58 protein-coding genes, 2 tRNA genes and 2 pseudogenes (2 of these 62 cut by a window edge) are annotated in these 57,671 nt (G+C 43.1%); 42 read left to right on the top strand and 20 right to left on the bottom strand.

Going from position 1 to position 57,671, the window contains the following annotated elements; translation table 11 throughout:
• The 11 genes from EFE42_RS09460 to EFE42_RS09410 form a co-directional block, all read left to right on the top strand.
• Positions 1-121, top strand: partial view of a DNA-deoxyinosine glycosylase gene (locus tag EFE42_RS09460; protein ID WP_123136996.1) — the end only. Its footprint begins 359 nt before the window's first position; the window shows 121 of its 480 coding nt (coding positions 360-480); its start codon lies off the left edge, out of view; it ends in the stop codon at positions 119-121.
• Positions 122-263: 142 nt separating this feature from the next.
• Positions 264-2,786 carry a PAS domain-containing protein gene (locus EFE42_RS09455; RefSeq protein ID WP_123136995.1) on the top strand — a complete coding sequence of 841 codons (2,523 nt, stop codon included), beginning with the start codon at positions 264-266 and terminating at the stop codon, positions 2,784-2,786.
• Between the two features lie 72 nt (positions 2,787-2,858).
• Positions 2,859-3,734, top strand: coding sequence for a hypothetical protein (locus tag EFE42_RS09450; RefSeq protein WP_123136994.1), 876 nt, complete (start codon positions 2,859-2,861; stop codon positions 3,732-3,734).
• Positions 3,735-3,949: 215 nt separating this feature from the next.
• Positions 3,950-4,312, top strand: a complete 363-nt coding sequence (gene rpl7ae, locus EFE42_RS09445) for a 50S ribosomal protein L7Ae (RefSeq protein ID WP_096711624.1) — start codon at positions 3,950-3,952, stop codon at positions 4,310-4,312.
• Between the two features lie 29 nt (positions 4,313-4,341).
• Positions 4,342-4,557 carry a 30S ribosomal protein S28e gene (locus EFE42_RS09440; RefSeq protein WP_013037328.1) on the top strand — a complete coding sequence of 72 codons (216 nt, stop codon included), beginning with the start codon at positions 4,342-4,344 and terminating at the stop codon, positions 4,555-4,557.
• 6 nt (positions 4,558-4,563) lie between these two features.
• Positions 4,564-4,752, top strand: coding sequence for a 50S ribosomal protein L24e (locus tag EFE42_RS09435; protein ID WP_123136993.1), 189 nt, complete (start codon positions 4,564-4,566; stop codon positions 4,750-4,752).
• 14 nt (positions 4,753-4,766) lie between these two features.
• Positions 4,767-5,216, top strand: a complete 450-nt coding sequence (ndk, locus tag EFE42_RS09430; RefSeq protein ID WP_123136992.1) for a nucleoside-diphosphate kinase — start codon at positions 4,767-4,769, stop codon at positions 5,214-5,216.
• 44 nt (positions 5,217-5,260) lie between these two features.
• The gene (gene infB / locus EFE42_RS09425) at positions 5,261-7,036 is read left to right on the top strand and encodes a translation initiation factor IF-2 (RefSeq protein ID WP_123137014.1); all 1,776 of its coding nucleotides are present in this window, start codon (positions 5,261-5,263) and stop codon (positions 7,034-7,036) included.
• A gap of 27 nt (positions 7,037-7,063) precedes the next feature.
• On the top strand, positions 7,064-7,468 hold the full coding sequence (locus EFE42_RS09420) for a 30S ribosomal protein S6e (protein WP_123136991.1): 405 nt from the start codon (positions 7,064-7,066) through the stop codon (positions 7,466-7,468).
• A 262-nt stretch (positions 7,469-7,730) separates the two neighbouring features.
• Entirely contained in the window at positions 7,731-7,955 is a 225-nt protein-coding gene (locus tag EFE42_RS10830) for a DUF4389 domain-containing protein (RefSeq protein WP_370448689.1), read from the top strand.
• A 145-nt stretch (positions 7,956-8,100) separates the two neighbouring features.
• Positions 8,101-8,889 (top strand): winged helix-turn-helix domain-containing protein, encoded by a 789-nt coding sequence (locus tag EFE42_RS09410; protein ID WP_123136990.1) that lies wholly within the window; start codon positions 8,101-8,103, stop codon positions 8,887-8,889.
• A gap of 7 nt (positions 8,890-8,896) precedes the next feature.
• On the opposite strand, the gene EFE42_RS09405 is transcribed toward EFE42_RS09410, so the two are convergent.
• From EFE42_RS09405 to pdxS, 3 genes are all read right to left on the bottom strand, one after another.
• On the bottom strand, positions 8,897-9,301 hold the full coding sequence (locus EFE42_RS09405; RefSeq protein WP_123136989.1) for a pyridoxamine 5'-phosphate oxidase family protein: 405 nt from the start codon (positions 9,299-9,301) through the stop codon (positions 8,897-8,899).
• 76 nt (positions 9,302-9,377) lie between these two features.
• Positions 9,378-9,977, bottom strand: coding sequence for a pyridoxal 5'-phosphate synthase glutaminase subunit PdxT (gene pdxT, locus EFE42_RS09400; protein ID WP_123136988.1), 600 nt, complete (start codon positions 9,975-9,977; stop codon positions 9,378-9,380).
• Positions 9,978-9,996: 19 nt separating this feature from the next.
• Positions 9,997-10,893, bottom strand: coding sequence for a pyridoxal 5'-phosphate synthase lyase subunit PdxS (gene pdxS, locus EFE42_RS09395; RefSeq protein ID WP_123136987.1), 897 nt, complete (start codon positions 10,891-10,893; stop codon positions 9,997-9,999).
• 337 nt (positions 10,894-11,230) lie between these two features.
• On the opposite strand from pdxS, the gene EFE42_RS11045 reads away from it, so the two are divergent.
• Both EFE42_RS11045 and EFE42_RS09390 read left to right on the top strand, forming a co-directional pair.
• Positions 11,231-11,332, top strand: coding sequence for a symporter small accessory protein (locus EFE42_RS11045; RefSeq protein WP_370448688.1), 102 nt, complete (start codon positions 11,231-11,233; stop codon positions 11,330-11,332).
• Positions 11,329-11,583: pseudogene (locus EFE42_RS09390) on the top strand (sodium:solute symporter family protein); the annotation flags it as partial. The gene EFE42_RS11045 and the pseudogene EFE42_RS09390, both read left to right, overlap by 4 nt.
• A 102-nt stretch (positions 11,584-11,685) precedes the next feature.
• Here EFE42_RS09390 and gyrA read toward each other — a convergent pair.
• Together gyrA and gyrB are read right to left on the bottom strand one after the other, a co-directional pair.
• On the bottom strand, positions 11,686-14,160 hold the full coding sequence (gene gyrA / locus EFE42_RS09385) for a DNA gyrase subunit A (RefSeq protein ID WP_123136986.1): 2,475 nt from the start codon (positions 14,158-14,160) through the stop codon (positions 11,686-11,688).
• Between the two features lie 11 nt (positions 14,161-14,171).
• Positions 14,172-16,076, bottom strand: a complete 1,905-nt coding sequence (gyrB, locus tag EFE42_RS09380; RefSeq protein ID WP_123136985.1) for a DNA topoisomerase (ATP-hydrolyzing) subunit B — start codon at positions 16,074-16,076, stop codon at positions 14,172-14,174.
• A 256-nt stretch (positions 16,077-16,332) separates the two neighbouring features.
• Between gyrB and aspS the strand changes: the two genes are divergently transcribed.
• Both aspS and rpiA read left to right on the top strand, forming a co-directional pair.
• The gene (aspS, locus tag EFE42_RS09375) at positions 16,333-17,664 is read left to right on the top strand and encodes an aspartate--tRNA(Asn) ligase (protein WP_123136984.1); all 1,332 of its coding nucleotides are present in this window, start codon (positions 16,333-16,335) and stop codon (positions 17,662-17,664) included.
• Between the two features lie 12 nt (positions 17,665-17,676).
• The gene (gene rpiA, locus EFE42_RS09370) at positions 17,677-18,369 is read left to right on the top strand and encodes a ribose-5-phosphate isomerase RpiA (RefSeq protein ID WP_123136983.1); all 693 of its coding nucleotides are present in this window, start codon (positions 17,677-17,679) and stop codon (positions 18,367-18,369) included.
• Here rpiA and EFE42_RS09365 read toward each other — a convergent pair whose 3' ends face one another.
• The 4 genes from EFE42_RS09365 to EFE42_RS09350 form a co-directional block, all read right to left on the bottom strand.
• Entirely contained in the window at positions 18,370-19,689 is a 1,320-nt protein-coding gene (locus EFE42_RS09365) for a signal recognition particle protein Srp54 (RefSeq protein WP_123136982.1), read from the bottom strand. It abuts the gene before it with no gap.
• Between the two features lie 85 nt (positions 19,690-19,774).
• The gene (locus EFE42_RS09360; RefSeq protein WP_123136981.1) at positions 19,775-20,626 is read right to left on the bottom strand and encodes an EamA family transporter; all 852 of its coding nucleotides are present in this window, start codon (positions 20,624-20,626) and stop codon (positions 19,775-19,777) included.
• A 104-nt stretch (positions 20,627-20,730) separates the two neighbouring features.
• Positions 20,731-20,805: transfer RNA gene (locus EFE42_RS09355), tRNA-Met, on the bottom strand.
• Between the two features lie 63 nt (positions 20,806-20,868).
• Positions 20,869-20,943, bottom strand: a tRNA-Met gene (locus EFE42_RS09350).
• A 135-nt stretch (positions 20,944-21,078) separates the two neighbouring features.
• Here EFE42_RS09350 and EFE42_RS09345 point away from each other — a divergent pair.
• From EFE42_RS09345 to EFE42_RS09330, 4 genes are all read left to right on the top strand, one after another.
• Entirely contained in the window at positions 21,079-21,777 is a 699-nt protein-coding gene (locus tag EFE42_RS09345; protein ID WP_123137013.1) for a phosphoribosyltransferase, read from the top strand.
• Positions 21,778-21,792: 15 nt separating this feature from the next.
• Positions 21,793-22,653: an S-methyl-5'-thioadenosine phosphorylase gene (gene mtnP, locus EFE42_RS09340; RefSeq protein WP_123136980.1), complete on the top strand. Its 861-nt coding sequence runs from the start codon at positions 21,793-21,795 to the stop codon at positions 22,651-22,653.
• A 61-nt stretch (positions 22,654-22,714) separates the two neighbouring features.
• Positions 22,715-23,143 (top strand): Zn-ribbon domain-containing protein, encoded by a 429-nt coding sequence (locus EFE42_RS09335; protein ID WP_123136979.1) that lies wholly within the window; start codon positions 22,715-22,717, stop codon positions 23,141-23,143.
• Positions 23,144-23,170: 27 nt separating this feature from the next.
• Positions 23,171-23,932, top strand: a complete 762-nt coding sequence (locus EFE42_RS09330; protein WP_233564801.1) for a heparan-alpha-glucosaminide N-acetyltransferase — start codon at positions 23,171-23,173, stop codon at positions 23,930-23,932.
• On the opposite strand, the gene dinB is transcribed toward EFE42_RS09330, so the two are convergent.
• On the bottom strand, positions 23,893-25,017 hold the full coding sequence (gene dinB / locus EFE42_RS09325) for a DNA polymerase IV (RefSeq protein ID WP_370448687.1): 1,125 nt from the start codon (positions 25,015-25,017) through the stop codon (positions 23,893-23,895). The two genes, EFE42_RS09330 and dinB, sit on opposite strands and share 40 nt — an antisense overlap.
• Before the next feature lie 136 nt (positions 25,018-25,153).
• On the opposite strand from dinB, the gene EFE42_RS09320 reads away from it, so the two are divergent.
• The 6 genes from EFE42_RS09320 to EFE42_RS09295 all read left to right on the top strand — a co-directional run bounded on the left by EFE42_RS09320 (position 25,154) and on the right by EFE42_RS09295 (position 31,697).
• Positions 25,154-26,206 carry a M42 family metallopeptidase gene (locus EFE42_RS09320; protein WP_123136976.1) on the top strand — a complete coding sequence of 351 codons (1,053 nt, stop codon included), beginning with the start codon at positions 25,154-25,156 and terminating at the stop codon, positions 26,204-26,206.
• A 195-nt stretch (positions 26,207-26,401) separates the two neighbouring features.
• A complete protein-coding gene (locus tag EFE42_RS09315; RefSeq protein WP_123136975.1) occupies positions 26,402-27,883 on the top strand; it encodes a (R)-citramalate synthase in 1,482 nt (493 codons plus the stop codon).
• Between the two features lie 34 nt (positions 27,884-27,917).
• Positions 27,918-29,618: an acetolactate synthase large subunit gene (locus EFE42_RS09310; RefSeq protein WP_199724123.1), complete on the top strand. Its 1,701-nt coding sequence runs from the start codon at positions 27,918-27,920 to the stop codon at positions 29,616-29,618.
• On the top strand, positions 29,615-30,100 hold the full coding sequence (gene ilvN, locus EFE42_RS09305) for an acetolactate synthase small subunit (RefSeq protein WP_123136973.1): 486 nt from the start codon (positions 29,615-29,617) through the stop codon (positions 30,098-30,100). The genes EFE42_RS09310 and ilvN overlap by 4 nt, the downstream gene beginning before the upstream one ends.
• Positions 30,101-30,129: 29 nt before the next feature.
• Entirely contained in the window at positions 30,130-31,137 is a 1,008-nt protein-coding gene (gene ilvC, locus EFE42_RS09300) for a ketol-acid reductoisomerase (RefSeq protein ID WP_123136972.1), read from the top strand.
• Between the two features lie 41 nt (positions 31,138-31,178).
• Positions 31,179-31,697, top strand: a complete 519-nt coding sequence (locus tag EFE42_RS09295; RefSeq protein ID WP_123136971.1) for a nitroreductase — start codon at positions 31,179-31,181, stop codon at positions 31,695-31,697.
• 3 nt (positions 31,698-31,700) lie between these two features.
• On the opposite strand, the gene EFE42_RS09290 is transcribed toward EFE42_RS09295, so the two are convergent.
• Entirely contained in the window at positions 31,701-32,144 is a 444-nt protein-coding gene (locus EFE42_RS09290; RefSeq protein ID WP_123136970.1) for a DUF123 domain-containing protein, read from the bottom strand.
• 9 nt (positions 32,145-32,153) lie between these two features.
• Positions 32,154-34,484 (bottom strand): DNA topoisomerase, encoded by a 2,331-nt coding sequence (locus EFE42_RS09285; RefSeq protein WP_123136969.1) that lies wholly within the window; start codon positions 34,482-34,484, stop codon positions 32,154-32,156.
• A 226-nt stretch (positions 34,485-34,710) separates the two neighbouring features.
• Here EFE42_RS09285 and EFE42_RS09280 point away from each other — a divergent pair, with 226 nt between their 5' ends.
• The 6 genes and pseudogenes from EFE42_RS09280 to EFE42_RS09260 all read left to right on the top strand — a co-directional run bounded on the left by EFE42_RS09280 (position 34,711) and on the right by EFE42_RS09260 (position 40,909).
• Entirely contained in the window at positions 34,711-37,443 is a 2,733-nt protein-coding gene (locus EFE42_RS09280; protein WP_148039275.1) for a PAS domain S-box protein, read from the top strand.
• Positions 37,444-37,556: 113 nt separating this feature from the next.
• Positions 37,557-38,837 carry a phosphomethylpyrimidine synthase ThiC gene (thiC, locus tag EFE42_RS09275; protein ID WP_123136967.1) on the top strand — a complete coding sequence of 427 codons (1,281 nt, stop codon included), beginning with the start codon at positions 37,557-37,559 and terminating at the stop codon, positions 38,835-38,837.
• Between the two features lie 21 nt (positions 38,838-38,858).
• The gene (locus EFE42_RS09270) at positions 38,859-39,698 is read left to right on the top strand and encodes an MBL fold metallo-hydrolase (RefSeq protein ID WP_123136966.1); all 840 of its coding nucleotides are present in this window, start codon (positions 38,859-38,861) and stop codon (positions 39,696-39,698) included.
• Positions 39,699-39,883: 185 nt separating this feature from the next.
• A pseudogene (locus EFE42_RS11040) lies at positions 39,884-39,991 on the top strand (ABC transporter permease); the annotation flags it as partial.
• Between the two features lie 9 nt (positions 39,992-40,000).
• Complete coding sequence (locus EFE42_RS10930) at positions 40,001-40,219, top strand: PLDc N-terminal domain-containing protein (RefSeq protein WP_123136965.1); 219 nt, start codon at positions 40,001-40,003, stop codon at positions 40,217-40,219.
• Between the two features lie 27 nt (positions 40,220-40,246).
• Positions 40,247-40,909, top strand: a complete 663-nt coding sequence (locus EFE42_RS09260) for a sensor domain-containing protein (RefSeq protein ID WP_123136964.1) — start codon at positions 40,247-40,249, stop codon at positions 40,907-40,909.
• A 3-nt stretch (positions 40,910-40,912) separates the two neighbouring features.
• Here EFE42_RS09260 and EFE42_RS09255 read toward each other — a convergent pair whose 3' ends face one another.
• Positions 40,913-41,194, bottom strand: a complete 282-nt coding sequence (locus EFE42_RS09255; RefSeq protein WP_123136963.1) for a helix-turn-helix domain-containing protein — start codon at positions 41,192-41,194, stop codon at positions 40,913-40,915.
• Positions 41,195-41,338: 144 nt separating this feature from the next.
• Between EFE42_RS09255 and EFE42_RS09250 the strand changes: the two genes are divergently transcribed.
• The 3 genes from EFE42_RS09250 to EFE42_RS09240 are packed head-to-tail and all read left to right on the top strand — an operon-like array spanning position 41,339 to position 44,018.
• Entirely contained in the window at positions 41,339-41,851 is a 513-nt protein-coding gene (locus EFE42_RS09250) for a response regulator (RefSeq protein ID WP_123136962.1), read from the top strand.
• An 8-nt stretch (positions 41,852-41,859) separates the two neighbouring features.
• Positions 41,860-43,587, top strand: coding sequence for a sensor histidine kinase (locus tag EFE42_RS09245; RefSeq protein ID WP_123136961.1), 1,728 nt, complete (start codon positions 41,860-41,862; stop codon positions 43,585-43,587).
• Entirely contained in the window at positions 43,584-44,018 is a 435-nt protein-coding gene (locus EFE42_RS09240) for a DUF3887 domain-containing protein (protein WP_123136960.1), read from the top strand. The genes EFE42_RS09245 and EFE42_RS09240 overlap by 4 nt, the downstream gene beginning before the upstream one ends.
• 4 nt (positions 44,019-44,022) lie before the next feature.
• Here the strand turns inward: EFE42_RS09240 and EFE42_RS09235 are convergent, their stop codons facing one another.
• From EFE42_RS09235 to EFE42_RS09215, 5 genes are all read right to left on the bottom strand, one after another.
• The gene (locus tag EFE42_RS09235) at positions 44,023-45,186 is read right to left on the bottom strand and encodes an ABC transporter permease (RefSeq protein WP_123136959.1); all 1,164 of its coding nucleotides are present in this window, start codon (positions 45,184-45,186) and stop codon (positions 44,023-44,025) included.
• A complete protein-coding gene (locus tag EFE42_RS09230; protein ID WP_123136958.1) occupies positions 45,173-45,859 on the bottom strand; it encodes an ABC transporter ATP-binding protein in 687 nt (228 codons plus the stop codon). The genes EFE42_RS09235 and EFE42_RS09230 overlap by 14 nt, the downstream gene beginning before the upstream one ends.
• Positions 45,840-47,096, bottom strand: a complete 1,257-nt coding sequence (locus tag EFE42_RS09225) for a COG1361 S-layer family protein (RefSeq protein WP_123136957.1) — start codon at positions 47,094-47,096, stop codon at positions 45,840-45,842. Before EFE42_RS09225 ends, EFE42_RS09230 begins: the two co-directional genes overlap by 20 nt.
• Positions 47,093-47,722 (bottom strand): YIP1 family protein, encoded by a 630-nt coding sequence (locus EFE42_RS09220; protein WP_123136956.1) that lies wholly within the window; start codon positions 47,720-47,722, stop codon positions 47,093-47,095. The genes EFE42_RS09225 and EFE42_RS09220 overlap by 4 nt, the downstream gene beginning before the upstream one ends.
• Positions 47,723-48,012: 290 nt before the next feature.
• Positions 48,013-48,780 (bottom strand): YbaY family lipoprotein, encoded by a 768-nt coding sequence (locus tag EFE42_RS09215; RefSeq protein WP_158599225.1) that lies wholly within the window; start codon positions 48,778-48,780, stop codon positions 48,013-48,015.
• 192 nt (positions 48,781-48,972) lie between these two features.
• Here EFE42_RS09215 and EFE42_RS09210 point away from each other — a divergent pair, with 192 nt between their 5' ends.
• The 5 genes from EFE42_RS09210 (at position 48,973) to EFE42_RS09190 (ending at position 51,270) form a co-directional block, all read left to right on the top strand.
• Entirely contained in the window at positions 48,973-49,656 is a 684-nt protein-coding gene (locus EFE42_RS09210) for a DUF169 domain-containing protein (RefSeq protein WP_123136954.1), read from the top strand.
• Between the two features lie 222 nt (positions 49,657-49,878).
• Positions 49,879-50,322, top strand: a complete 444-nt coding sequence (locus tag EFE42_RS09205; protein ID WP_148039274.1) for a hypothetical protein — start codon at positions 49,879-49,881, stop codon at positions 50,320-50,322.
• Between the two features lie 31 nt (positions 50,323-50,353).
• Positions 50,354-50,641 (top strand): hypothetical protein, encoded by a 288-nt coding sequence (locus tag EFE42_RS09200; RefSeq protein WP_123136952.1) that lies wholly within the window; start codon positions 50,354-50,356, stop codon positions 50,639-50,641.
• Between the two features lie 40 nt (positions 50,642-50,681).
• On the top strand, positions 50,682-50,918 hold the full coding sequence (locus EFE42_RS09195; protein WP_233564800.1) for a hypothetical protein: 237 nt from the start codon (positions 50,682-50,684) through the stop codon (positions 50,916-50,918).
• 34 nt (positions 50,919-50,952) lie between these two features.
• Complete coding sequence (locus EFE42_RS09190; protein ID WP_123136951.1) at positions 50,953-51,270, top strand: winged helix-turn-helix domain-containing protein; 318 nt, start codon at positions 50,953-50,955, stop codon at positions 51,268-51,270.
• 4 nt (positions 51,271-51,274) lie between these two features.
• Here EFE42_RS09190 and pncB read toward each other — a convergent pair whose 3' ends face one another.
• Positions 51,275-52,501 (bottom strand): nicotinate phosphoribosyltransferase, encoded by a 1,227-nt coding sequence (gene pncB, locus EFE42_RS09185; RefSeq protein ID WP_123136950.1) that lies wholly within the window; start codon positions 52,499-52,501, stop codon positions 51,275-51,277.
• Between the two features lie 144 nt (positions 52,502-52,645).
• The gene (gene tnpB / locus EFE42_RS09180) at positions 52,646-53,758 is read right to left on the bottom strand and encodes an IS200/IS605 family element RNA-guided endonuclease TnpB (RefSeq protein ID WP_123136949.1); all 1,113 of its coding nucleotides are present in this window, start codon (positions 53,756-53,758) and stop codon (positions 52,646-52,648) included.
• Positions 53,759-53,955: 197 nt separating this feature from the next.
• On the opposite strand from tnpB, the gene EFE42_RS09175 reads away from it, so the two are divergent.
• The 3 genes from EFE42_RS09175 to EFE42_RS09165 form a co-directional block, all read left to right on the top strand.
• Positions 53,956-54,189 (top strand): hypothetical protein, encoded by a 234-nt coding sequence (locus tag EFE42_RS09175; protein ID WP_199724122.1) that lies wholly within the window; start codon positions 53,956-53,958, stop codon positions 54,187-54,189.
• A gap of 75 nt (positions 54,190-54,264) precedes the next feature.
• Positions 54,265-56,709, top strand: coding sequence for a U32 family peptidase (locus tag EFE42_RS09170; RefSeq protein WP_123136948.1), 2,445 nt, complete (start codon positions 54,265-54,267; stop codon positions 56,707-56,709).
• 75 nt (positions 56,710-56,784) lie between these two features.
• Positions 56,785-57,671 carry the 5' portion of a permease gene (locus EFE42_RS09165; RefSeq protein WP_123136947.1) on the top strand. It continues 157 nt past the right edge of the window, so the window shows 887 of its 1,044 coding nt (coding positions 1-887); its start codon is at positions 56,785-56,787; the stop codon falls past the right edge of the window.

Below are 57,671 nucleotides of genomic sequence, written 5' to 3'. Positions count from 1 at the left end.
ATATGAGTATTTGTTACAGGAAAAGGGATACGATACTGCAGTATTGCCTTCATCCAGTGCCGCCAACAGACAAAACAGAATTGAAAGAGAAAAAATATGGAAACAGCAATTGCAATGCTGATTCGATACAGTATATTATATAAGTGTTCAGATACCAATTTTAATAAGTAAGATCAATCAGTAGAAGTGATACCATCGCAACTCCCAATCATCCATCCCCGAAAAATGACAGTTCTTTTTCTGCAGGTATTGACACCCCAACAATGAAAAGTGTACTTGAAGATATTGTCAATGCAAGCCCTGCTATTGTTTTTGTATGGAAGGAAGAGGACAGATGGCCTGTGGAGTTCGTCTCTAAAAATATCTCTCTTTTTGGCTATACTCCCGATGATTTTATTTCGGGCGCCTTAAGGTACAGTGACATAATCCATCCGGATGACCTTGAAATAGTAAGTGAAGAGGTGGAAAAACATCTGGAAAGTGGAGATGAACAGTTTAATCTTACCTATCGTATCCTCACAGGGAAAAAAGATGTACGCTGGGTCGAAGAACGTACTATAATCCATCATAATCCGGATAACACCTACTATGAAGGAATTATCATGGATATTACTTCCAGGAAGATGGAAGAAAAAAAGATCATTGATGGTGCCCTGGAGATGAAAAAGGCCCTCGAGACAGTAATCAATTCAAGCCCTGTAATTGTTTTCCTGTGGAGAGCAGAAGACGACTGGCCCGTGGAATTTGTCTCGGAAAACATTACACAATTCGGTTATGAAGTTGAAGAATTCACATCAGACAAACTGGTGTACGGTGATATCGTTCACCCTGATGATATAGAGAAAGTGCGCCAGGGGATGGCCCGGTGTGTTGCAGAGGGTAACAGGCAGTTCACCAAAGAATATCGTATCCTGACAAAAGATGGAAATGTACGCTGGGTGGATGAACGCACAAAAATCCAGCACAATGATACAGGTGATGTGACATATCTGCAGGGCATAATTGTTGACATAACAGAAAGAAAGAATGTGGAAAACGCCCTCTACCTTGAAGAAAAACGCCATGAAGCCCTTTTAAAACTATATGCCATGCCTGATTCCTCAATTCAGGAAATTATGGATTATGCGCGTGAACAGGCAGTTTCACTAACTGAAAGCAAGATCGGCTTTCTGGCATTTCTGGATGAAACGGAAACAAACTATGCGGTTATTTCCTGGTCAAACGGCAAACAGAGTTCCGATAAGGCTCCGGCAGAGAGTTACAGTATCTGGGATGAAGCACTTTACCATCGCACCCCCATAATGAACAATGAATATTTAGCTGAGAAAGATACTGATCAAAAATTAATTCAGAGAAATCTGAGTGTTCCTATTTTTGAAGGTGGTCGAATTGCGGGGATTGTGGGTGTTGCCAATAAGGGACAGGATTATACATCTACAGATGTGAGGCAGTTAAAATTACTCATGCAGGGAATGTGGAATATAATCCAGCAAAAACTGTCTGATGAAGAATTGTACCAGTATATGGAAGAATTGAAAAGGTCAAGTGAAATAAAATCAGTCCTTTCTGATGTTATTAAGAACAGCCCTGCAGTCGTATTCATATGGTGGGCTGAAGAAGACTGGCCTGTTGAATTCGTCTCAGAGAATATAACACAGTTTGGTTACACTGTCAATGATTTCCTGTCAGGTAAGCTGGTCTACGCCGACATAGTACACCCATATGACCTGAAAAGGGTCCAGAAAGAACTTGCAAAAAGAATCGATGCGGGACAGACTGATTTCAATCAGGAATACAGAATAATGACAAAATTTGGAGATGTCAGGTGGATAGATGAAAGGACTTTTATCAAATATGATGAGGATGGAAAAGTAACGTATTTGCAAGGTATCATTGTAGACATCACAGAAAGAAAGCACGCCAATGATTTCATGCACCTGCAGTATGATCTTGACAGTGTTCTCAGTTCTGCCACATCAAATAGCGAGGTCTTCAACAGGCTACTGGACCTTGCACTGAGAATTACACCCATTGATTCGGGAGCCCTGTACCTTGTTGACGATAAAACAGGAAATCTGGACCTTGTAACTCACCACGGGCTGTCTGAGCAGTTTGTGAATAGCACCTCCCACTATGAAAGGAATTCAGTCCAGACACGCCTTGTTATGAGTGGACAGGCGGTGTATAAACATCACTCCGAACTCAGCGCAATCACCACCGGCAAGAACCTCCGGTATGAAGGCTTGCATGGAACTGCAATAATTCCAATTCGATACCAGAACGAGATAATAGCTGCTCTCTATCTGTCTTCGCATTCTGAATATGAGATCCCCGACAAATCCAGACATGATCTCGAAACGATAGCAAAACAAATCGGGGAAGTCCTATCAAATATGCACAAAAAGTCATCCGCCCAAAAGGAAATCAGGGATTTGCAGATATTGATTGACAATGTAAAAGAAGGGATCACTGTAACCGATAAAAAGGGAGCGTTGCTTTATACAAATAAGATACTTGAGAAATGGATACGGTACTCTGCAGATGAACTTAAAAAGATGAACATCACAGATCTATATCCGCTGAGATACAGACATGTCCTGGATTCCGTAAACAAGCCTATAAACCAAAACCAGGCTTATAGCGAAGATATAAGGCTACATTCCGCCACTGGGAAGGATATTGCCTGTAGAGTAACTTTTAAGAATATAAAATGGAACGAAAAAGATTGCATACTTGGAATCTACGAACATATCAATATTTCAGCAACCTCCATTCATAATACATAAAGTCCGAAGATATTTATAGATTAGAAAGAGTATCGTTGTTAAATTCAATAGGGATGACTGCGGAGTGAATTCATGAGTCCTAGAAAAAAAGATGAAAAAAAATATACAAAATATGTAGGTATATTCCTTGCAGTAATAATGGTCGGCTCAATCGGAATGTTCTTTTTCAGCGGCGGGTCAACCAACAACGATAATGAACAATCTGAAAATGTTCAGGTATCTGGTTTTGAGAGTGTGCCGGGAGAGCATATAGGGATAACATTAAACTCTATCCAGGATGGTCTGCAGGTAACTCCGGATAATGTTACTACAGCCAGATACATGGACATTGCCTACCTGAAAGGTACCCCACTGCAATATCTTACGGGTAATACATCAGTTTACAATAATTTCTACGGGTCAAATGTGACCAAACTGTATTCAGCAGGATATGATAATTCTTCATGGATAGAAATGCATGAGATTGACCCGCAGGTTGTGGCATTCCAGTACTATACTGCTCCTGAAACATATAAGGGATACCAGCCCCTTTCCAGAGGACAGGGTATCTACAACGTCATAGGAACCCCCATGATCCTGGGAGAACAACAAAGTGTTGAAGACACAATAGACGTAATTGAAGGAGATGCAGAATCCGCCCAGAAATTCAATGAGATTCTCCAATTCGCAAGTGCAGATGCCCCTATACAGCAAGTTGTCGATCTGGAAAATGAGTTCGCAGACCAGTATTATGTTGAATGGGCTATTGAAGATGGCAGCAGTTTCAGAAGAACGGCCCTGTATGCTAACCCCACAGAAAATACAATGACCAACCTGACAATAAGGGCATCCAACACAAGTCAGAAAGGCCTAAACTACAACATTACAGAGTATGGAAATATTATCAAGGTGGACATCACTGCCAATGCATCTAACTTCTATGCAATGGCTATGGAACCCATCCAGTAATTTTTCCTTTTACTTTTTTAAATCGATACCAGAAGTTTTATAATCGATAGGCATATTCAAGAAGTGCTATCGAGTTGTCGCAAGTTATATATGTACCAGTGGCGATTCATACCAAATACTCCAACGAATGTAAACAGTATGGTAGAATTGACCTTTGTTTGCATCTATACAATGAATAATGACAAACCGCGGTGTAAACCGTGATTTCGAAGGAGATAGAAATTATGGCAAAATTTGATGTTCCAGATGAACTAATAGATAAAGCTCTTGAAGCAGTAGAAGTTGCCAGAGATACTGGCAAGGTAAAAAAAGGAGCTAACGAAGCTACAAAGGCTGTAGAAAGAGGTATTGCAAAACTGGCGGTCATTGCAGACGATGTTGAACCTGCAGAAGTAGTAGCTCACATTGGTCCCCTTTGTGAAGAAAAGAATGCACCTTACATCTACGTAAAACAGCAGAAAGAACTCGGAGCTGCCTGCGGAATAGGCGTTGGCTGTGCTGCAGTAGTAATTACAGATGCAGGTAAGGGCGCAGAGACCATCGAGGACCTGGCCGAAAAAGTCAGTGCCCTCAAATAAACTTATCCATATAAAAGGAGTAATTCTCCATGGCAGATGAAAACTTAGGATATGCCGCGGAGGTCATAGATGTCATCGGCAATACCGGTATGCATGGCGAAGCAAGCCAGATCCAGTGCAGGGTACTGGATGGCCGGGACAAGGGCAGGATCATCACCCGTAACTGTATGGGCCCTGTTCGTATCGGCGATGTGCTGATGCTGATGGAGACTTCCAGAGAGGCAAAGAAACTTACAACAAGGTGATGCGCAATGGAAACCAAGAAATGCTCTTTCTGCGGAACTAAACTGGAACCGGGAACTGGTGTCCTTTTTGCAAAGAAGGACGGTTCTACCTACAATTTCTGCTCTTCTAAATGCAGGAACAACTACAAGATGGGTAGGCTTCCAAGGCGTACTATCTGGACCGAAACGGGCAGGACCTACATGAAAAAAGCCTGATGAGGAATTAATCAATGGAACGCACATATGTTATGATCAAACCCGACGGAGTCCAGAGGGGACTTATTGGAGAGATCATAGGAAGAATCGAAAGGAGAGGTCTCAAGATAAGTGCCATGCGCATGAATGTTATCGATGAGAATGATGCAAAGGAACATTACAGTGAACACTGCGAAAAGCCATTTTTCGGTTCACTTATATCCTATGTAACTGCCGCTCCTTCAGTTTCAATGATTGTTGAAGGCAAGGATGCAATAAAATCCATGAGGACAATAAATGGTGCCACCAATCCAGCCGAAGCAATGCCTGGTACAATCAGGGGCGATTTTGCTCTTGAAACAGGTAGAAATGTGGTACATGCATCCGATTCAGTAGAATCAGCTGAAAGAGAAATCAGCATCCATTTCAAGGATAATGAGACAAACGAATATTCCCGTATAGACGAAGAATGGCTCTATGAGTGAGTACCCTTTTGCTCACTCCCCTGTTTCTTAAGGAAGGGATGCATATTACCGATAACGAAAATCTCAGGACACCCATTGTATGCGTTATGGGACATGTGGATCACGGTAAGACCACACTGTTAGACAGGATACGCGGTAGTTCTGTGGCTGCAGGAGAAGCCGGTGCGATCACCCAGCATATCGGTGCAACGGAAGTAACGATCGATTCCATTATAGAACGTAGTGGTGCTTCCGGGATGAAGAACAATTTCATCGTACCTGGCCTTTTATTTATAGATACACCGGGACACCATGCATTCACATCCCTGCGTAGCAGAGGAGGAGCACTTGCTGATCTGGCAGTAGTAATTGTAGACATTAATGAGGGCTTCATGCCCCAGACAAAAGAAAGTCTGCAAATACTCAAACGATTCAAAACTCCTTTTGTGGTTGTTGCAAATAAGATTGACAGGATACATGGCTGGCAATCATATGAAAGTGCGAGTTTTCTGGAAACTTACAACAAACAAAGTGAACGTGTAAGAACTGATCTTGATAACAAGTTCTATGAAATTGTCGGGGAACTATATAACAGTGGTTTCAATTCCGAACGCTATGACCGTGTTTCTGACTTCCAGAGAAATATAGGAATAATACCAATAAGCGCGGTTACCGGCGAAGGTATACCTGATCTGCTTATGGTATTACTCGGGCTGGCCCAGAAATTCCTTGAATCTAATCTTCATTATAACGCAAGTGGGCCTGGTGAAGGAACAATACTTGAAGTAAAGGAAGAAAAGGGCTTGGGAACCACCATCGATATTATTCTCTATGATGGAACCCTCAAAAAAGGGGACACTATTGTAGTCGGAAGTCTTGGGGAGCCTATTCAGACCAAAGTGAGGGCTTTGCTAAAACCCAATCCAATGGGAGAAATATCCTCCGAGGAAAAGTTCCAGAATGTGGAATCAGTTACGGCTGCTATTGGTGTAAAGATATCTGCGCCCAATCTAGATGATGCCCTGTCAGGTGCCACTGTAAGGGTGGCTGACCCGGAACACCTTGAAACGATTGTCAAAGAAGTTCAAGAGGAACTTGACGAGGTACAGATTAGTACGGGTACTACAGGTGTGACTCTCAAAGCAGATACCATCGGATCACTGGAAGCACTGGTTAATGAGCTCCAGAAAGAGGACATACCCATCAGAAAAGCTGAAGTAGGAGATGTATCCCAGAGGAATATTATCGAGGTTTCGGCTATCGAAGATCCTTTTAATGCGGTTCTTATTGGCTTTAATGTAAAGATGTTACCTGATGCAAAAGAAAAAGCAAAGGGTGCCGATCTTAAAATATTCCAGAACGATGTTATTTACAGGCTTATTGATGATTACAAAGACTGGGTCAAAGAAAAGAAGGAGAAATCCGAAAAAACAATATCCCAGCTCATAGTCAAGCCTGCAAGATTCCTGCTTCTCCCAGAATGTACGTTCAGACAAAGCAAGCCTGCTGTTGTTGGTGTAAGAATCACAGGTGGAAAGGTCAAAACTAACATCGGTGTTACAGATAACAGTGGCAGAGTTGTAGGCACAATCAAAGGGCTCCAATTAGAAGGAGAAAACATCAAGGAAGCCAGTGCAGGGATGGAAGTTGCAATGGCGATTGATGGACCTACAATAGGTCGCCAGATCAAAGAAGGTGATGTACTTTATTCAAATATTCCTGAAAAGCATGCAAAGGTGCTTGAAACGGAGATACTTGACTCACTTTCGGCAGATGAAATGGAGACCCTCGATGCTTTCCTTGAAATCAAACGCAAGGATAATCCGTTCTGGGCCAAGTAATATATTAATTGATGTTGGAGGTAAATAATGGTAGATTTCAAAGTTGTCGTATCAGATCCAAAAGCCAAAGCATACCAGTTCGATGTGAGTGGTGGCGAGGCAAATAAGTTCATAGGAAAAGCAATAGGCGAAACTGTAGAAGGAACAGTAGTCGGTCTCCCCGGTTACACTATCCAGATAACTGGAGGAAGTGACAGAAGTGGTTTTGTCATGCGCAAGAACGTACCCGGCCCAAAAAGGCAGAGATTACTCGTAGCTGAGGGTGTCGGATATAAGCCAAAAGACAAAGGAATGCGTCGCCGTAAATTCCTCAGAGGAAGGGAGATCGCTCCGGATATTGTCCAGATCAACACAAAAGTTATTGGATATGGAGACAAAACCATCGAAGAAATTCTCGGTGGCGGCGAAGAGGGAGAAACTTCCGAAGAGTAAATCTCCCGTCCTTTTTATTTCAATTTATATTTCATCCCTGAATATCCGTTATCGACTACACACAATTATATCTTCAATTGCATTTTATACAATAGTTATTTATAAAAATTAATTATATTGTATGTATAGAATATTGGGGATAGATGTGGCATGGATATCCGGAATTCAAATATTAAACAGCTCTTCTCTTATGAGAAGAAAGCCAGCAGACTGGAATTATTTTTCAGGATCATTTATTGCATTCTTATAAGAATTGTAATATATATATAGGATATTTACAGGAATCTGTCTTGTCCTCCAATGGTTCATAATCCTTATTTCAGGAAGAAGAATCGAGGGACTAAACCGTATCATAAAGGGTTATCTTGAATACTACACTCATGTAATAGGTTATCTTTTCCTCACAACTGATATAAGGCCATCTATAAAACCACCTTCAATAGCCATATTTGAAAAGAAGCTGTACTATGATAGGGATACAGTATAGATAATAAAAAAGATAACTGATACTAAAATGATGCTCACTCAAAAGTATAAATAGACATAATCTAATTGACATATATAAAATATATAAAAGAAGTCAATTTGCAGACAGAATTTGTACCAATTGAAGCAAAGCAGGAAGAAGAGATATGAGGCGCTCACTTATTGACATTACATGTTTTTCCGAAAAACGTAAGGGTCTTCTTCTCCTGCTTATGGAAGGCAAGAAGGATATTGATGAAATAAAAGAGATTCTTGATGAAACTTCGCCTTCAATTCTTCCCCAGATAAAAATACTGAAAGAAAACGGCCTCATAGTTCAGGAAAACGGTACGTATTCATTAACCAGGATTGGCATGCTGCTGACACAAATGCTCCAGGAGGTCTTTCAAACATTTGATGTACTTGAAGATCATTTCGATTATTTAAATGAACATGATTTAACCCCTATTCCAAAAGAATTATTGCACCACATCGGAGAATTAAATAATAGTGAATATATCGTACCATCCCTTACTGATGCATTCGATCCTTTCGCAAAAATAAAACCACTTACAAAGGTTTCTACCTGGATTAAAGCTTTTATTGCAGTCTATCATCCGGAATATCCTCCGCTTGCCTCTGAAATGGTTTCAAAAGGAGCAAACTTATCGCTGATAATGACAGAACCGATATTTGAAAAAATGAAAAATGATCATCCTGAAGCAACCCAAATACTCAAAAATTCAGAGAATTCCCGGATATTGATCTACAAAGGAGAAGTCATGCCCTCCTTAATCATTGCTTCTGATCAATATTTCCTGTTATCCCTTATGTTGAAAACCTGCCGTTATGACAACAGCTACCTTATGGGTACAGAAAAAGCAGCCATTAAGTGGGCAACCAAGCTCTATGAATGGTATGAAAAAAATTCAGAGTTAGTCCCAAAAAAGGACTAACATAATTTCAGAGCAACTTCTTTCCAGCTTCAGGGCCACCTTTACACTCAAAGACATCGTTAATTTTCATGACAATCAGGGCTTTGGCAGGATATTTATCTCCTTTTTCCTTTGCCATGGCATATGCAGCATCGTAATCATCACCTTCAGTCTTAATTTCCACATCACCTTTTATCTGGAAACAGCCCTTTGAGCCTTCACCCCATACATAAAGTGATGCTTTAGGATTTTCTTTAAGGTTATTGCGGGTTTTCAAAAAATAATTGTCCACAATCCAGATAGTTGCATCATCCACCAGTTTGCACATACCAATTGGAATTACATTTGGTATACCGTCTTTAGATGCGGTTGCAAAGGGAAGTGGCCTTACATTGGCAATTGATTCTTTCATATCTTCTGTGAGTTTTACCATATTTAGATCTCCTTGATAGATAATAAAAATAGTAAGGTAGAGGTATATTACATTTATGATTTTTTAATTTCTGACTTCAGGTAACTGAAATCATATCCAGGAAATAATGATGCAACCGTAGATCGGGTGTCAGTTCGGGGTGGAAAGCCAGAGCAAGTACATTGTTTTGTCTTGCTGCTACAATTCTCCCATTAATTGTTGACAATACATCAACCTCCGGGCCTGCATCCATGATTGCAGGAGCCCGGATAAAAATTGCTGTATAGGGAGAATCCAGGAATGGAAGATCCAGATCAACCTCAAAGGACTCCCGCTGCCTTCCGAAAGCATTCCGGTTCACTTTCACATCCATCAGACCGAGAAGATGCTGATGAGTCTTATATACCTGTTCGTCCCCGCGGGTTGCAACAAGGATCAGGCCGGCGCAGGTGCCAAGTACAGGAATACCGTTCTTTGCAGCATTCTGAATTTCACCTGCAATTCCTTCTCTTTCAATCAGACAGCCCAATGTTGTACTTTCCCCTCCGGGTAGTATGACGGCATCACACCGGGGCACAATGCCTTCATGACGGATTTCCAGCACTTCACCTCCAATGCCCCTTTCGCAAAGGGCACGTTCTACGGCATCAATATGTTCGGAAACATCACCTTGTATGGCGATTATACCGATACGCATCAATTTCACCGTTGATAATTTACCAGCCACGTGTCTGCAGAGCTTCTTCGGGGGGTATAGTGTCAGCACTCATGCCCTTCATTCCTGAACCGATTCCCCTGGAAATTTCTGCCAGTTTTTCGGGGTTATCATAATTATTAACAGCTTCTACAACTGCTTTAGCCATCATTTCAGGATTTTCGGCCTTGAAAATTCCAGAACCTACGAATACACCATCTGCACCCAACCTCATCATGAGAGCAGCATCTGCGGGGGTGGCAATACCACCTGCTGCAAAGTTTACCACAGGCAAACGTTGTAAATCCGCAGACTCCAGAACAAGTTCTATGGGTGCTTCGATGTCACGGGCAACCTTGATGAGTTCTTCCTTATCCTTGCCGGCAAGTTCGCGTACCTCTCCCATGATCTTTTTCATGTGGCGCACTGCCTCACGGACATCCCCGGTACCTGCTTCACCTTTGGTACGTATCATTGCCGCCCCTTCATTGATACGTCTCAGAGCTTCCCCAAGATCTCTTGCACCACATACAAAAGGAACAGTAAATCCGGTTTTATCAATATGATACATTTCGTCTGCAGGAGTCAGGACCTCCGACTCATCGACCATATCAGCTCCCAGCGATTCAAGGATTTCAGCTTCCACAAAATGCCCGATCCTGGCCTTTGCCATTACAGGAATTGTTACAGTATCAATGATCTGCGCAACGATTTCCGGGTCTGCCATCCTGGCTACTCCACCGGCCTTACGGATATCAGCCGGAACTGCCTGCAGGGCCATTACAGATACAGCCCCTGCTTCTTCGGCGATTCTCGCCTGCTCAGGGTTGGTTACATCCATAATAACCCCGCCTTTCTGCATTCTGGCAAAACCTCTTTTAATGAGTTCAGTACCGTGCCTTAAGTTTTCAAGTTCCATCTCATAAGCCTTCTTTTTTTTAATCGGATATAGGGTCAATAGTAAGTATATTTACATAAAAAGATTTGGTCGCAGCATCCTTCTGCGAAATTATATTGAAATGTCTCACGTGCCCTATATTCTTTTTGGGTGATTCAATGGCCTGCATGAAACTCGTTGATTGCCAGAAAAGGAAACATCCGGCGCTTTCTTTATTGAATGAATAAGGAACAAACGAGTATAATCCAGATATTAACACTGTTAAATGTTTCAATAAAAACATATTTATGAAATATGTTAGCATGTGTCATTATAGCATATATAGAGGTGCCCTCATGCTTGGAATAGAAGACCCCAAATATGGATAGCATACATCCTGTGTATAGCAGGTGCGATAAGCTGCATGATATATGGTATAATGAAATGGAATGACGGCGAGGAAACGGAGGCATGCTCATGATAAGCACGCCCGTCCTTGGTGTAATTGTCCTGATCTACCTTATGATAATTTTCTATCTGGGAATGCTTGGATACAAAAAGACAAAAGAAATTGACGATTATATGGTCGCCGGCAGGCACATCAATCCCTATATACTTGCCCTTTCCGATGGTGCCACATTTATCAGTACCTCGGCAATCATAGGGTTTGGAGGAGCTGCCGGTGCACTGGGAATGGGATTGCTCTGGCTTGCGGTGATGAATATCATTGTCTTGCAGCAATCGTAGCAGTTGCTGTCAGTTACATGACAAAACCGACACCCAGGGAACATCTTGAAAAATGCTACGGAAAGTAAGTATAACTTTAGGTTACACTTACTCCTCCTTTTTAATCCTGGCCAAACTGACCAACTTGTCTTTTTCCCTTACATTCATTATTTTCACACCCTTGGTATTGCGTCCCTGTTTCCTTATGTCCGTCACGGGGATACGTATCACAATACCGGCAGAGCTGGTCAGGATGATCTCATCGTCGTCTTCCACCGTTTTTACATTAACCACCGGGCCATTGCGCATATCAGTGGCTATGGTAATCACACCCTGGCCTCCACGGCGAAGAGTGCGGTACTCATCAAATGGCGTGCGTTTGCCAAAACCGTTCTCTGTAACCGTCAACAGGGTGGCATTCGAATCAACAACATCCAGGCTTACAATAACATCCGCACCTGTCAGTTTCATACCCCTCACACCACGTGCAGTCCTGCCCATCACACGCACATCTTCCTCGGAGATACGCAGGGCTTTCCCATGCCTTGAAGCCAGCATTATATCCTGATTTCCATCGGTCTGGAGGACATTTACAAGTTCATCCCCCTCTTTCAGGGAAATCGCAATAATACCGGCACGGCGTGGATTACTGAAATCCGAAAGACTGCAACGTTTTACGGTCCCAACACGGGTACCCATGAAAAGGTAGCGATCCTTCTCAAAATCATGTACCGGAATCATAGCATTTACTGATTCACCTTCAGCAAGTTCAAGCAGGTTCACAATGGCCTTTCCTCTGGACTGGCGACTTCCCCGGGGAATATCATAGACCTTTTGCCAGTAAACCTTACCGCGATTTGTGAAAAAGAGGATGTAATCATGGGTAGAAGCCACAAAGATGCTTCCCACAGTGTCATCTTCCTTTGTTTCCATACCTCTCACACCACGACCGCCACGATGCTGCATATTATATGTCTGGAGAGGAATATTCTTGATATAACCACTCTGGGTAGAGGTTACAACCACTTCTTCCTCGGGTATCAGGTCTTCATCCGCAAGTTCTTCACGACTACCCTGGATAAGGGTTCTGCGCTCATCACCATATTTACCTTTCAACTCCAGAACTTCATCCTTAATAATCGCATATTTACGCTCATCATTTGCAAGAATATCCTTAAGATCAGCAATAGTTTTGACCAGTTCATCGTACTCATCATCGATCTTTTGCCTCTCCAATCCAGTCAGACGCTGCAACCTCATATCCAGAATGGCTTTGGCCTGGATTTCATCCAGATCGAAATTATTTATAAGCCCTTCTTTTGCCTCCTCTGTGGTAGAAGAGCCGCGTATCAATTTGATAATTTCATCGATATTATCCAGGGCTATTTTAAGCCCCTGGAGAATATGTGCTCTTTCCTCAGCCTTTTTTAGATCAAAAGCCGTGCGGCGGCTTATAACATCTATACGATGCTTGAGATATATCTGGATCAGTTCCCTGAGATTAAGCACGCGGGGCACACCGTCAACCAGAGCCAGGTTAATGATACCAAATGTGGTTTCAAGCTGGGTCTGTTTGTAGAGCTGATTGAGCAGGACTTTGGGATTGGTGCCTTTCTTAAGTTCAATAACCACCCGCATACCTTCCCTGCCGGATTCATCCCTTAAATCCGAAATACCCTCAATTTTTTTATCCCTTACGAGGTTGGCGATGGATTCTACAAGACGTGCCTTGTTCACCTGATAAGGAAGTTCGTATACCACAATGCGGTATTTATCATTCTTCATCTCCTCTATCTCGGTCACGGCACGTAGATGGATAGGGGAGCGTCCTGTCTCATAAGCAGTCTTGATCCCACTGGTACCCATTATGATACCACCTGTAGGGAAATCCGGTCCTTTCACGATCTTTCGAAGTTCTGAAAGTTCAGTATCAGGGCCATCAATCAATTTGACAGTAGCGTCCACAATCTCCCCGAGGTTATGGGGGGCCATGTTGGTTGCCATCCCCACAGCAATACCTGTGGAGCCGTTCAAAAGCAGGTTGGGCAACTTTGAAGGCAGGACTTCTGGTTCCTCCAGGGAACCATCATAGTTAGGCTTGAAATCAACAGTTCCCTTCTTGATATCCTCAAGCATTTCAGTGGTTATCTTATCCATGCGGACTTCTGTATAACGCATTGCTGCAGCAGAATCACCATCAACAGATCCAAAGTTACCCTGCCCGTCTATTAACGGATAACGCAGGGAAAAGTCCTGGACCATACGCACCAGACTGTCATATACAGCAGTATCACCGTGCGGATGGAACTTACCCAATACGTCACCCACTACACGGGCGGATTTCTTGTACGCCTTATCATGAGTAATACCGGCTTCATTCATCGAATGAAGAATACGACGATGAACCGGCTTCAAACCATCACGGGCGTCAGGCAGGGCCCTTCCCACAATAACACTCATCGAGTAGTCAATATAAGAGCGCTTCATCTCATCCTGGATTAGTACGGGAACGACACGTCCGCCTTCCCCGCCATGCTGTTCGATACTTTTATCGAGAGGATTTATATCATTATCGTCTGCCATCTTATACCACCTCATACATCCAGGTTGATAACATCCTTTGCATGCTCCTGTATGAATTTACGCCGGGGAGCAACTTCATCTCCCATCAGAACGGAGAACATCTTATCGGCCGCGACCGCATCCTCCATTGTTACCTGCAAAATAGTGCGTGTCTGAGGATTCATGGTTGTCTCCCACAGTTGATCGGGATTCATTTCACCAAGACCCTTGTAGCGCTGTATACTTACACCCTTTTCGCCAATCTCTTCGATTATTTTGTCCTTTTCTCTCTCGGTATAGGCAAATCGTTGATTTTTACCTTTCTTGATACTGTAGAGAGGTGGTTGTGCGATGTATACATAGCCAGCATCTATCAAAGGGGTCATGTAGCGGAAAAAGAAAGTCAGCATAAGGGTGCGTATATGTGCGCCATCCACATCGGCATCAGTCATGATAACTACCTTGTGATAGCGAGCCTTTGAGAGGTCATACTCATCCCCTATACCGGTTCCCATTGCAGTGATCAGGGAAAGGATCTCATTATTCTTCAATATCCGGGACAAACGGGATTTTTCTACATTCAATATTTTACCCCTAAACGGAAGAATTGCCTGGAAACGTCTCTCACGACCCATCTTTGCCGAACCACCTGCAGAATCACCTTCCACAAGATAAATTTCAGATACCAAAGGGTCTTTTTCAGAACAGTCCGCAAGTTTGCCGGGAAGAGTGCTGACTTCCAGGGCACTTTTACGCCGCGTTAATTCCCTTGCCTTTTTGGCCGCTTCCCTGGCCCTGCGTGCATCCATTGCTTTTTGCAGGATAGCAGAAGCAATCTTGGGGTTTTCTTCCATGAATTCCGAGAGACCCTCAGAAACCATGGATTCCACAATACCCTTAAGTTCACTGTTTCCAAGTTTTGTCTTTGTCTGCCCTTCAAATTGAGGGTCCATTAATTTAACACTGATAATTCCTGCCAGCCCTTCTCGGATATCATCACCGCTGAGTTTGATGTCCCCTTTGGCAATGTTGTTGCGTTTGGCATAATCATTGGCAACCCTGGTCAGGGCTGACTTGAAACCCGCCAGATGAGTACCACCTTCATGGGTATTGATATTATTTGCAAAGGAATAAACATATTCACCATAACTGTCTGTATACTGCATGGCGATTTCAACCCGGGTATCTTCCTTTTCCCTCTCAAAATATATAGGTTGTTCATGCAGCACATTGCGGCTCTTGTTCAAATATTCAACAAAAGAGACAATACCGCCCTCATACTCAAAAACTTCCTGCAGGGGCTCATCTGATCTCTTATCGGTTATGACAATCTTAATTCCACGATTTAAGAATGCAAGTTCTCTTAATCTTGTGGCTAGGGTTTCGAAATTGAAATCTACTGTTTCAAAAATGTCGGTATCCGGTTTGAAAGTTATCGATGTACCGGTACTTTCAGTATCCCCTTTCTCGATAACATCATCAAGAGGTTTTCCTCTTACGTAACGCTGATAAAAAATTTTACCATTCCTGTGAACTTCCACATCGTTCCATTCAGAAAGAGCGTTCACAACAGAGACACCTACTCCATGAAGACCACCTGATACCTTGTAGGAACTCTTATCGAATTTACCCCCTGCATGCAGAATGGTCATTACAACTTCAAGTGCTGATTTTTTGTATTTGGAATGTATATCTGTAGGGATTCCCCTGCCGTCATCCCTGACCGTGACCGATCCATCCCTGTTTATAGAAACGTCAATTGAGGTACAATAGCCTGCAAGGGCCTCATCTATACTGTTATCCACTACTTCATAAACAAGATGGTGTAAACCCCGGCCATCAATGCTTCCGATATACATGCTCGGTCGCTTGCGCACGGCTTCCAGTCCTTCCAACACCTGAATATGGGTCGCATCATAGACATCTCTGTCACTCATCGCGTTCTGTCTCCATGAATCCATTTAAATAATAAATGCAAAAAATAAACAAAAAGAGAACACAAAAACTGTAGCTAGCGTCTCCTATTGAGTTTTGCTCCTCCTATGTGTTCATTTATTAAATAGTTAAGTATAATAATCTGTTACGGGACCCTTTAACTAATGGTTAGATATATTTACAGGAATGTTTTTTAAGAGGAAAACCGATAATGACCAGAAATCATATTCACACTACCATTCCAATCAAGGTGGACAAATGTCATTGAAAAATTTAAGGACACATTATACGACACAGATCAACCCCGAACAGATCGGAGACGACAAGGTCGCTCTTGCAGGCTGGGTACACGAGGTACGTGACCTTGGAGGTATCTGCTTTGTGGTATTGAGGGACAGACAGGGAAGAGCCCAGGTAACCCTTGTGAAGAAAAAGATTGACAGGGAGTTATTCAATTTCGCCAGGAAACTTATCCGTGAATCCGTTATCTCTGTCAGGGGTAGCATCAAGCCGGAAGGGAAAGCCCCTAATGGTTATGAATTGATACCCGATGAGATCGAACTGCTCAATGAAGCAGAATCTCCCCTGCCTCTGGACACCACAGGAAAAGTGGATGCTGAACTCGACACAAGACTGGATTCACGTTTCATAGACCTGAGAAGAAGCAGAACAAATGCCATATTCAGGATAAGACATGAGGTTCTGCATGCTGTCAGGAATTATCTTGCAAATGGTGGATTCCTGGAAACTTCAAGTCCCAAGGTAGTGGCCACAGCAACCGAAGGAGGTACTGCCCTTTTCCCGATTACTTATTTTGACAGGGAAGCCTTCCTCAACCAGAGCCCTCAGCTTTTCAAGCAGATCCTGATGTCCGGTGGAATGGACAGGGTATTTGAGATCGGGCCGATCTTCCGTGCAGAGGAACACGATACCCGACGCCACCTGAACGAAGCTACATCTATTGATATAGAGGCGAGTTTTGTCGACCACTTCGATGTAATGGAAATCCTCGAAAACATGGTGGAATACGTTTACAATCAGGTCATAGAGAACGTACCCGATGCTCTTGAAGTAATGGGAATCGAACTCAAGGTTCCAAAAACCCCATTCCTCAAACTGACATATCAGGAAGCGATGGATATTGTCAACTCCCATGGTGAAGAGGAATTGAAGTGGGGAGATGACCTTTCCACCCTTTCCGAGCATACAATCGGGGAACATGTATTCCAAGAAACCGGGGAGGAACACTATTTCATCATTGACTGGCCAACTGAAATAAAACCATTCTATGCCATGCCCTACGAGGAAAAACCTGAATTCTCCAAGTCCTTTGACATGATGCACAGGACCATGGAACTCTCCTCCGGTGCCCAGCGCATACACGTTCCGGAAATGCTCAAAAACAGGATAGCAGATCAGGGACTGGACCCTGAAGGCTTTGATTTTTACCTGCGCGCTTTCAGTTACGGAATGCCCCCCCACTCCGGCTGGGGCCTGGGTTGTGAAAGATTTGTGATGACCATGCTTGGCGTGGAGAACATACGCGATGTCGTGTTGTTCCCAAGGGACCGCAGGCGTCTTTCCCCATAAGAAGGCAATACAATGACGGACAGAAATGCAAAAAGTCACCATCCGGGCAAGGAGGCTGCCGGCAAGGCCGCAGCAGAACTTGTGAAAGATGGAACGATCGTGGGGCTGGGTACCGGCTCCACAACTGCCTACGCAATCAAAAGCCTGGGAGAAAGAGTTAAAAAAGGCTTGGATATAAGGGCAGTTGTAACTTCCTACCAATCTGAAATGCTGGCGATACAGGCAGGCATCCCCCTGACAAGCCTGGCCGAGAATCCCGTGCTTGACATTGCAATTGACGGTGCCGATGAAGTGGATGCAAAGCTCAATGTAGTAAAGGGAGGCGGAGGTGCACACTTTCGGGAGAAGGTAGTCTCCCTTTCAGCAAAGAAATTCATTGTAGTGGTGGATGACTCCAAGATAAGTGAAACAATATCAATGGCAATTCCTATTGAAGTCCTGCCGTGTGCCCGCGAACTTGTACAGCAACAGGTTGCTCAAATGGGTGGAGAAGCCGTTATACGCCCTGCATCCAGAAAAGACGGACCGGTAATCTCCGACAATGGTAATTTCATTATGGATGCTGCTTTCGGAGAGATCCCAAATCCACAGGAATTTGCAGATAAACTGTCAAATGTTGTCGGAATCGTAGAACACGGAATATTTACCAATACCGATAAAGTGTATATCGGTTACAAAGACGGAAAAATAGAACTGAGGGAATGATTACATTCCCATTTTTTTCATCATTTTCTTCATGTTGAATTTGCCACCACGCATACCTTTCATGGCGTTTTGCATCTGTTTATGATATTTCAGCAGCTCACGAACGGTTTCCGGATTGGAACCAGCACCTATGGATATCCTTTTTATGCGGGAACTGCCGATTATACGCGGATTTGTCATTTCCTCTTCTGTCATCGAATCAATGAGGGTTTTGTACTGTGCCATTTTCTGGCCTGTAACTTCATATGCCTCATCGGAAACTTTCATACCCATACCACCCAGTGGCAGCATCTGCATGATCTGTTTCATAGGCCCCATCTTGTTCATGGCTTCAAGCTGTTTATACATGTCCTTGAGGGTGAATTTCCCCTTCATCATGGACTCAACATCGAGTTCATCTTCTGAGAGGGATTCTTCTGCCTTTTCCATCAGGGATTTAAGGTCTCCCATCCCAAGCAGGCGGGAGATGAACCTGTCTGCCTCGAATTTTTCCAGGTCTTCCGGGGTTTCCCCCACACCAATGAAAGCTATCGAGGAATCGGTTGCGGCAACAGCAGACATAGCACCACCACCTTTTGCGGTACCATCAAGTTTTGAGATTACAACACCGGAAATCCTAACTGAGTCGTTGAATGCTTTTGCCTGTTCGCTTGCCTGTTGGCCGATACCGGCATCAAGTACAAGCAATTTATAATCAGGGTTGGAAATTGCGTGGATTCGCTCCATCTCATCGATAAGATCGTTTTCGAGAGAGTGGCGACCTGCTGTATCAATGATTTTCACATCATACTTGTCTATTTCAGCAAGGCCCCGTTCAACTATACCCACAGCATCAGGATTGCCTTCTTCACCATAGAACGGCACATTCAGGGATTCACAAAGGGTTTTCAGCTGCTGGTAAGCCCCGGGCCTGAAAGTATCAGCACAGACCACAGCAGGTTTGAGCCCTTTACGCTGGAAATAGCGGGCAAGTTTGGACGTGGTTGTAGTCTTACCACTACCCTGCAACCCAATCATCATTATTTTTTGAGGTTTTAGCGGGATATCGGTACCTTCACCCACAATTTTCATTAGTTCCTCATAAACGATGCGTATCACATGTTCCCGGGGATTCATACCCTGGGGAACATCCTCATCAAGAGCTCGCTCCTTTATGCTCTGGGAAAGTTGCATAACCATCTTGACATTAACATCGGATTGAAGAAGTGCCCTCTGGATATCCTTTACAACATCGTTTACCGTCCGCTCATCAATGCGTCCGGCACCTACGAGTTTTTTGAGGGCATCCTGCAGGGAATTACTGAGTTTGTCCATTACCATATTCGGGATCGTCCTTTTTAAGTTCTGCTTCAATAGTACTCGATTGTTTTATATAATTATTTTGTGACAAATGGTCAGTACCCTATCAAGCAGACAGCAAAATAACTGAAAACAAAGCCATCAATACTCCCATCCATTGTCTGGACGATAGATATTCACCAAGCACTATCCAGGAAAGCAGGACTGTGCCTGCCGGGTAAAGAGCAGATGTGACCGTGGCAATATCCAGCCTTCCTACCTGACTTGCTGCTGTGAAAAAGATACTGCCTGCAGTGTCACCAATACCTGCGAGAAGAATGGGCAGAGCCACTTTTCTAGCCGGTATGCATAGATTACCTTTTGAGAGTAGAAATATTAGTAATATTGTTGCACCTTCAATTTTAGCAACTGCCAGTGTCCAGAAGATTGAAACTCCACTGAAATTACCGATCGAGATGTAAGCCAATCCAAATCCCAGTCCTGCAAGAAAAGGGAGTTTGAGATCACCTGTATTAATTTTTGACATACTGCTGCTGCTTGAGACTAACCAAACACCTACAAGAGCAATACTAAATCCCAAAATTTTATGGAATGCAGGTAACCCTTCTGTAAAAAGGCTGTAAACAACAGGAACAAGAACGGCAACTACCGCTGAAACAGGTGCTACAAGTCCCATTTTTCCCGATGAAAGGCCCTTGTAAAGGGAAAGAATTCCGACATTCCCAAATATCCCTACCAGAAGAGCCCATAAATAATCAATTTTTAGAGGGAGGGGTTCCGAGGTTATGTGGCCTGTAGTAACAAGTAAGAAGAAACCTATGAACTGGGTTATCATAACAACCACATAAACACTGGTCTTTTTGGTTGCAATACCGCCACTGAAGTCTCCTGTACCCCAGGACATAGCAGCTGCAAGACCAAAAACTACGACTAGCAATTCAGCAGGAAATGGAAACATATTCTCTAGAATGAGTCTGGACCCTTAAATTTGACGATATTGAACAAACCTGCAATGCTCTTTAAAGTTGAAATGGAAGTTGATATGTCCAAAAGAAGAGTGTATAGCGGGGGATGGATTCGAACCATCGGTCTACGGGTTATGAGCCCGTCGGGATCTCCTGGCTACCCCACCCCGCTACGGGTGGATACTCCAACAATCACAATACAGCAAAAATTAGCCATCTTCAATTAAGAGATGTATAGCGGGGGATGGATTCGAACCATCGGTCTACGGGTTATGAGCCCGTCGGGATCTCCTGGCTACCCCACCCCGCTACGGGTGGCTTATATTGTGTTTGTCGAGGAATCTGATAAAGGTATAATGGTACATAAAGGTTGTGCATGAAAGAACTACATGAAAAAAGATATAATACAGCACGGTTAAACCATTCCATAGCAGGAGGAAATTCAATGGCATTACCTGATAAATTCAAATGTGTTATTACAAACTGGGATTACATCTATAATCTTTGCAGGGACGTTTCTGAAGATGTTAAGAATTCTGGTTATGAACCCGATATAATCATTGCACTGGCCAGAGGCGGATGGTTTGCCGGTCGCGTTATGTGTGACTTTCTGGGACTGGATGATCTTACAAGCCTTAAGATCGAACACTATACAGGAACTGCCGTTGCAGGCGACGAACCACTGATACGCTATCCACTGGCAGAAAGTGCTGCTACTGGCAAGAAGGTACTCATCGTGGACGATATAACAGACAGTGGCCAAAGTATGCTTCATGCAAAGGATTATATTCAGAAGCAAGAACCAAAAGAGATCAGGACCGCTACTCTCCAGTACCTCTACAACTCTGCCCTTGAACCCGATTATTGTGGTGAAAGATTGGAGGAATGGGCATGGATCGTCTATCCCTGGAATTTCATCGAGGATATGACCGACATCATTACCGCCACCATGGAGCGTGAAGAAGCCGAATACTGGGACATTCCCGCTCTGAAACATGCCCTTTATGAACATCATTCATTGGAATCCACGTCTTTTGAAATAGCCCAGCCCGGCCGTCTTGTTGAGGTTCTCAGGGAGATGGAAAGAAGAGGTATTATAACTTCCGAAATCACAAAGGGCAAGACATTCTGGAAAAAACTTTGAAAATAAGGTGATACATTGAAGGGACATGCAGACATCGCAATTATTGGCGGAAGCGGCGTATATGACGTGAGCCTATTTGACAACGTCCGCCAGATAGAGGTGGATACACCTTTTGGCAAACCGTCGGATTCGGTTACTCTGGGGGATTTTGGAGAAAAGAAGATCTGTTTTCTACCACGACATGGGACAGGACACAGGGTCTCTCCAACCAACCTGAATTCCAGAGCCAACATTTTTGCCCTGAAAAAATTTGGTGTCAAACAGATAATAGCCGCCTCAGCTGTTGGAAGCCTGAAAGAAAACATAAAGCCTCTGGATATTGTAATTCCTGACCAGATATATGACAGGACAAAACTTCGTCCTTCAACTTTCTTTGATCAAGATATAGTTGCTCACACGGGTTTTGCAGATCCTTTTTGTTCCGGGATGTCAAATTTGCTCCATAAAATTGCAATCGAAAACGGCTACAACAGTCATCCCGCAGGGACCTATGTATGTATAGAAGGGCCCCAGTTTTCAACCCGGGCCGAATCAAATGTTTACAGGTCACTGGGTTTTGATATAATCGGAATGACTGCCATACCTGAGGCAAAACTGGCACGAGAAGCCGAAATCTGCTATAGCACCATTGCAACTGTAACCGATTATGATGTATGGCACGAAGAAGATGTGACTATGGAAACAATCATTGGAAATGTAATAAAAAACGAAAAAGCAGTTAGAACTATTATTCGTCAGGCACTTGAATCCCTTGATATTGAGCAGGATTGTGAATGCAGGCATGCTATTGATGGAGCAATAATGACTGATCCTGGGATGATACCTTACGAAACAAAGTACAGATTAAAAACTCTTATTGGTAAATATATCGACTAAAATAAGCCATTTACTCGTAAGGGTTAAAAGACAGATAGCCAAATAGTAAACCGGTGAACTAATGCCTCACAAATGTACTAAATGTGAGACTGTATTTGAAGACGGGGCCGAAGTTATCCTCAATGGTTGCCCGAACTGTGGATGGAACAAATTTCTCTACGTAAGCAATGAGTCCAAAAAGGAAACTGATGAAGTAGAGAAAGGTAGTGAAACCACAAAAGAGGTTACTGAGGAAAAAGAAAAGACATCTCCTTCCGAGGAATTCATTCATGAAGTTGATGAATTCATAGGGATTGAGCATAAAGAAAGCACCATTATCGAAGATGATGGGGAGAAGGTTGAATCTGTACGTATTATTGGGCCGGGGTCCTACGAGTTGAACCTTGATTCCCTGCTTGAACGCGAGGAGATCATCATGGCAATCAAGGAAAACGGGACCTATGCAGTAGATCTGGCCTCCACATTCCATGGCAAGCGCAAGAAAAAATGATATTATCCTTTTTTCATGGTAAAATCAATGGTACTGCCTGAGCAACGTTTCTGGGAGGTTGACCTTTTACGGGGCTGTGCCATTGTCCTCATGATTATATATCATACGTTCTATGATCTGGACCTGCTGGGCAATTTTTCTTTCGCGGTAAACCAGGGCAAATTATGGATAATTGGCAGAAGTTCGGCTGTTCTTTTTATATATACTGCAGGAATCGCCCTGAGCCTTAGTTATTCCCGATACCGTTTGAAGCATCCCGAAAACAGAAAACCCTGGCACAAATACGTAAAAAGGGGAATTCGGATATTTCTCTGGGGAAGTCTGATTACTTTAGTCAGCTGGTTTGCGTATCCCTCTATGCCAATAATTTTCGGGATTCTGCATTTTCTGGGGATCTCAATAATAATTGCCTATCCATTCATTGAAAAGAAACATGCCAACCTAATTGTCGCGGGAGTTGTAATCGCAATTGGATTTTACCTGAAGACGATACGTGTGCCAAATGACTGGTTTTTGTGGCTGGGACTGCATTCCACATCATTCCAGACACTTGATTACTTTCCCCTGCTTCCCTGGTTTGGCCTTGTACTGATAGGAATTGCCACCAGCAATCACCTGTATCCGGCCTATGAAAGAAGATTTAACATTCCTGATATGACAGGCTTTGCCCCGGTACGACTGCTCACTGCAATGGGAAAAAGGTCCCTTGCAATGTACCTGTTGCACCAGCCGGCCGTAATCCTCATCCTTTACCTGCTGGGTCTGATCAGGTTTCCATTTTCATTCTGATCCCCACTTATGAAATCTTCCAGGGTAGTCTGTTGGGAATCAATCTTCATCAGGCTCGAAACCCCTAGCCCGATAAGCCTTACCTTCTTCTTGCAGCTAAATTCCTGTAACATACGGGTACCTATCTTGCATATCACAGAAAGGTCATTGCTGGTTGCCCTGAGAGAAAAAGCCCTTGTGTATGTAGTAAAATCCTCGAACCGTATCTTTAGATTAACAGTACGGAACACATAACCGTGCCTGACCAGCCTGCTGTGTACCTGTTGCGCAAGCCTGTCCATAGTTTCCCTTAATAGTTCCATATCCCCGACATCCTCTTCAAAGGTATCCTCCTTGCTAATGGATTTTACCTCACTTTTACCGGCCACCTTACTGTGATAATTACCCAGCGCCATCTGGCGCAATTTAAGGGCGGATTTGCCCAGGCGTGATACGAGCAGTTGCACATCGGTGCGTGCCAGGTCCCCAATGGTCCGGATACCCATTTTACCCAGGATCTCACGGGTACGCTTGCCTACACCGGGGATGGCAGATACTTCCATCGGAAACAGGAATTGCTGTACATTTTCAGGCTTCACAACCGTCAGGCCGTCGGGCTTCTGGTAATCAGAAGCAATCTTGGCCACAGTCTTGTTGGGTGCTATCCCGATAGAACAGGTGAGATCCTCATCATCATACATTTCTTTCTTTATCCTGAAAGCAAGGTCCTGTGCCTCAGTGTAGGTTTTCACAATATCAGTAACATCCAGATATGCTTCATCCACACTTACCTGCTGGAAAACAGACGTGTAGCGCTGCAGCAGAAGCATTATATTTTCCGATGCCTGCTTATAGAGGGGCATATTTACCCGCAAAAAGACCGCATCCGGACAAAGCATATAGGCTTTCGAAATAGGCATTGCCGAATGGATGCCATAATTGCGCGCCTCGTAGGAACACGTACTTACCACCCCCCTTCCTTCCCCTTTTTTTGGGTCAGACCCAACCACGACCGGGAGGCCCTTAAGGGATGGTCTCTCACGCACTTCTACCGAGGAAAAAAAACTGTCCATATCAATATGGAAAATTATTCGGGACGGAGGCATCTGCATACCTTCTGTTGTCCAGAATTAAAATGTTTTCACCGGATATTATGATTATAAATAATCCTTTCACCACTTACTCAAAACTATTTATCTCTGGAGGACTATTAAACCTAAAAGAAAGAAGGAAGGTATACAAATGGAAATAGAAAAACTTCTTGAAGAACTGGCAAACGCCCACGGAATTTCCGGCAATGAAGAAAGTATCCGCAAAATAATGGAGAGAGAGATCAAACCCTATGTAGATACCATAGAAGTGGATAAAATGGGAAATCTCATAGGTACCAAAAAGGGTACAGGTCCTTCCATTATGCTTGCTGCACACATGGATGAGATAGGGCTTATGGTAAAATACGTCGATGAGAATGGATTTCTCAGGTTTGTGACTATAGGTGGCTGGTTTGACCAGACCCTGCACAGCCAGCGTGTCATGGTGCATACCAACAAGGGATCTATCCCGGGTGTCATTGGTTCCAAACCCCCTCATGTCATGAAAGATGAGGATAAAAAGAAACCGATAAAGGCAGAAGAAATGTTTGTGGATGTAGGGGCAAAGGACAAGGAAGATGCCGAAAACTTAGGAATCGAAGTTGGTACACCCATTTCTATAGACAGGAACTTCGTGGCATTGCAAAATGGTCTCTACACCTCCAAAGCCTTTGATAACCGCGTTGGAGTGGCCATGGTGATCGATGCCCTGAAACAAATTTCCGAGATGGATATTGATGCCACAATTTATGCTGTGGGAACGGTCCAGGAAGAGGTGGGACTTAAAGGTGCACGCACGTCTGCTTTCGGTCTGAATCCGGATATTGCAATTGCAACAGATGTCACCATCCCCGGTGATCATCCCGGCATAGAAAAGAAAGATTCAGCCCTGGAAGTTGGCAAGGGTCCGGTAATTACTGTAGTTGATGGTGCTGGCAGGGGCCTGATGGCAGACAAGCAGGTTGTCAAATGGCTAAAAGAAACAGCACAGGAAAATGACCTGCCCCACCAGCTCGATGTGGGAGACGGAGGAACCACCGACGCAACCGCAATACACCTGACAAGGGATGGTGTGCCCTCAAGTACTATCAGTGTGGCTGCAAGGTATATTCACTCACCGGTAGAAGTGATTTCCATTGATGACCTTAAAGCAAGCGCCTCCCTTGTTGCAAAAGCAGCTAAAAATGCAGGGAAGTATTTCTAATACTTCTCCTTTTACTGTTTTTTTATATACTGCTCATACCATCAATTATTTTAATAATAGAATTCTACTTTTCACAGCATTTCATGATTATACCTTTTGTATGCATGGAAGGCTGACAGTCATGTGGCCAACGCGAACTTATATTTAATATGAACGTGTCACATGGTTGGACAATATTCATAAAAATCGTGAGGGATCGTATTATTCGAAAATGTACGCTTTCTGGACACTACCCTGAGAGACGGTGAACAAACACCCGGTGTAGCACTAACAACAGAAGAAAAACTCTGGATCGCCCGTAAACTGGACGAGATGGGAGTACACATCATCGAGGCAGGCTCTGCCATCACCTCCGAAGGTGAGAGAAACGCTATAAGAGGCATCACTGCTGAAGGCCTTGATTCTGAAATATGCAGTTATTGCCGTATAATGCAGCAGGATGTGGACTACGCCCTGGAATGCGACGTGGATTCCATCCATCTGGTCGCACCTGTATCAGACCTGCATATCAATGTGAAATTGAAAAAGGACAGGCAAGCAGTCAGGGAAATGTCAACCAGTGTAATTGAGTACGCAAAAGATCATGGCCTGATTGTTGAATTCAGCGGAGAAGATGCATCAAGAGCAGATTTTGATTTCCTGAAGACCCTATACCAGGACGGAATCGATGCCGGAGCCGATAGATTATGCTACTGTGATACTGTGGGAATGCTGGTTCCCGAAAAAACGGAAAATATATTCAGTGAACTTTCCAGTGCATGCAGTGTACCGGTAAGCATTCACTGTCATGATGATTTTGGATTGTCAGTATCCAATACTATAGCTGCCCTGAAAGCAGGGGCCGGGGAAGCCCATATGACTATAAATGGGATCGGTGAAAGGGCCGGGAATACCTCACTGGAAGAAGTTGTGATGATCCTGGAATGGCTTTATGATCACAGAACTGGTATAAAATCTGAAGAAATTTATAAAACATCCAGACTGGTCAGCCGCTTGACCGGCATACCTGTGGCCATCAACAAATCGCTCGTGGGAGGCAATGCATTCACCCATGAAGCAGGCATTCATGTACACGGGCTGTTGGCAGATACTTCTACATATGAGCCCCTGAAACCCGAAATTTTGGGCAGGGAAAGAAAAATAGTGCTGGGCAAACACGCCGGCAAAAGCTCAGTAACCCTGGCATTGAAAGAACTAGGCCTGGAAGTAGACGATTCCCAGCTCAATGAGATTCTCACCAGGGTCAAGGAGATAGGTGACCATGGAAAACATGTCACAGATTCCGATTTACAAACAATTGCTGACACCGTACTGAACATTTACAGGGAATCCCGGGTCAAACTCAAAGATTTCACCATAGTATCCGGTAACCAGGTTATGCCCACGGCCTCTGTAAGAATAACCGTGGATGGTGAGGAAATCGTTGAGGCAGATATCGGTGATGGTCCCGTTGATGCTGTTGTAAAAGGAATCCGTAAGGCTGTATCAGGTATAGGGGATGTACAGCTGGAAGAATACCACGTTGATGCGATAACCGGCGGTACTGATGCCCTGGTGGAAGTGCGTGTTAAACTGTCCAAGGATGGAAAAATGGTCACCTCCAGGGGTGCCCGTACAGATATAATCACAGCATCCGTTGAAGCTGTGATAAATGCAATAAACCAGCTAATGAATTGAAGTTAGAAGCAAGAGAAGAAAACGAAGGGATATAATGAGTGAAAATACCAGGAAGATGACAGGTGCACGCGCGATCATCGAGTGCCTCTATGAGGAAAATGTGGAGGTTATCTTCGGCTATCCCGGTGGTGTCCTTCTTCACATATATGATGAGATATATAAATCCGATCTCAAGCACATTCTTGTCAGGCATGAACAGGCAGCCGCCCATGCCGCTGAAGGGTATGCGAGGGCCACCGGCAAAGTCGGTGTCTGTCTTGCAACCTCCGGACCAGGTGCCACCAACCTTGTAACAGGGATCGCCAATGCATACATGGACTCAATCCCCATGGTCGCACTCACAGGACAGGTGCCCCGTTCAATGATAGGCAACGATGCGTTCCAGGAAGCCAATATAACCGGCATCACAATGCCAATCACCAAGCACAATTACCTTGTGCAGGATGCAAAGGATCTGCCCCGTATAATCAAGGAGGCTTTCCACATTGCATCCACAGGAAGGCCCGGACCCGTCTTGATAGATCTACCCAAGGACATCACAACCGAGGAAATCGAATTTTCCTATCCGGATGAAGTGGATCTTAAAGGTTATAAACCAACCTACAAGGGAAACCTCCAGCAGGTAAAGCGGGCTGCATCTGCAATTGAAAAAGCCCATCAGCCTTTGATATATGCAGGCGGTGGAATACTGGGATCCAATGCCAGTGAAGAACTACTGCAATTCGCCGAACATATACAGACTCCCGTTACCACTACCCTTACTGGAATAGGAGGGTTCCCGACCCAACATCCCCTCTACGTAGGAATGCCCGGCATGCACGGAACTAAATATGCCAACTACGCCATACAGGAATGTGACCTTCTCATAGCAGTCGGTGCCAGATTTGACGACCGTGTTACGGGGAAACTTGCATCCTTTGCACCCAATGCAAAGATCCTGCATATTGACATCGATCCTGCTGAGATTTCCAAGAACATAACGGTGGATATACCGATTGTAGGGGATGCAAAGAACATCCTTGCCTCCCTTTACAAATATGTAAAGCCTGTGGAGAAAGAAAACCGGAAGGAGTGGCTTGACAGGATAGAGGGCTGGAAAAAATCCTATCCCCTGCACTATGTTGGTGAACAGGACGGACTCAAACCCCAGTACATTATTGAACAGATCTATGAAGCATGCAAAGATGCTATCATAGTTACTGAAGTCGGCCAACACCAGATGTGGGCAGCCCAGTATTACAAATTTAGCCAACCTCGCAGTTTCATCACATCCGGGGGACTTGGGACAATGGGATACGGCTATCCTGCGTCAATCGGTGCCAAGGTAGGAAAGCCGGATAGGGTTGTCTTCAATATTGCAGGCGATGGTTCTTTCCAGATGAATTCCCAGGAAATAGCAACTGCTGTCCAGAATGACATTCCGGTGATCGTAGCCATAATGAACAACGGTTACCTGGGAATGGTCAGGCAGTGGCAGGAATTGTTCTTTGAAAAGCGATATTCACATACCTGCATCCGGGACAGTGTTGATTTCGTGAAACTGGCCGAAGCTTATGGTGCGGTTGGTATCAGGGTTGAGAAAACTTCCGAGGTCAAACCGGCCCTTGAAAAAGCGATGAATTCCGGTAAACCGGTAATCATAGACTTTGTTGTAGAATGTGAAGAGAACGTATCGCCAATGGTGCCTGCAGGTGCACCTATCAATGAAATACTTGACCTGGAGAGGAAAGAATGAGACACACACTTGCAGTTCTGGTAGAGAACAAGTTTGGAGTGCTGTCAAGGGTGGCAGGGCTCTTTGCAAGACGCGGATATAATATCGATAGTCTTGCAGTAGGAGTTACCGAGGATCCTAACATCTCCAGAATGACCCTGGTGGTCCGCGGAGATGATCATGTAGTAGAACAGGTTGGCAAACAACTGAATAAGCTGATCGATGTGATTCGTGTCACCGATCTTGGTGCTGATGAATCCGTGGAAAGGGAACTGGCTCTTATCAAGGTTAAGTCTGATAAGGATACAAGGGCCGAAATTATCCAGATAGTGGATATATTCCGTGCACGCATTATTGACGTGGCTTCAAAATCCATTATCATTGAAGTTACCGGTGATGAAGAAAAAATTGCAGCTATTGAGAAACTTCTCAAACCCTTCGGAATCAAGGAACTTGTCCGTACAGGAAGAATTGCCCTAACAAGGGGCTCAAAAAGTTCATAACTATAATATTTAACAGGAGATTGAAATAAATGGTAGACCTATATTACGATGAAGATGCTGATTTTTCAGTGATGGATAGCAAGAAGATTGCAGTTATCGGTTATGGCAGCCAGGGACACGCCCAGGCACAGAACCTTCATGACTCCGGTCTTGATGTAGTGGTCGGCCTGAGGGCTGGCAGCAGACGGTGGAAACAGGCAGAAGAAGATGGCTTGAAGGTCATGTCTGTTGAAGACGCTGCAAGGGAAGCCGACATTATCCAGATTCTCATGCCCGACGAAGTACAGGCTGATGTATACAGGGATAAAATCGAACCGGGACTTGAAGCAGGTAATGCACTTGTCTTCTCCCATGGATTCAACATCCACTACAACCAGATCGTTCCCCCAGCAGATGTTGATGTCTACATGGTTGCTCCAAAGAGTCCGGGACATCTGGTCAGGAGGACCTACATGGACAATGCCGGTGTGCCCGGTCTGATCGCTATCTACCAGGATGCTACAGGCAATGCAAAGAAACTGGCCCTTGCCCATGCCCGGGGTGTGGGATGTACCCGTGCGGGTGTCATCGAAACAACCTTCCGCGAGGAAACCGAGACCGATCTTTTCGGTGAACAGGTAGACCTTTGTGGAGGTGTGGCTTCCCTGATCAAGAATTCCTTTGAGGTTCTTGTCGAAGCAGGTTACAAACCGGAAATGGCCTATTTTGAGACACTGCACGAAGTCAAACTTATCGTAGACCTCATACACGAAGGCGGACTGGAAAAAATGTGGTACTCTGTTTCCAACACAGCAGAATATGGTGGAATGACAGTTGGACCCAAGGTCATCAACGATGAATCCAGACTGGCAATGTATGAAGCCCTGGATCGCATACAGAGTGGTGAATTTGCAAAAGATTTCGTACTGGAAAATAAGGCCAACAATCCTGTCCTCAAAGCAATGGAGCGCCAGGACAGGGAACACCCGGTTGAAGAGGTAGGCAGGAAACTGCGTGCCATGATGCCCTGGCTTAACAGTGAACTCAACGAAAAGTAATCTTTTTCTCTCTTTTTCCCTTTCCTTTTTTGGAGGAAAACATGAACACGTTAGATAATATCTACAACCGCAGAAGTGTACGCCGTTTTACGGAAAAGGATGTGGATGATGAGGCCATCATAACTCTGTTAGAATGTGCCCGCTGGGCTCCTTCCGGTCTCAATAACCAGCCCTGGAAGTTTGTGGTGATTCGCAGGGAAGATACTATTGAAGCGTTATCAAATTGCACCCATTACACTGATACCGTGAAAGGGGCTAAAGTGCTTGTTGCTTTCTATTTCGATAAGGAAAGCGGATACAACCGTACCAAGGACATCCAGTCCATAGGTGCTTCTATAGAAAACATGCTTCTTGCCTGCAATGAAATTGGCCTGGGTGCTGTCTGGCTGGGAGAAATACTCAATCAGGAAGATAAAGTAAACTCAATTCTCAAAGCACCGGCAGATATGGAACTTATGGCTGTCATTGCAATCGGCCATCCGACAGATGAAGAAAGGTCATCTACCAGGAAATCCCTGGCAGAAATTACATACAGGGATAGTTTTGAGAATAAATGGTGATTTTCAGGAATCACCATCCTTTCCCAGCATTTTTGGTTTTAGCCCGATTGTTTCGATTACTGATTTTATTTCATTTGCAGGCCAATCCAGCCTGTGGAATAGATGGGATTGACAGGAGCAATCCGAGCAACCGAATTTTGGCACATAGTCACCCTGCAGGTTGCCAGCAATGTCACATTCGATATGTTTTTCAGAGTAGGTGTAAACAACATCCACAAACTCAAAATCCGGATGGATAAGTAAATAATCAATATGCCACCTGGGTTTTTTGTCCTTTTGACAGGCAAGCTTTTGGTGGCGATGCATACGTTTGAGTCCGCCGGGACCCAGTGCAGACCCCACATAAATATAATAGCCTGCATTAAATACTAGGGATTTGAGACTGCCCACACTAACCGTACAGCCATCCGTATTCAGTATAAGGCAGTAGGTCCCTTTGGGACACATGATATAACCTCAGAGCAGATTTTTGAATTTTTTATTGCATTTGCGGTTAATGCAATAATGCCTGGCATCCTTTTTGGGTTCCTTTACCCTGACAATTTTCCACCCACATTCTTCACAGGTCTCCTCCCGTAGTGTAACCCGCCCTTTTTGGGGATAGGAACATGTAAAACCACAGCGTCTTGCACATCCCAGGAATTTCGAATCTTTGGTCTCAATCAATATCATATCAGAGCCACAGGAAGGACATTTACCGATTACAGTAGGCGGGAAGCATAGTTTTTGTTTTTCGCAATTAAAACATGGACCAATTCCCACGCTCCAGTAATATTTTCCACCGCCTACCTTGATTACGGCAAACCCACCCTTTTTGCACTCCCGGGAGCGCATTACATCCAGAGAGCCTTTCCGGGGGAGAGGATATGTATTGCGACATTGCGGATAGCCGCTGCAACCTACAAAACGACCCTTATCAGTACGTATAATACTCAGCGTCCTGCCACATTTATCGCATTTGCCAATGTGATTATTCTTATCTTCAGCCAGTTTCTCATCCTTTATAGAACCTGCAATACGCAGCACAATATCGCCTTTACCGGACTTGAGCCGGGTATACATTTTCTGTATAAGAGCGGTACCTTCACTGATGGCCTCGTCAAAGGATTTCTTTCCCTCCTCAACATCTTCTATCAACCCTTCAATTTTTGCCCTGATTTCAGGTTGTATCAATATAGGTACTGAAACCCCCAGTGCATCCATGAGATTAAAACCGGTATCCAGCATAGAAATGGTCTTGCCTTTAATCTCAAAATAGCCTCTTTTCTTGTTTGTTTCGATGTGTGATGGGGCTGTTGCCTTGGTTCCGATACCATGTTTATCCATGAGGGTCAGAAGTTCGGCCTCAGTTAGGCGTTTGGGAGGTGTGGTCTGGGATTTGGTGTTTGTGAGTTTGTTTACAACTACCTTGTCCCCTTCTTGTACATGAGGAAGGAGGTTTTCTTTTGATATTTCAAACGGATAGACCTGTTTCCATCCTTCGGATTTCATAACCGAACCCTTACAATCAAAAGGTTCATCCTTCACATGCACTTCCATGTGAGTTTTTTCAAAGAGGGCAGGATCCATAAGATTGGCAAGAAAATGACGCACAATCAGATCATATACCTTCCAGGAATTATCCAGTTTAACTGCATTTTTGACCTGTTTTTCGGAAACTGCCTTTATAGGATGGATAGGCGGGTGATCATGGCCGTCCTTTTTCCCGTTGCGGGGAGATACTGTCGTTTTGAGTAAATTTTCTGCAAAGGAAGCATATTCACCTATCCTGAGCAGGTTTTTAAGCATGGATTTAAAGTCATGGTTCTCAGGATAGCGGTTTGTTTCTGTCCTGGGATAACTGATAAATCCAGCCAGGTAAAGCTGCTCTGCTGTTTCCAGGGCTTTTTCCGGACTGGTATCCAGGAATTTGGAAGCCCGTTTGAGGAATTCATTCGTATTTAGAGGATAGGGAGGATTGATCTGTTTTTCTTTGATATTGAGGCGAAACATAGTGGCTTCTCTGGTGCCCTGCAGTTTTTCATATATCTGTTTTGCAAGTTCAACATCCCGCATGTTGCCTTTACGGTGCACACCTTCAAATTCAGTGCCCCCTTTCTGGAAAACCGCTTCTATCTTCCAGAAATCCTCGGGTTGAAAATCACGGATGGTTTTTTCCCTTTCATAGACAAAACCGCAGGTTGGAGTCTGGCAGGGACCAATTGACAGGATGTTTTTGGTGTATGCCTTCTCCCGCACAGCAAGGGTCATAAAACGGGTGAAAGCCGCACCCATTCTCAGGTCAAGTATCTGCCGGGTATCCGCGGACAGGGCAAGGTTGGTATCCGGTTCTACAAGATTATTAAAAGCCCTTTGAACCTCATTTGCAGACAGGGAAGAAAACCTGGCCCTTTTTACCGGCACTTTCCTGACCTGCAGAGCAATATCACGTGCCTCAAAACCGATATTCTCCCCTTCCCGGTCATAGTCACAGGCAAGTACAATGGAATCTGCCTGTTTTGCAAGTTGCCTGACAGCCCGTTCATAATTTTTCTTGGTGATATTTTTGATCGGGTCAGCTGTCAACAAAACCGCAGGGTCAATTGCCTTCCAATCCCGGTAAGCCGGATCGAAATCATAGGATGTAATGTGCCCGGCAAGACCAATTATTTTGTATTCATCTCCTTTAGCCACAAAGGAATACACCGGCAGATCAGCCACATGCTCCCTCGCACTATTTCCTCCGCTCAAAATAGTCGCAAGTTTGGCTGCAGCCTTGTTTTTTTCAGCAAATACAACAATAGTCATATACAGGGCAACTAGATGTTGCCATGATTACATAAAGGTAGCTGGAAACGTTTCATTAAGTGTTCATTAAGACAAGATTTGTACTATTGATTTATATATAAACAAATACAATCAACAAATTAAAATAAATGCAGCCTTTTTGTGTATACATAACATAACCAAAAATATAGTCATGTAAATCATTATATGCCTATAAATCACTAACTCTACACTGGGGAATACTTTGTTGAACAGGGAAAAGATGTTAGCCTTGCAGAGAGATATTGCTATTGAGCTTGGCGCATCAAACAATTTAGAAACTGCTTTTCATTCTTTGTTAAAACATATTCTTTCACTGAAAGATATTGACGTCACAGCGATATACCTCAGATCAAAAAATGGTGGATTTGGACTTATAGCCTATGAAGGCGACGTTCCTGAAGACATCTTGAAAAATATCCAGCATTACCCTGCGGATTCATTGCAGGCAAAGATCGTTGAAGAAGGTAAAATTCGTTACATGCCACCCGAGGAAATTGCTGGCACACTCAAGGACAAAGAATATATTAAGGAAATGGAAACCGTCGGCATCATTCCAATAAAGAAAGGAGATGGGGAGGTAATTGCCTCATTTGTTATCGCGTCTTTTAATCCTGAAGGGATTGCTGAAGATACAAAAATAGTTCTGGAATCCATTGCCGTCCAGATAGGTAATTTGATTTTAAAGATAAAAAGTGAAGACGAACTTAAGGCAAGAGAGAAAGAATTAAAGGAAGAAAAGGAAAGGACCGGTGAGTGCCTGGATGCTGCAGAGTTTATTTTCCTCTTATTGGACCCTGAAGGAAACGTGACTTTTTCCAATCGTAAGACTTCAGAAATACTTGGATACTCTCAGGAAGAAATTGTCGGGAAAAACTGGATTGATAATTTCATTCCCTCTAGATACAGAAAACCTGTCAAACAGGTACTACATGACATCGTATCTGGAAAAGGAGAATTTGTACAGGGTTATGAAAATCCAATCCTTAACGCCAGTAACAAAGAAGTTGTAATCGAATGGCACAACTCTGTGATGAAAAATGATAAGGGAGAAGTCACAAACATAATCGCTTCAGGAATTGATGTCACCGGACGTAATCTGGCCCAAAAAGAAATAAGGAAATTCAAAAATATTGCTGACAGGGCCAATTATGGCAGCATCATTGTTGATATTGATGGTAATATCAAATATATAAACGATTATTTTGCAAATATTCATGGTTACGCTCCTGAAGAAGTAATTGGAAAAAATATTTCTCTTTTCCACAGTGAGGACAATCTGGAAACTGCCTGCAAATTCAGAGATCAACTTATTGAAGATTCGGATTACAAGCATCGTGAGATCTGGCACATCCATAGGGATGGAACCGAATTCCCTATGTTGATGGGTGCTGTAGTTCATAAGGGTGAGAAAGAGAACGACCATTATATAGCTGCTACCGGGATTGATATTACTGAACTGAAGAACACGGAAAATGCCCTTAAGAAAAGTGAGGCGAAGTTCAGGAGTTATATTGATAATGCTCCGGATGGTATTTTTGTTGCCGATGAAAACGGAGATTATATTGAAGTCAATAAAGCAGCCTGTGAAATTACGGGATTTTCAAAAGATGAACTCCTCGCAATGAACTTCATCGACATCACGCTTCCCGAAGATCATGAAAGGGCCATTGAAGCTTTTGAATCTCTTGTCAAAACCGGACATACGGATATTGATCTGGGTTTTGTGAAAAATGATGGAAGCAAATGTATCTGGAATGTGGCTGCGGTAAAACTTTCCAATGACAGATATTTGGGTTTTGCAAAAGACATCACAGAATCCAAACTTATGGAAGAGGAATTGATCGAGAGCAAGTTGTTCCTGAACAGCATTATTGAGAGCATAAAGGACGGAGTCAGCATCCTTGATGCAGATCTCAATATCGTGCGAGTAAATGATGCCATGAATAAGTGGTATGCAAAGAATATACCTCTTGAAGGCAAAAAGTGTTATGAAGCTTATCATGACAGAGACCGCCCCTGTACACCTTGCCCGATAATCAGGTGCATGGAAACGGGCGAGACAGAAAGAAATATTGTACCGGGTTTACCGGACTCAGAAGCACAATGGTTCGAACTCCTGGGTTATCCATTAAAAGATTCCACCACCGGTGAAATTACCGGTACAGTCGAATTCGTAAAGGACATTACAGATCACAAGCGTGCTGAGGAAGAACTTGCAGAAGCCAGGCTTCATGCCAGGGAAGTAAGCAAAACCAACTTAGAGTTAAAGGCCAATTTGAGTCATGAACTTAGAACTCCGTTGGGTAACATAATTGGTTTTAGTCAGTTGCTTCACAATGATATGTATGGAAAACTCAATCCAAAACAGCAAAAGCATATTCAAGGTATACAAAAAAGTGCGGAACAGTTGATGGGTTTAATTGATGACATTCTGGAAATATCAGATGTTGAAGCAGGAAAAATGGAACTCAATATTGAAATGGTTTCCATTGGTGAGTTACTCAGTGATATTTTAAAACTCCTCAAACCTTTTGCAGAGGACGGGAATGTTGAAATAATTACTGATATACCTGAATACATCCCGGCAATAAATGTGGACAAAGTAAAAATCAAGCAGGCAATGTATAACCTCATCATCAATGCAATACACTTTACCCCTGAAGGAAGAAATGTACATATCAGTATGGAATACAGCAGTTATGACCTGAGGTTTGAAGTAAATGATTCCGGAATCGGCATTTCTCCGGCCCATTTGGAAGAATTGTTCAGACCTTTCAAAGAAATATATTCTGAAGCCGGAATGAAACCCCATGATAGTGTCCTGGGCCTTTCCCTTGCTAAAGAGTATATAGAATTGCATGGCGGAGAGATAGAAGTGGAAAGTGAACCTGGGGCCGGAAATACCTACATATTCACAATTCCAATCCAATCTATTTAATGGATATGAACATTTAACGATAGACTTTCATTCTAATTCCTTTTTTACCTGTGAAACCTATATATGCGAATACCTATTATTCTGGACTAAATTAAACACGGCAGGCGTTAAAAATGACATTGATGGATGAAGCAAAGAAGGGAAACATCACCCCGCAGATACATAAGGTTGCAGAGGAAGAGGGTATTGAGCCCGAAATCGTAAGAAAGTATGTTGCAGAGGGCCTTATTACTATTCCAAAAAATGTGTTGAGGGAAACATCCCCAAAAGGCGTCGGAAAATGTATGAGTGTCAAGGTCAACGCCAATGTCGGAACCTCGAGAGATTTTGTTGATGTGGATGATGAAGTTGAAAAGGCAGAAACTGCTGTCAGGTACGGGGCAGACAGCATAATGGATCTCTCCACAGGAGGAGATCTTGATTCCACTCGCAAACGTCTCATGCAGGCCGTAGATATACCGTTTGGTACAGTGCCAATCTATCAGGCGGCTTCCTCCCAAAAAACTGTAGTTGACATGACATCCGATGACATCATCAATGCTGTGCGCAAACATGCAGAAGATGGCGTGGATTTTGTGACAATCCATGCAGGAGTGAACCAGAACGCTCTGCAACGCCTGCGTAAAGGGGAAAGGGTGATGGATGTTGTCAGCAGGGGAGGCTCCTTTACAATTGCCTGGATGATACATAATGAGCAGGAAAATCCCCTCTACAGTGAATTTGACTACCTGATAGAAATAGCAAGAGAATATGATATGACCCTGAGCCTGGGTGACGGAATGCGTCCGGGTTGTATCCATGATGCCTCGGATAATGCAAAATTCATGGAATTCATAACCCTGGGTGAACTTGTAAAAGAGGCACGTAAATCCAATGTCCAGACCTTTGTGGAAGGACCCGGCCACGTGGCGGCTGACGAGGTACAGCTGAGTGTGCAAAGCATGAAACAACTCTGCCACGAAGCCCCCCTCTACCTGCTCGGACCGCTTGTCACGGATATCGCACCCGGCTATGACCATATTACAGGCGCAATTGGTGGAACCATTGCCGGCATGTCTGGAGCGGACTTCCTGTGCATGACCACTCCTGCAGAACACCTTGCCCTTCCCACCGCAGACGATATCCGGGAGGGTGCAATTATCACAAAGATAGCAGCACATGCTGCCGATCTTACACGGCAGGGACAGCGCGAAAAGGCAAGACAAACAGACCTCCGGATGGCACAAGCCAGACGTGACCTAGACTGGGAGAAACAATTTGACATTGCAATTGACAGTGAAAAACCTGCTGCCATCCGCCAGAGCCGCAAGACAGGAAGTGATGCATGTTCCATGTGCGGTGAACTCTGCGCCCTGAAAATCGTACAGGATGCCCTGAAAGGTAATAATAAATAACAGGGCTACAATTTTTTATTTATGAAGATCACAGTGCTTGTGGATAATAATACCCTTATAGACAATTATTTTGAAGGCGAACCTGCTCTTTCCTTTTTTATTGAAGAAGGAGATAAAACGGTTCTTTTTGATACCGGTTATTCAGGTTTGTTCCTGAAAAATGCCGCCCTGATGGAAATAGATCCTGCAAGCCCGGATTATGTAGTATTATCCCACGGGCATCTGGACCATACGTGGGGATTGGCCGAACTGGTAAAGTACTACACAAACCGGGAATTTCAGGGAAAAACGGTACATAATCCCGCTCTTTTGTGTCACCCCCTTGCTCTGACACCTACTATTTTTGAAAATACAACACATATCGGCAATATCATAAAGGATGAAGTTCTCAAAAAATACTTTGACCTGAATTTAAAAACAGAACCCTTCTGGATTACTGAAAACCTTGTTTTCCTGGGCGAAATTCCCCGACAATTTGAGTTTGAGACCACGGAGGCTATTGGGGAAAAGCAAAATCCCAACGGGGATGTCATACCTGACAAAATGTATGATGATTCGGCACTTGCGTGGTGCTCGGATGAAGGAATTGTCATCATTACCGGCTGTTCCCATTCGGGAATTTGCAACATAATTGAATATGCAAAAAAGGTCTGTAAAAATGATACAATCATTGATATTATCGGCGGTTTTCACCTTTTATCTGCTTCTGAAAAGCGACTCCGAAAAACAGCAGAATATCTAGACCAGAGAAATGTAAACGATATCCATCCCTGCCATTGTACTGATCTTGAAGCAAAGATATTCCTTTCCAGATACTGCAATGTTAGAGAGGTTGGTGTCGGTTCAACTTTTAAGTTTTAACTTTTTCTTCTCGCATCAGAATATATTAGGGATAATCCGTCTATATATCGTAACCTATATATGCAACATCGTTATAGTCTAACCTGTCTAAAAATAGACAAATCTTGCTATGATATAGAGGTGTGAATATATGCATCAACCTGAAAGAGAATACACAACAGTATGTAACCCTGCTATAGAAACAAATCGCAGCAGATTTTATAATTTCAGTCTTTGTAGGGCTTGTAGCAGGGGTATATCCTGCCAATAAGGCTGCAAAGATGAATCCGACAGATGCTTTAAGAAACGAATGAGGTGATGGAATGTTTGATTGGATAGCACTACCTTTCTTTAATGTTATCCTCTTTTTGGGGATAGGATTGCTTGGCACGGCATTCTGGATATGGATGCTTATAGATTGCATCACAAAGGAAACAGACAGAAGTAATGAGAGACTGATCTGGGTAATAGTTATTGTGTTTACCCATTTACTGGGAGCCATATTATATTTTATCCTCAGGAAGAATAGACGTAACCGATAAGAGAAATATAATACAGCAGGATTTGGGATGAGAAATATAAACAAATTGTTCAGTTCATTTTTTGGTGTGATTTTTCGACGCCAGACGTACCTGAACCTGCTTTATGTCATATTCACATTTCCGCTGGGTACTGCATATTTCCTTTTCCTGACATCTGGCCTGCTTGTAGGCTTAAGTTTTTCCATAATTATCATAGGACTACCCGTCCTTTTGCTGGTACTGGTGGCATGGTGGGAACTGGTAAATTTTGAAAGGGAACTGGCAACCAGATTGCTTGGTGTAGATATACCTCCGCTGTCCTATGAGGAAAAGCCCCTTGTAAACTTCTGGAGCGACATTAAAAACAGGTTTGCAGATCCAACTGCCTGGAAGGGAATGATGTTTTTATTCATCAAATTTCCCTTCGGGATATTTACACTTATAGTACTGGCTATCTGTTTTACCCTGACCCTTGGACTTATATTCGCACCATTTACCACTATTTACTGGTCCTTAGGAAACTCAAGAATCCTGATAGACAGCTTACCGGAGGCACTTCTAACAGCCGTTCTGGGAATAATAGTCGCAGTCTGTACACTTCACATAACCAATATACTTGCGGCCATATCAGTCAGTCTTGCGAAAATTATGCTCGGAAAGAATAGCAGTAGCGTTCATCCGGACACATTGGATGAACAAAAATCTTATTAAGAATTAATCGGCAAATTCGTGGATGCGATCATAGAATTCAAGGACAAGCTGTGTCAATTCACTATCCATATTGATACTGAAAGTACGTATCTGTTTTCCCAGGGGTTTCTCCTTGACAATACCTGTTTCTACAAGAGGTGCTATTACACGGGCAACACTCGAATGAGACAAGCCCGTCTCTTCTGCAATTCCTGAGAGATAGGTAGATTCTTCCCTGTGAGATATCAGGTTATTGAGAACAGTCATTTGTGCAGTCTTGCCGAATATATTTTCAAGAACATCCATCCTGTTTACTTACAATATTATATTTTATAAGGTTTTCTAATTATGGTCAACTTATATCTCTGAATAACAGGCCTTCCATATATTTGGAAAGGCTTTAATAGCATAGACTATTTGGTAGGAATACGATATTATTTAGTGGTCATTATGCCCGAAAAAGAACTTGACGACAAGATACTCAGCCTTCTTGAAAAGAATCCGGCCCTTTCTGCAGTCGAACTGGCAGATGTACTGAAAATACCTGAAAAAACAGTACAAGCAAGACTTGAAGAGATGGGAGATTCTAGGCAAACCATCCTTATAGTAGATGATGAGCCCGATGCCATAATTGCTGCAAAAAGAGCATTACAATCAGAAGGATATAATGTTATTGAGGCCTATAACGGGAAAAACGGCCTCGAAGCAATTGAGGAAAAAACACCCGACCTTATTCTTCTGGATGTAATGATGCCGGATATGGATGGTTTTGAAGTGTGCAAACATCTGAAAGAAGATGAACTGCATAACCACATCCCAATAATAATGCTTACCGCAAAAGGTGAAGTTGATGACCGGGTAGAAGGAATAGAGACAGGTGCAGACGATTATATTACAAAACCTTTCAACCTGAGAGAACTGAAGGCCCGCATTCGAATGGTGTTGCGGCGGGCACAAGACTGATCATTCCCATGTTTTTCAGTAATCGACGATATAACATAATTATCATAACTTTCATTGCCCTTCTTTTTATAGGTTCTGTTGTTTTTTTGGGGGCACGTTCAAACCTCGAGGTCCAGGAAATCTTTGAGGAACAATATACAGAACAACAGACCCTCAATGCAAGACAAATTTCATCGGGCGTCACAGCGTTTCTGAATGAGAAGATTGTAGCCCTGGAAGTAATAGCAGGTGCTGAAAAAGGGGTTCCTGATGACTTCTATATGGGATCTTTCAAATCCCTGTACGAAAGATCACAGGGATTTTATGCCCTTGAGTATATCGATGAAAGTGGCACCATTGTCTCAGGTTATCCTGAAGATAGAACTCCTCTGGGATATAACCTGTATGAAAACAACATGGATCAAGCTTTCCAAAAAACAAAATCAATGAGAAGGACCTATATTACCAATCCTACATACACGTTTGAAGACGAACTTGCAATGTATGTTTGGGTTCCCGTCTATTCTGCAAATGATTTCAAAGGAACGGTCCTGGCAATAATACGTATAGAGGAAATCACAGAAAGGGTCATACAAAGTTATGATTCATCTGCCGGTTATGTCTATATTATCGACGACAGGGGGAAACTGCTGTATCACAGTGACAACCCAAATGAGACAGGAAAAAATTATTTTGATATTCTTAATGAGCCTGACCAGGACCGTCTTTACATACTTGGAGAACAGACGGAAGGAAAAGAAGGAGCAGGGCGTTTTGAAGAACTCAATGAAAACAATGGACTGGAAGAAAAACTCGTATCATATGTACCAATAAAATGGTACAATCAAGTGTGGTCTGTAGGTGTTGTGACACCATTACCTTTCATAACCTCAATTGTACGCTCCATATACCTGAAACAGGCAACCTTTATGATAATAACGACCTTTTTTATTTTGTTCTTCACCTCATTGATATCATTGATCTTTTTATCCTGGAATCGTAAACTAGAGGAAGAAGTACATAAAAAAACCGAACAACTTGAAAATTCCAACCAGCGCCTGCAAAAGCTCAATCGCGTGAAGAATGAATTCCTATCCATGGTATCCCATGAATTGAAAACTCCTCTCACAGCCATGCGCACATCAAGTGAATTCCTCCGGGAAGAAGACTGTGACAAAGAAACACAGGAAGAAATGCTTGACCTTATAATTCGCAATATAGACAGGCAATCCAGGATGGTTGATGACCTGCTTGATATTTCCCGTATTGAATCAGGCCGGATGGTTTTCAAAGAGGAAAATATCAATCTCAACGAAATTATTGATAATGCAATCCAGATGATGGAACCAATGGCAACAAAGCATGGAATTACCATTGAAAGAGAAGTGGATAATGATCCACAGGTTAAAGCAGATAAGGATAAGCTGCTGAGGGTTTTCGTCAATTTACTCAACAACGCTGTCAAATTCACAGCCAATAAAGGCGAAAACATAAAAATTAAAACTGAAGATACCAGAGATTTCGTGGAAATAAGTGTCATAGACAGAGGTATCGGTATACCCGAAAAAGAACAGGAAAAAATATTTGAAAAATTCTATCAGGTAGACAGTACCTCCCGCCGCAAAGTGGGCGGTAGTGGCCTTGGGCTTGCGATTATCAAGGGAATTATAGAAGGCCAGGGTGGTTCTATAAGGGTAAAAAGTGAGCCCGGCGTTGGCAGCACATTTACATTTACATTGAGGAAGTGGGAAGAATGAAAAAAATAGTAATGATATGTGTAGTCCTGTTCCTGTTGACAGCAGGATGCATAAATGATTCAGAAGAACAACGCGCAAAGGAATATGCAGATCCCATTTCAAATCAGCTTATTAGGGGAATGCAACAGGACAATTACACGCTTTTTTCGGAAAAATTCACACCTACTATGAAAAAGGCCCTGCCTGAGGAAACTTTCTATGAAGTAAACGGGATGTTGATGTCCACCGTAGGCAAACCTGTATCATTGGAATTCCTCAAGGCTGTTGAAGGTGAAAGGTTTGTAACTATTGTTTATACCGTTACATTTGAAGACGGTTCTGAAGGATTGTTCAGTATCGCCTTAAAAGAAGAAAATGGGGAAACAAAGGTTGCCGGTGCCTGGATCGATTCCCCGAAATTGCGTCAGGAACAGGAAAATGTGACCGGTTAACGGGTCACTCATAACGCAGTGCATCCAGAGGGTTCATCATTGAAGCTTTCCAGGCGGGATATAATCCACCTATTAAACTGGTAATAATGCCAAAGAAAATACCTGCAATTACGTACAGGAAAGTAGTGGGGTCAAAAAAGTAGGTGATATCCCCCATTATAAAGTAAATCAGGGTAAAACTACCCACTACAGTAACAATCCCACCTAGTAGGCTGGCAATAATTCCCAGAATCAAGGCTTCCAGCAGGAACATGCGCAATACGTCTGACCTGGAGGCACCCACAGCTTTCATGATACCAATCTCACGTGTCCTCTCCATTGTTGACATGAGCATTACATTCAGTATACTTACCCCTGCAACAAGCAGAGAGATGGAACCAATACCCATCAGGAACATGGAAATTGACTGGAAAGCAGACTCTATCTGCTCATTAATAGAATTGGCAGCAAATATCTCTATTTTCTTTTCCCTTTTATTCAATGTATCTTCAAGTTCTGTTTTCACAGTATCCACAAGAGCAATATCTTCCACAACCACGATCACCTGCCGATAATCCTCCTCAGCATCCGGATAAAGTTTACTGTACATATCATGGGATACAAACACACCACTGTCTGTACTGATGTCCACAGCCATACCTCGTTCCTTAAGTATCCCCACCACACGTAATCGAGTGTCTTCGATCTCTATCTTGCTTCCAACATCCAGCTCCAGGTTGGAGGCTACAGAACTGCCCAGGACACAATCTGTGGAGCCCTCCTTGAAAAATCTCCCTGATTCAATTTCGACAAGCTGACGCAGGTCCGACTCCTTCATACGATACACGGTCCCATAACTGGTTTCATCCCTGTATTCTACTGCCTCACCTGAACTGCGATAGGGGATAATATGTTCTATACCGGCAATTCTTTCCATCCTGTTTACCTGGTCCTGCGTTACTGAGTCCTCTCCCATAGCCGGGTAGATCACAAGTTTATCGCCTACATCACTGAACGATTCGGATACCGACAGTTTGAGAGTATTACCCAAAATCCCCATGGAAGTAATCGCCATGACACCAATAATAATACCAATAGCAGCCAATATAGTGCGTACTTTCTGGCGCCTGAGGTTACGCTCAGCAAGCTGGGCATACATATTACGACGGATACGTTTAATCAATTTCATCAACTACCTCCCCATCCTGCAGGTAGATTGTCGTGTTTGAATATTCGATTATCTTAGGATCATGGGTGACGACAATCAATGTTTTTCCTTTCCTGTTCAGATCACTCAGGAGTTCCATAACACCTTTACCGGTTTTTGAGTCCAGATTACCGGTGGGTTCATCAGCAAGGATAATAGGAGGATCATTTGCAAGAGCTCTTGCAATTGCCACTCTTTGTTGCTGGCCTCCGGATAACTCGCCCGGCTTGTGAGTTGCATATTCACGCCCAAGCTGTGCCAGTTCAAGCATCTTCAGGGCTTTTTTCCTGCGTTTTTGGGGGCCTAGGCGTTTGAAAATCATCGGTATTTCCACATTTTCCAGCGCTGTAAGAGTGGGTATTAGGTTGAATTGCTGGAAAATAAAACCGATATTATCCCGGCGTATGTCTGTCAGGCCGTCATCGTTGAGCTTGGCAATATTTACGCCATTGATATGAATAGTACCTTTTGTAGGTTTATCCAGGCAACCGATAAGATTCAACATCGTGGATTTGCCTGAACCCGAAGAGCCCATAATGGCCAGGAAATCACCTTCCCTGACCTCAAACGAGACACCTTTGAGGGCGTGTACCTTCGATGAACCCATACGATAGGTGCGTACCGCATTATTCACTTCAACTATAGAGTTCATCATCTTCTTCTCCTTCATCCTCCTCGTTTGTGGATCTCTTCCAGGAGCGATAGATTACAAAACCAATCACTGCGAGCACGAGGACAAGTGCCGCCCAATAAGTAACAGGCATATTTTCAGAAGTGTCTGATGAACTGTATTCAGAGGAAAATGAGATTGCAGACCCTTCCAGCGGGATCTCATCGGTTATACTCGCATAGGCATTGTCAGTATCCCTGAATTCAATCATCACAGGAATCGAAGAAACATTTCCGGACTCAACCCTGGCTGAAAGCTCAAAACTGCTGAAGTCATCCTCTTCCAGCGTCCCGACAAAATAACTCGCATAGGGTTGAAGAGGGGTAACTGAATCACTTTCCATTATAGATACGATTATATTTTTCGCCTGTGTCGTACCAAAATTATTGATATCCCCTGAAACACTGTAGCTTTCTCCCTGTCTGATAATCTCCAGATTTGTGAAGATCAGGGATGGCCGTTCTACTATATCAATAGCAGAATTGGAAGATATACTTGTATGTTTGTTATCGCCGTTGTAGTAATCAGTGGTAAAATAGACATCTTTTAAACCGGCATGGGAATCCATAGTGTTTAATGTGAAATTAGCAGTAGCTTTATCCCCGGCTTTTACTGTGCCAACAAACAGTTCCTCCGGTTTAATGGATACGCCTTCTCCGTGTGGAATTACTGTAACTCCTGTAACATCTCCTGCTCCGGGATTTACAACATCCACCGAAACTTCACATATTTCATTGATAGCTATACCGGGCAGATTATCAACTATCAACCGTACTTCCCGGTCATCAACCTTAACCGGAATTTTGTAATTCAGATCAGACATATCACTTCCCCCTACTACCTCCAGATTCAGGTAATGGGTGCCTGCAGAAGCATTTTCACTCGCCTTTATGTTGAAGGTTAAAGACAGCGAATCTCCGGGCCCCAGAAGGCCCACATCCGTGTAACTGGTACCACCGGACAGCACGTCCCCATCCCCTTTCAGCGTTGCACCGGCAAGATAGGCATTCATATCAAACGTTTCATCGTCCTCTTCCACATAGACTGCCCCATCTGCCATATTTTGCATTTCAAAGGTAACCGTCCCGATGTCGCCTGGAAGCAAGGCCTGTGGTTGTACACTGTAACTTACAGCTACTGTTGGACTTATCTCTGTATCGGCAGAAGCTGACGGTGAAAGAAAAAAGAAAAGAAGAAATAGAGTAAATATTACTTTTTTCACGCAATTCCTCCAATGTAAGTAATGAGGGAGTAGAGAATTAGGAGACCTACAGGAAGGCCTACAGAAATTAAGGCTCCACGAAGGTTTAAGTTGCGTGCATTCTTGAGACCAAAAATCCAGATATTGGCACTCCACAGCTGGAATATGATACCAACAAGTGTTGCAACCTGCATCATGGGATCATTGGCAAGCATCTGGGCCATCTGTGCGGGGTTTGCAGCAGTCGCCTGTAGAGAATCTGATATCTGGTTTATAACATAAAGGCCAAAGATAGAATTCAACAGGGCCGGGATGTAACCATAACCTACAAACTCAAGACTGCGTTTAAAAGAACCTTCCCCGCCAAACAGGGCTGACAGTCCATAGAAAACGGCTGTGTAGATAGGCCATACTACAAGGACACCCAGAAATCCTCCCACGGCACCAAAAATTGCACCTGCACCTGAGAAACCTCCCCCCACAGCTGCGGATGATAAAATTGCCTTTGTCATAATGTAACCGGAAATTGCCCCCATCAGGGCATTCAAGATCACAATAAGAGTGGGCACTTTAAACTGAATTCTTTCTGTCATCTTTTCTTTAAAGAAACTATCCGGGTTTGTAAGTACATTGATGATTTCGCTCATAAAATTACCTCATAAAATTATTAAATGGACGTTACCAGATGAAGCGAAATACTGAGAGGGGGTAGTAAGGTGGCATCAATACGGATTGATGATGCAGTAACCTTCATCTGGCAACATAGAAAGGATAGACTATATAATTAATAAACCTTTCTATATTTAGACAAGTGTGCGTTGTAAAAGTCGCATATTTTGATTAATTCAGCACACTCAAAAACTATTAACTAAACTCACCTTTCCAATGAGCCAGTTATAAACGGGAGTAGGGATCCGGAAAAAGAAAAAGTGATTACTTATATTAAAGTAACCAGTGTCGCCTGAGCAATCGGCGGTATACTTGCTGTCATAGCCGGTCCGGCGAAAACCCTGACAGCCATACCTTCTTCCAGGTTATTCACATCATAGAGGCCACCAGCAGGATCCTGTATCACCGTCTCTTCGGATATCACGAACTTAATCCCCCTGTCATGTCCTGACTCCGTTATCTCCTGGCTTTCAACCAGAATCATCGGAAATGAAGAATTTAAATTAATAGAAGATATAGTACCGTTAAATTCCAGAAGTTGTCCGGAAGTTCCAGAATTATCTTCGATTAATTCAACAGGCACTTCAACAACACTTTCCACACCTGAATATGGCACATCAACGCGTTGAGTTGATAGATAATCGCCTGGAGAAATCGCACCGTCCCCGTCAACATCCACATGTGCAGAGAGGGAATAAATGTGGTTTTCCTGGAGTGTACCATAGCTGATTTCAAAGGGAATATCCGAATCAGTAATATTATTACGGGAAACATTTTCAAGAGTTGTTTGACCGATCACTGTTGAAGGAGCGTCTGCAAGACTTACATCCTCAATTGTAATGCTAACAGTAACGTTGGAAAATGGTTCTTCCAGTGAATCAAAGGTAACTACTCCATCAATTGTATTTCCGGTTTCTTCTGAAATAATCACTTCTTCGTCGTAGTTACTGATACTTACATAATTTATGGCCACAAGACCGGCAACTGCCAATACAAGAACCAGAATAATACCTATAAGGACATTAATTGTTTTCATATTCATACCTCTTAACATGCAGATAGGGGGAGAGAATATATAGCTACCTTTAACTGCGAACCAATTTGAAGTCTAATGATATCGTTTTTAGACCAAGTCCCAGTTGTGCAATGAAAATGCAAAACTTATATATTAAGCAGTAATGTGCCATGAATGTAATATCTTCATAATTGACAAACAAGGAATACAAAAATGAAAATTGAAGAAATAAACCAGATGGGAAAAGAATTGAAAGACCTGTTAAAGCTCAAAAATCCACCGGTAGCTGTTGGGCTTGTGCCAGACACGCATGAAGTACCTGAAGGTATCAATAAAATTGAAGAAAAAATGAGGCACTGCCAGATGGTGGACAAAGTTCGCAAAGAGGGAAGTGAATTCTATGCCCTGGTGGATGATCAGAAATGCAAAGGCGGTGCAGCTGTCATGGGACTACAGGAAATGGCACCCAAACTTGCCAACGGGGATGTCTATTACAACTTGAACCGGTATAAAACAATCAACTCCGCAAGACGTACTATGCAACAGGTCCCCAGACTTAAAGCAGGGTCCACAAAAGCAATACTATATGGCCCTCTGGACAAGGTGAGCTTCATCCCGGATGTGGTACTTGTTATCGATACCCCTAAAAAGGCAATGCAACTCTCACAAGCCCTTTTACACCGTTTCGGTGGCCGTGTGAATGCAAGCTTTGCGGGAATCCAGAGTCTTTGTGCTGACGGGGTTGTCCAGCCTTATAAGGATGGACACATAAGCGCATCCCTGGGGTGCGGAGGAAGTCGAAAGTATGCCAATGTTGCAGAAGATGAAATGATAATCGGCATCCCTGTGGAAAGGCTGCATGATATGATAGAAGCAGCTCATGAGATGTTTGGCTGAAATCTTTGTACCTTTTACCTCTCGAAAATGAAGTGTCATCTCTACGCCATAAAATCACTTCACTTCACTTCACTCTTTTTAATTGATAGTAAATTTTGTTTTTTACATTTCAGTTCTATTTGGCAAGACGATTCACATTCGTTAACTATAAATATACGTAAGTACACATTCATATGTGTAACAAATAGATTACACATGTATACAACAGAAAAGGTGATGGAAATGGAAAATAAAACAATTGTAGTGCTTGCAGGAACCCTTCTTATCGGCATAATGCTGATAGGGACCGTTTCAGCTCAATGGGTTAGTAGCGGATATGGAATGACCGACTCCCGATACAGTGATGATGGAGATGGAGCAGGTTATTACTGCAACTATGGCTATTATTCAGCTGAGGATGCAACATCAGTGATTACCGAAGATGAAGCAATCTCACTTTTTGAAGAAACTACAGGCATCGATGTAAACGATGAAAATGTTTATCAGATGGGACGCTGGTTTGTAATCAACTACGTTGATGAGGACGCTATTAAACAGGGACGCGTAGATTCAATAACAGAAGATGTAATCGAGGATTTTTCGGCCTATGCACCGCAGGAATCCGATGAATACCAGAACAACTACAGGTACCAGAGAGGAGCCGGTGGCTGCATGGGCTACCGTTAATCCTCCTTTTTTACAGAGGTGACACAATAACATGATGTATGGAAATATGATGTATGGCACAGGTTTTGGCACAGGTTTTTCCATATGGGGAATGATACTAAATTTCCTCCTGATCTTACTAGTCATAGGCTTCGTTGTTTCACTTTTGAACCGAGGTGACACAATGTGTTGTGGCAGCCATAATAAGCCACACAATGATAATATAAATACTGAAAGCCAGAATAAAGCAGACACGGAGCGTTTAAACAGGCTGGAAAATGAGGTCAAAGATACAAAAAGGATGATTGAAGAAATAAAAGATAAATTTGATGAAGTCTAATTATTGGACAAATGAATCTTTTAATGGGTGACATGATAACATGATGTATGGGAATATGATGTATGGCACAGGGTTTTCTGTATGGGGAATGATACTAAACTTACTTCTTATCCTGCTTGTAGTTGGTGCTGTTGTCGTGCTTTTAACACGCAGTGGTGCCATAAATTGTGAAAGCCAGAAAACAGCAGACATAGAACGTTTGAACAGGCTGGAAAATGAAGTAAGGGACACAAAAAAGATAGTTGAAGAAATCAAGGATAAACTTGATGAAATATAATTTGGTTTAAACGTTAGTATAAAGGGTACAACCCATGCAAAAAAAACTCCAGGGAATTGTCAGCCTTGGCGAAGCTCTATCACATCCCCTGCGACTGAAACTCATATGTATGCTTGCAGACAGGGAATGGTATGTATATGAGCTTGCCAAAGAACTAGATGTTTCCAGGCAGGTACTGTATCTTCACCTGAAACGCCTTGAGAAAGCCGATATCGTTGAAAGTGATCTTCGACTGGAAGAAGATGATATGCGTGCCAAGAAATTCTTTAAGTTAAAGGAATTTGATATAAAATTGGACGTTAATGACCTTAAAAACATCTTTGAGAACGAAACAATCCCAAAAAAGAATTGATCCTTCATTCCTCATCAAGCCCTTTTGTGCCGAATATATAATTGGCAACCCTTACAGCATCCCTGTCTCCTGTTACTTTCTCCTCTGAATCACTGAGTTTGACAACAGGAATTCCATTGATTTTATGCAACTTGATCACCATATTCAGGGGAGGATTTTCCTTGAAGAATCCTGAGTTATTGGTCAGGCTTGTACCTATACCGAAACTGCATTTGATTTTATCCTTACAATATTCCTGTATCCTGATTGCATCTTCGGCTTCAAGGGAATTACTGAACACGGCCATTTTCTGCGAAGGATCAATTCCAAGAGATTTGTAATGTTCAATTGCCTTGTCAATGAAAGTAAAAGGATCACCACTATCATGCCTGATACCATCATAAAGACGTGCCAGGCGACCATCAAAGTTGTTGAAAAAGGCGTCGCACCCATAAGTATCTGCAAGGGCAATCCCGAGCCTGCCATCATAAACTTTGACCCAGTTTTCAAAGGCAAATTTGTTGGCGTTGCGCAAACCCACAAGAGCAGAATTACCCATAATCCATTCATGGCCTATCGTACCTATCGGCCGGGTACCATATTTCATTGCAAGATATACATTACTGGTACCTGCAAAGCTGCGGGATCGACTTAAGGTTTCCACGACCCTATCGTGAAGTTCAAAACTGCGACGACGGCGAGTTCCGAATTCACTGAGTACACATCCTGCATTATCAAGTTTGTCGGATACTGCCTTTATCATATCTCCATATTTGTCCAGAAGATCGATCTTTGAGAGATATTTATCGGCCCAGTTATTTTCAATTGTCTCAAAATAAAGTTCGGAAACTGTAGCCATGAGCACGATTTCCCAGAGAATTGTACTGTGCCACGGCCCTCTGATACATATATCAAGATTATTGTCATCCGTCAGGGATATTTCAACCTCATCGGGATTAAAGCGATAATTCTGTAGATGGTCAAGATATGTATGTTTGAAAAATGGACAATTTTTTCCCAGCCAATGCCTTTCTTCATCCAGAAGGCGTAATTTGGGAATTTCTTCCCGGACGATATACTCAAGTTCTTCCTTAAACCGGGAATTGAAACGTTGATCTCCACGGTTTATGAAGCGATATTCTGCCTGTGCTTCAGGAAAAAGTTCAAGTACTGCCATTTGCATGGTCAGCTTGTACATATCATTATCAAGTATTGACCGGATCACCGTATTGCCTTCAGGTAATTGTAACATTTATTAGAGGAATAACAGCCCTTCTGTATTGCATTACAACTATTTAATGTGAACTACACCACGCTTACGCATGGTGCTTCCTGCTTCATTCTTTTTCCCAACGGAAACAAGTCCACAGGCTCTCCCCATAGTTCCTACGGTGCTTCAAATACCTATCAAATTCTGCTTATTTAAGGCAAACTTCTTAATGTTAATCGCAGCATTGACATCTCTGTCATGAGATGCACCACAATCAGGGCATTGCCATTGTCTTTCTGCAAGTGTAATCTTTTTGTTATGATACCCACAGACATTGCATATTTTAGTAGATGGCTCAAACTGTCCAATTCTCAATATGCTTTTGCCATGCCATTCTGCTTTATATTCCAATTTGGTTACAAAAGAACTCCATGATACATCACTAATGGATTGTGCAAGACAATGGTTTTTCAACATTCCAGATACGTTTAATGTTTCCAGTGCAATAGCTTGGTTTTCGCTAATTAATCTGGAAGTTAATTTATGCTGAAAATCATTTCTCTGGTTGCTTATTTTCTCATGAAGTTTTGCTACTGCTAACTTTGCTTTTTGTCTATTTGCTGAACCCTTTTTCTTTCTACTCAATCTTTGCTGTAAAACATTCAATCGTTTAATTGAATTTTTAAGATGTTTTGGATTTTCAATTTTCTCACCGTTAGACATAATGGCAAAATCCTTAATTCCAACATCTACTCCTATAGTTGTATCAATATCGAATACTTGTTTATCAGGTAATTCTTTACCATCATCTACAAGAATGCTAATGAAATATTTACCAGATGATGTTTTTGAGACTGTTGCAGTTTTCAAATCACCTTCAAAATTTCTATGTAACTTTGTTTTCACCCATCCGATTTTAGGCAATTTCACTTTATTCTTCTCAAAATCTATTTGATGATGTTGTGGAACAGAAAATGATTGTACCGGGTTTTTCTTTGATTTAAATTTAGGAAAACCTTTTTTCTCACGGAAAAATTTAGTAAAAGCATTATCCAGATTAAGAGTAGCACCTTGCAATGATTGAGAATTAACTTCTTTCAACCATTCAAACTCCTTTTTCAACATTCGAATTTTCCCATTTAATTCAAATCTTGAAATCGATTTGCCTTCCTGTTCATAAGATTTCATTTTATTTTCCAATGCCCAATTATAGATGTATCTACATGCCCCAAAATGTTTATGGAACATTTCAATTTGATTTTTATCAGGATACATTCTATACTTGTAAGCCCTCAACATCAGACAATATATTAGTTTTAATACTATTTAATCATTGTGTTAAACAACCATTGACGCATTCATCTCCTACCTTGCGGAAGGAGTCTTCTGCTTTAATAGATAAATGCCTTCGATGCATTGCACAGGAGATTGAACCGGAGAAGAGAAAGTATGGGAAAGGAAGAGGAGGAACTTGAGGGTGAAGGTTTTGATGACTTGTGTATCTCAAACGAATCGAAGGTACATGGTCTGCAGGAATAGAGCGATACATACACCATCCTGTGATGCTTACCAGTATTGCTGTAATCCTGCTGGTGCCATTGGGACTGCTCTCAGCCCGAATCCTCGGATTCAGCCCGACAATACAGACTTTCACCGCCTTTGAAACCATTGTAGCAAATCTCTGCTGGCTGCCTCCTGTTGTCGGGTGGATGGTTCAAAGGAAAAAGTGAATCTCTCGAAGCATTCATATAACTTGTACTGTTCTGTTGCATAAAAAGACGAACTGCAACGGAAACTAAAAAACTATGGCCAAACATCCTGAAAAAATTACTCCCCCGGAAATACTGTCGCCTGTAGGAAATTATGATGCACTGCTGGGCGCTATCAAAGGAGGAGCTGATGCTATCTATCTGGGGGTTGGTGAATTCAATGCTCGTCAGGGTGCATCCAACTTTACACCCGAAGAGATGGAAAATGCAATAGATCTTGCCCATTTGCATGGAATCTCAGTATATCTGGCATTCAATGTACCGGTGAAAGAAACGGAACTCCAGGATGCAATCGATATCATAGACCGCGCCTATGCAGCAGGAATTGACGCAGTTATCATGAGGGATTTCGGATTTATAGACCTGGTCAAAAATAACTATCCTGACCTGCCCATACATGGGAGCACCCAGCTCAATACCAATAACACTGAAACTGTCAAATTCCTGGAAACACTTGGCCTCTCAAGAATAATCGTAGCAAGGGAACTTGACACTGCAGAATTGAAACACATCATTGACAGCACCGATATGGATATCGAAATCTTTGCCCATGGTGCTCTTTGTTATTCTTACTCCGGGCAGTGTTTATTTAGCAGCTTTGCTGCCAACCGGAGCGCAAACCGGGGGGCTTGTGCCCAGCCCTGCAGATGGAAATTCGACCTGTATATCAACGGCAAGAACATGAACCATCATATTGGCGGTGTATCTCCCATAAGTTGTGCTGAACTCTGCACCCTCCCAGGTTTGGAAGAACTTATCAACACAGGTATCAAAAGTCTCAAGATCGAAGGACGTATGAAAAGAGCTGAGTATGTGACTGCCAGTTCTGAAATATACAAAGAGGCTGCAGAGAGTATTTGCCAGGACAAAAAACCCGATTCTGACTGGTTGCAGGAAAAAGAAAACGATCTTGCAAAACTATTTTACAGGGGTTTTACCCGTGGTTTTGTACTGGGTGACAGGAACGTGACCCACCCAGAATACAGTTCCAGTTATGGGGCATTTCTGGGTAAGACACGCCGGGTAAAACGAAGTAAAAATGCTGCATCCATTAAGGTCAAATTAAACCAGACACTTGAAGTTAATGATGGGATAAGCATCCATACCAAGCAACGGATGCTTGGGTCAAAGGTTGAGAGGCTCACAGTTGACGGCGGGGATGTTGAGGTCGCAGAAAAAGGGAGTATTCCCTACATACATATCAGTCCTAAAACGGTAAAATCTGTAAAAACCGGGGACGATGTATACCTGAATACAGATGTATCCCTTCTGGAAGAAATGGGTGAAAGGGATGTTAAAAAGGTACCCGTGAATTTCCAGATACGTGCAGATACCGGCAGGCAACTGGAAATTACTGCTTCTGCAGGGGATATAGAGGTGCTTCATGTGTCCGATTATCTCATACAGAAGCCAAAAAAAGCCCCTACTTCTGTAGAACAGATTACTGACATAATAAAAAGACTGGGAGATACTCCCTATGTCGCAGATGAAATTGAGTTGAAAGGCCAGGAAGATATCTTTATACCCCTCGGGGAACTTACCCGGGCGCGTCGCAGTGTGGTGGAGAAACTTCAGGAGAAGCAACTGGAAATCTTCCACCGGCAGCCTAAAAACCCAGAATTACCAGCAGCCAAACACAAACCCGAAGACAAAATTCCACGAAAATTGCTCTTATCTGTAGAAGTGGCAGATATCGGGGGAGCAAAAGCAGCTGCTGACAGCGGAGCAGACATCATATATCTCCCTGCAGATCGATTCGACAAAGTCGAGAATGACAAAGACCTCTTTCTAAAACTTAAAAGAAATAATATTGAAATAGTATTCACATTGCCTGCTGTTATTCATGAGAAAGAACTCGAAGAATGGACAGGCATCCTTGGAAAAATAAAAACAAGAGGATATACTGTCGGTTGTGGTGATCCGGGAACACTCCGTTTGGCACACCAAATGGAAATTAAATGTGTTGTACTGAAAAACTTCACTGTCTTTAATTCCCTTACGGCAAATGTGTTACAGGCAAATGGTGGATCCCGTGTAATACTTTCCCCGGAACTTACCCTTGAAGAAATGAAGGATGTTGTGACGGCGTCAGATAATAATATCCAATTTGAGGCTATAGCATACGGCAGGCAACAATTACTTGTTACCGAACATGACCTGCTCAAACCTATTGTGGATAAAGGCTTCTATGATGAAGATAGCAATGCTTTCCTGCAGCACAAGAAGGCAGACAGGTACCCTGTTAAAAGGTGGAGAAACAGGACTGTAATCTATGATTCCCATGTCATCAACATGTTGAATAATCTAGATGACATGAAGAATGCCAGTATCGATGTTCTTCGCCTGGAGTTTTCACACGAAAGCAATCGGAAAATAGCGAGTGTGGTCTCGGATTTTAGGAATATTCTGGATGGGAAAAGTAAAAAAAATATTCCGGACTCAAAGGTATATTCCAGAGGACTTTATTACTCAGGCATATGAAGTGTTTCAATATAATTTGAAATGGATAGGTATTTATACCAGCATTTCAAATAATACTGAAATAGAGGTTTCACAATGCCTGACCAATCGTTAATTTATCATCTTGCTATTATAGGACTGGAATCTGTCCAGGAATATCTAGCATTACATGTACTGCTATGCCTGGTACCGGCCTTTTTCCTGGCCGGAGCTATAGCATCCCTCTTTTCCAAAGAATCTGTACTAAGATTCTTCGGTAATGAGACCCCAAGATACATTTCCTACCCAATCGCAGCAGTTTCAGGCTGCTTGCTTGCAGTATGCAGCTGTACTGTGCTGCCACTTTTTGCAGGGATCTATCGCAGGGGCGCAGGAATCGGGCCTGCAACTACCTTCCTGTTTGCGGCACCAGCAATAAATGTCCTGGCAATTGTCTACACAGCAAAAATCCTGGGATATGATCTGGGAGTGGCAAGAGCTGTAATTGCAATCCTTCTGTCAATTGCTATTGGACTTACAATGGCGGCCGTTTTCGAACGCCACAGGGAAAAAAAGGAAGGAATCAAGACGTTTGGTGGAGAAAGGCATGCTCACAGTGCATATCTTTTCCTTCTCCTTCTGGCAATCCTCGTTGTTCCGGAGATACTTACAGAATGGATCCCGCTGCTAGCCGTGGAAACTGTGTTTGTTCTGATAACAGTATTGCTATCATTCAACTGGTTCAGTAAAGAGGAATTGAAAGACTGGATGGCAGAGACATGGTTCCTGGTTAAACAAATTACACCTCTCCTTTTGTTTGGTGTTTTCTTTGCAGGTATTATGGTGGAACTGCTCCCGGCAGATTATGTGGCTGCAGTGGTTGGAGGAGCATCATTCGGTGCAAGTTTCATAGCGTCAGTAGCAGCGGCCCTGATGTATTTCTCCACCCTGACAGAAGTGCCTATAATCAGCGCCCTTACAGAACTTGGAATGGGAAGAGGTCC

Source organism: Methanohalophilus sp. RSK, assembly GCF_003722075.1.
Lineage (GTDB): Archaea > Halobacteriota > Methanosarcinia > Methanosarcinales > Methanosarcinaceae > Methanohalophilus.
Note: the sequence above shows the minus strand (reverse complement) of the source record. Positions and strands in the feature narration are given on the sequence as shown.

Bases quoted from the DNA above. Each gene is read 5' to 3' on its own strand.
- EFE42_RS09455 (WP_123136995.1), top strand. From the start codon at position 264: ATGAAAAGTGTACTTGAAGATATTGTCAATGCAAGCCCTGCTATTGTT.
- EFE42_RS09450 (WP_123136994.1), top strand. From the start codon at position 2,859: ATGAGTCCTAGAAAAAAAGATGAAAAAAAATATACAAAATATGTAGGT.
- EFE42_RS09440 (WP_013037328.1), top strand. From the start codon at position 4,342: ATGGCAGATGAAAACTTAGGATATGCCGCGGAGGTCATAGATGTCATC.
- EFE42_RS09435 (WP_123136993.1), top strand. From the start codon at position 4,564: ATGGAAACCAAGAAATGCTCTTTCTGCGGAACTAAACTGGAACCGGGA.
- ndk (WP_123136992.1), top strand. From the start codon at position 4,767: ATGGAACGCACATATGTTATGATCAAACCCGACGGAGTCCAGAGGGGA.
- EFE42_RS09420 (WP_123136991.1), top strand. From the start codon at position 7,064: ATGGTAGATTTCAAAGTTGTCGTATCAGATCCAAAAGCCAAAGCATAC.
- EFE42_RS09410 (WP_123136990.1), top strand. From the start codon at position 8,101: ATGAGGCGCTCACTTATTGACATTACATGTTTTTCCGAAAAACGTAAG.
- EFE42_RS09405 (WP_123136989.1), bottom strand. From the start codon at position 9,301: ATGGTAAAACTCACAGAAGATATGAAAGAATCAATTGCCAATGTAAGG.
- pdxT (WP_123136988.1), bottom strand. From the start codon at position 9,977: ATGCGTATCGGTATAATCGCCATACAAGGTGATGTTTCCGAACATATT.
- pdxS (WP_123136987.1), bottom strand. From the start codon at position 10,893: ATGGAACTTGAAAACTTAAGGCACGGTACTGAACTCATTAAAAGAGGT.
- gyrA (WP_123136986.1), bottom strand. From the start codon at position 14,160: ATGGCAGACGATAATGATATAAATCCTCTCGATAAAAGTATCGAACAG.
- gyrB (WP_123136985.1), bottom strand. From the start codon at position 16,076: ATGAGTGACAGAGATGTCTATGATGCGACCCATATTCAGGTGTTGGAA.
- aspS (WP_123136984.1), top strand. From the start codon at position 16,333: ATGTCATTGAAAAATTTAAGGACACATTATACGACACAGATCAACCCC.
- rpiA (WP_123136983.1), top strand. From the start codon at position 17,677: ATGACGGACAGAAATGCAAAAAGTCACCATCCGGGCAAGGAGGCTGCC.
- EFE42_RS09365 (WP_123136982.1), bottom strand. From the start codon at position 19,689: ATGGTAATGGACAAACTCAGTAATTCCCTGCAGGATGCCCTCAAAAAA.
- EFE42_RS09360 (WP_123136981.1), bottom strand. From the start codon at position 20,626: ATGTTTCCATTTCCTGCTGAATTGCTAGTCGTAGTTTTTGGTCTTGCA.
- EFE42_RS09345 (WP_123137013.1), top strand. From the start codon at position 21,079: ATGGCATTACCTGATAAATTCAAATGTGTTATTACAAACTGGGATTAC.
- EFE42_RS09335 (WP_123136979.1), top strand. From the start codon at position 22,715: ATGCCTCACAAATGTACTAAATGTGAGACTGTATTTGAAGACGGGGCC.
- EFE42_RS09330 (WP_233564801.1), top strand. From the start codon at position 23,171: ATGGTACTGCCTGAGCAACGTTTCTGGGAGGTTGACCTTTTACGGGGC.
- dinB (WP_370448687.1), bottom strand. From the start codon at position 25,017: ATGCCTCCGTCCCGAATAATTTTCCATATTGATATGGACAGTTTTTTT.
- EFE42_RS09320 (WP_123136976.1), top strand. From the start codon at position 25,154: ATGGAAATAGAAAAACTTCTTGAAGAACTGGCAAACGCCCACGGAATT.
- EFE42_RS09310 (WP_199724123.1), top strand. From the start codon at position 27,918: ATGAGTGAAAATACCAGGAAGATGACAGGTGCACGCGCGATCATCGAG.
- ilvN (WP_123136973.1), top strand. From the start codon at position 29,615: ATGAGACACACACTTGCAGTTCTGGTAGAGAACAAGTTTGGAGTGCTG.
- ilvC (WP_123136972.1), top strand. From the start codon at position 30,130: ATGGTAGACCTATATTACGATGAAGATGCTGATTTTTCAGTGATGGAT.
- EFE42_RS09295 (WP_123136971.1), top strand. From the start codon at position 31,179: ATGAACACGTTAGATAATATCTACAACCGCAGAAGTGTACGCCGTTTT.
- EFE42_RS09290 (WP_123136970.1), bottom strand. From the start codon at position 32,144: ATGTGTCCCAAAGGGACCTACTGCCTTATACTGAATACGGATGGCTGT.
- EFE42_RS09285 (WP_123136969.1), bottom strand. From the start codon at position 34,484: ATGACTATTGTTGTATTTGCTGAAAAAAACAAGGCTGCAGCCAAACTT.
- thiC (WP_123136967.1), top strand. From the start codon at position 37,557: ATGACATTGATGGATGAAGCAAAGAAGGGAAACATCACCCCGCAGATA.
- EFE42_RS09270 (WP_123136966.1), top strand. From the start codon at position 38,859: ATGAAGATCACAGTGCTTGTGGATAATAATACCCTTATAGACAATTAT.
- EFE42_RS10930 (WP_123136965.1), top strand. From the start codon at position 40,001: ATGTTTGATTGGATAGCACTACCTTTCTTTAATGTTATCCTCTTTTTG.
- EFE42_RS09260 (WP_123136964.1), top strand. From the start codon at position 40,247: ATGAGAAATATAAACAAATTGTTCAGTTCATTTTTTGGTGTGATTTTT.
- EFE42_RS09255 (WP_123136963.1), bottom strand. From the start codon at position 41,194: ATGGATGTTCTTGAAAATATATTCGGCAAGACTGCACAAATGACTGTT.
- EFE42_RS09250 (WP_123136962.1), top strand. From the start codon at position 41,339: ATGCCCGAAAAAGAACTTGACGACAAGATACTCAGCCTTCTTGAAAAG.
- EFE42_RS09245 (WP_123136961.1), top strand. From the start codon at position 41,860: ATGTTTTTCAGTAATCGACGATATAACATAATTATCATAACTTTCATT.
- EFE42_RS09240 (WP_123136960.1), top strand. From the start codon at position 43,584: ATGAAAAAAATAGTAATGATATGTGTAGTCCTGTTCCTGTTGACAGCA.
- EFE42_RS09235 (WP_123136959.1), bottom strand. From the start codon at position 45,186: ATGAAATTGATTAAACGTATCCGTCGTAATATGTATGCCCAGCTTGCT.
- EFE42_RS09230 (WP_123136958.1), bottom strand. From the start codon at position 45,859: ATGATGAACTCTATAGTTGAAGTGAATAATGCGGTACGCACCTATCGT.
- EFE42_RS09220 (WP_123136956.1), bottom strand. From the start codon at position 47,722: ATGAGCGAAATCATCAATGTACTTACAAACCCGGATAGTTTCTTTAAA.
- EFE42_RS09215 (WP_158599225.1), bottom strand. From the start codon at position 48,780: ATGAAAACAATTAATGTCCTTATAGGTATTATTCTGGTTCTTGTATTG.
- EFE42_RS09210 (WP_123136954.1), top strand. From the start codon at position 48,973: ATGAAAATTGAAGAAATAAACCAGATGGGAAAAGAATTGAAAGACCTG.
- EFE42_RS09205 (WP_148039274.1), top strand. From the start codon at position 49,879: ATGGAAAATAAAACAATTGTAGTGCTTGCAGGAACCCTTCTTATCGGC.
- EFE42_RS09200 (WP_123136952.1), top strand. From the start codon at position 50,354: ATGATGTATGGAAATATGATGTATGGCACAGGTTTTGGCACAGGTTTT.
- EFE42_RS09195 (WP_233564800.1), top strand. From the start codon at position 50,682: ATGATGTATGGGAATATGATGTATGGCACAGGGTTTTCTGTATGGGGA.
- EFE42_RS09190 (WP_123136951.1), top strand. From the start codon at position 50,953: ATGCAAAAAAAACTCCAGGGAATTGTCAGCCTTGGCGAAGCTCTATCA.
- pncB (WP_123136950.1), bottom strand. From the start codon at position 52,501: ATGTTACAATTACCTGAAGGCAATACGGTGATCCGGTCAATACTTGAT.
- tnpB (WP_123136949.1), bottom strand. From the start codon at position 53,758: ATGTTGAGGGCTTACAAGTATAGAATGTATCCTGATAAAAATCAAATT.
- EFE42_RS09170 (WP_123136948.1), top strand. From the start codon at position 54,265: ATGGCCAAACATCCTGAAAAAATTACTCCCCCGGAAATACTGTCGCCT.